This window comes from Bifidobacterium sp. LH_419, from assembly GCF_056356955.1.
On sequence record NZ_JBKEVG010000001.1, the window covers coordinates 452,868 to 510,538 of the forward strand.

41 protein-coding genes and 1 pseudogene (2 of these 42 cut by a window edge) are annotated in these 57,671 nt (G+C 67.4%); 12 read left to right on the forward strand and 30 right to left on the reverse strand.

Going from position 1 to position 57,671, the window contains the following annotated elements; genetic code table 11:
* On the forward strand, nt 1–1,173 hold the 3' portion of the coding sequence (serA, locus tag AC1AYX_RS02175) for a phosphoglycerate dehydrogenase (RefSeq protein ID WP_476501947.1). 27 nt of this gene lie to the left of the window's left edge; 1,173 of the gene's 1,200 nt are visible here — the last part of the coding sequence; its start codon lies beyond the left edge, outside the window; it ends in the stop codon at nt 1,171–1,173.
* Between the two features lie 149 nt (nt 1,174–1,322).
* Here serA and nrdR read toward each other — a convergent pair whose 3' ends face one another.
* Both nrdR and AC1AYX_RS02185 read right to left on the reverse strand, forming a co-directional pair.
* Complete coding sequence (gene nrdR, locus AC1AYX_RS02180) at nt 1,323–1,763, reverse strand: transcriptional regulator NrdR (protein ID WP_476502037.1); 441 nt, start codon at nt 1,761–1,763, stop codon at nt 1,323–1,325.
* 68 nt (nt 1,764–1,831) lie between these two features.
* Nucleotides 1,832–2,125, reverse strand: a complete 294-nt coding sequence (locus AC1AYX_RS02185) for a LysM peptidoglycan-binding domain-containing protein (protein ID WP_476501948.1) — start codon at nt 2,123–2,125, stop codon at nt 1,832–1,834.
* A 154-nt stretch (nt 2,126–2,279) separates the two neighbouring features.
* Between AC1AYX_RS02185 and lexA the strand changes: the two genes are divergently transcribed.
* Nucleotides 2,280–3,050 (forward strand): transcriptional repressor LexA, encoded by a 771-nt coding sequence (gene lexA / locus AC1AYX_RS02190; RefSeq protein WP_476501949.1) that lies wholly within the window; start codon nt 2,280–2,282, stop codon nt 3,048–3,050.
* A gap of 135 nt (nt 3,051–3,185) precedes the next feature.
* The gene (locus AC1AYX_RS02195) at nt 3,186–4,139 is read left to right on the forward strand and encodes a cation diffusion facilitator family transporter (RefSeq protein WP_476501950.1); all 954 of its coding nucleotides are present in this window, start codon (nt 3,186–3,188) and stop codon (nt 4,137–4,139) included.
* Between the two features lie 246 nt (nt 4,140–4,385).
* Here AC1AYX_RS02195 and AC1AYX_RS02200 read toward each other — a convergent pair whose 3' ends face one another.
* Both AC1AYX_RS02200 and hflX read right to left on the reverse strand, forming a co-directional pair.
* A complete protein-coding gene (locus AC1AYX_RS02200) occupies nt 4,386–5,348 on the reverse strand; it encodes an L-lactate dehydrogenase (protein WP_163196046.1) in 963 nt (320 codons plus the stop codon).
* Nucleotides 5,349–5,582: 234 nt separating this feature from the next.
* Nucleotides 5,583–7,022, reverse strand: coding sequence for a GTPase HflX (gene hflX / locus AC1AYX_RS02205; protein WP_476502038.1), 1,440 nt, complete (start codon nt 7,020–7,022; stop codon nt 5,583–5,585).
* A gap of 233 nt (nt 7,023–7,255) precedes the next feature.
* Between hflX and AC1AYX_RS02210 the strand changes: the two genes are divergently transcribed.
* From AC1AYX_RS02210 to AC1AYX_RS02225, 4 genes are all read left to right on the forward strand, one after another.
* Nucleotides 7,256–7,909 (forward strand): class I SAM-dependent methyltransferase, encoded by a 654-nt coding sequence (locus AC1AYX_RS02210; protein ID WP_476501951.1) that lies wholly within the window; start codon nt 7,256–7,258, stop codon nt 7,907–7,909.
* Between the two features lie 27 nt (nt 7,910–7,936).
* Nucleotides 7,937–12,151 (forward strand): ATP-dependent RNA helicase HrpA, encoded by a 4,215-nt coding sequence (gene hrpA / locus AC1AYX_RS02215; RefSeq protein WP_476501952.1) that lies wholly within the window; start codon nt 7,937–7,939, stop codon nt 12,149–12,151.
* A 114-nt stretch (nt 12,152–12,265) separates the two neighbouring features.
* A complete protein-coding gene (locus AC1AYX_RS02220; protein WP_476501953.1) occupies nt 12,266–12,571 on the forward strand; it encodes a YhbY family RNA-binding protein in 306 nt (101 codons plus the stop codon).
* Between the two features lie 216 nt (nt 12,572–12,787).
* Nucleotides 12,788–14,272 carry an MDR family MFS transporter gene (locus AC1AYX_RS02225; RefSeq protein WP_476501954.1) on the forward strand — a complete coding sequence of 495 codons (1,485 nt, stop codon included), beginning with the start codon at nt 12,788–12,790 and terminating at the stop codon, nt 14,270–14,272.
* 1,035 nt (nt 14,273–15,307) lie between these two features.
* Here the strand turns inward: AC1AYX_RS02225 and fruG are convergent.
* From fruG to fruE, 4 genes are all read right to left on the reverse strand, one after another.
* Complete coding sequence (fruG, locus tag AC1AYX_RS02230; RefSeq protein WP_476501955.1) at nt 15,308–16,330, reverse strand: fructose ABC transporter permease FruG; 1,023 nt, start codon at nt 16,328–16,330, stop codon at nt 15,308–15,310.
* Nucleotides 16,327–17,400, reverse strand: a complete 1,074-nt coding sequence (gene fruF, locus AC1AYX_RS02235; protein ID WP_476501956.1) for a fructose ABC transporter permease FruF — start codon at nt 17,398–17,400, stop codon at nt 16,327–16,329. Before fruF ends, fruG begins: the two co-directional genes overlap by 4 nt.
* 11 nt (nt 17,401–17,411) lie before the next feature.
* The gene (gene fruK / locus AC1AYX_RS02240) at nt 17,412–18,941 is read right to left on the reverse strand and encodes a fructose ABC transporter ATP-binding protein FruK (RefSeq protein ID WP_476501957.1); all 1,530 of its coding nucleotides are present in this window, start codon (nt 18,939–18,941) and stop codon (nt 17,412–17,414) included.
* Nucleotides 18,942–19,091: 150 nt separating this feature from the next.
* Entirely contained in the window at nt 19,092–20,072 is a 981-nt protein-coding gene (gene fruE / locus AC1AYX_RS02245; RefSeq protein ID WP_476501958.1) for a fructose ABC transporter ATP-binding protein FruE, read from the reverse strand.
* 302 nt (nt 20,073–20,374) lie between these two features.
* On the opposite strand from fruE, the gene AC1AYX_RS02250 reads away from it, so the two are divergent.
* Nucleotides 20,375–20,644: a hypothetical protein gene (locus AC1AYX_RS02250; RefSeq protein ID WP_476501959.1), complete on the forward strand. Its 270-nt coding sequence runs from the start codon at nt 20,375–20,377 to the stop codon at nt 20,642–20,644.
* A gap of 117 nt (nt 20,645–20,761) precedes the next feature.
* Here AC1AYX_RS02250 and AC1AYX_RS02255 read toward each other — a convergent pair whose 3' ends face one another.
* From AC1AYX_RS02255 to AC1AYX_RS02315, 13 genes and pseudogenes are all read right to left on the reverse strand, one after another.
* Nucleotides 20,762–22,675 carry an LpqB family beta-propeller domain-containing protein gene (locus AC1AYX_RS02255; protein ID WP_476501960.1) on the reverse strand — a complete coding sequence of 638 codons (1,914 nt, stop codon included), beginning with the start codon at nt 22,673–22,675 and terminating at the stop codon, nt 20,762–20,764.
* On the reverse strand, nt 22,672–24,465 hold the full coding sequence (mtrB, locus tag AC1AYX_RS02260) for an MtrAB system histidine kinase MtrB (protein ID WP_476501961.1): 1,794 nt from the start codon (nt 24,463–24,465) through the stop codon (nt 22,672–22,674). Before mtrB ends, AC1AYX_RS02255 begins: the two co-directional genes overlap by 4 nt.
* On the reverse strand, nt 24,462–25,226 hold the full coding sequence (gene mtrA, locus AC1AYX_RS02265) for an MtrAB system response regulator MtrA (protein WP_476501962.1): 765 nt from the start codon (nt 25,224–25,226) through the stop codon (nt 24,462–24,464). The genes mtrB and mtrA overlap by 4 nt, the downstream gene beginning before the upstream one ends.
* A gap of 81 nt (nt 25,227–25,307) precedes the next feature.
* Nucleotides 25,308–26,753 carry a replication-associated recombination protein A gene (locus AC1AYX_RS02270; RefSeq protein ID WP_476501963.1) on the reverse strand — a complete coding sequence of 482 codons (1,446 nt, stop codon included), beginning with the start codon at nt 26,751–26,753 and terminating at the stop codon, nt 25,308–25,310.
* Nucleotides 26,750–29,344: a DEAD/DEAH box helicase gene (locus tag AC1AYX_RS02275; RefSeq protein ID WP_476501964.1), complete on the reverse strand. Its 2,595-nt coding sequence runs from the start codon at nt 29,342–29,344 to the stop codon at nt 26,750–26,752. The genes AC1AYX_RS02270 and AC1AYX_RS02275 overlap by 4 nt, the downstream gene beginning before the upstream one ends.
* A gap of 6 nt (nt 29,345–29,350) precedes the next feature.
* On the reverse strand, nt 29,351–30,364 hold the full coding sequence (locus tag AC1AYX_RS02280) for a PPK2 family polyphosphate kinase (protein ID WP_476501965.1): 1,014 nt from the start codon (nt 30,362–30,364) through the stop codon (nt 29,351–29,353).
* 60 nt (nt 30,365–30,424) lie between these two features.
* Nucleotides 30,425–32,017: an acid phosphatase gene (locus tag AC1AYX_RS02285; RefSeq protein ID WP_476501966.1), complete on the reverse strand. Its 1,593-nt coding sequence runs from the start codon at nt 32,015–32,017 to the stop codon at nt 30,425–30,427.
* A 251-nt stretch (nt 32,018–32,268) separates the two neighbouring features.
* Nucleotides 32,269–33,366 (reverse strand): annotated as a pseudogene (locus AC1AYX_RS02290) (amino acid ABC transporter permease); the annotation flags it as partial.
* 7 nt (nt 33,367–33,373) lie between these two features.
* Nucleotides 33,374–34,051, reverse strand: coding sequence for an amino acid ABC transporter permease (locus AC1AYX_RS02295; RefSeq protein ID WP_476502039.1), 678 nt, complete (start codon nt 34,049–34,051; stop codon nt 33,374–33,376).
* Nucleotides 34,051–34,893: a glutamate ABC transporter substrate-binding protein gene (locus tag AC1AYX_RS02300; RefSeq protein WP_476501967.1), complete on the reverse strand. Its 843-nt coding sequence runs from the start codon at nt 34,891–34,893 to the stop codon at nt 34,051–34,053. The genes AC1AYX_RS02295 and AC1AYX_RS02300 overlap by 1 nt, the downstream gene beginning before the upstream one ends.
* A gap of 31 nt (nt 34,894–34,924) precedes the next feature.
* A complete protein-coding gene (locus AC1AYX_RS02305; protein WP_476501968.1) occupies nt 34,925–35,725 on the reverse strand; it encodes an amino acid ABC transporter ATP-binding protein in 801 nt (266 codons plus the stop codon).
* 227 nt (nt 35,726–35,952) lie between these two features.
* Nucleotides 35,953–36,510: a YbaK/EbsC family protein gene (locus AC1AYX_RS02310; protein ID WP_476501969.1), complete on the reverse strand. Its 558-nt coding sequence runs from the start codon at nt 36,508–36,510 to the stop codon at nt 35,953–35,955.
* Nucleotides 36,511–36,711: 201 nt separating this feature from the next.
* On the reverse strand, nt 36,712–38,343 hold the full coding sequence (locus AC1AYX_RS02315) for an ATP-binding cassette domain-containing protein (RefSeq protein WP_476501970.1): 1,632 nt from the start codon (nt 38,341–38,343) through the stop codon (nt 36,712–36,714).
* A 446-nt stretch (nt 38,344–38,789) separates the two neighbouring features.
* Between AC1AYX_RS02315 and AC1AYX_RS02320 the strand changes: the two genes are divergently transcribed.
* A complete protein-coding gene (locus AC1AYX_RS02320; RefSeq protein ID WP_476501971.1) occupies nt 38,790–39,728 on the forward strand; it encodes an endonuclease domain-containing protein in 939 nt (312 codons plus the stop codon).
* A gap of 153 nt (nt 39,729–39,881) precedes the next feature.
* Here the strand turns inward: AC1AYX_RS02320 and aspS are convergent, their stop codons facing one another.
* Together aspS and hisS are read right to left on the reverse strand one after the other, a co-directional pair.
* Nucleotides 39,882–41,681, reverse strand: coding sequence for an aspartate--tRNA ligase (gene aspS / locus AC1AYX_RS02325; protein ID WP_476501972.1), 1,800 nt, complete (start codon nt 41,679–41,681; stop codon nt 39,882–39,884).
* 65 nt (nt 41,682–41,746) lie between these two features.
* Entirely contained in the window at nt 41,747–43,126 is a 1,380-nt protein-coding gene (hisS, locus tag AC1AYX_RS02330; RefSeq protein WP_476501973.1) for a histidine--tRNA ligase, read from the reverse strand.
* 128 nt (nt 43,127–43,254) lie between these two features.
* Here hisS and AC1AYX_RS02335 point away from each other — a divergent pair, with 128 nt between their 5' ends.
* Entirely contained in the window at nt 43,255–44,700 is a 1,446-nt protein-coding gene (locus tag AC1AYX_RS02335) for a DUF349 domain-containing protein (RefSeq protein WP_476501974.1), read from the forward strand.
* A 114-nt stretch (nt 44,701–44,814) separates the two neighbouring features.
* Here the strand turns inward: AC1AYX_RS02335 and AC1AYX_RS02340 are convergent, their stop codons facing one another.
* Nucleotides 44,815–46,599 carry a bifunctional metallophosphatase/5'-nucleotidase gene (locus tag AC1AYX_RS02340; RefSeq protein WP_476502040.1) on the reverse strand — a complete coding sequence of 595 codons (1,785 nt, stop codon included), beginning with the start codon at nt 46,597–46,599 and terminating at the stop codon, nt 44,815–44,817.
* 238 nt (nt 46,600–46,837) lie between these two features.
* Here AC1AYX_RS02340 and AC1AYX_RS02345 point away from each other — a divergent pair, with 238 nt between their 5' ends.
* Nucleotides 46,838–48,496, forward strand: a complete 1,659-nt coding sequence (locus tag AC1AYX_RS02345) for an acetolactate synthase large subunit (protein ID WP_476502041.1) — start codon at nt 46,838–46,840, stop codon at nt 48,494–48,496.
* 100 nt (nt 48,497–48,596) lie between these two features.
* Here the strand turns inward: AC1AYX_RS02345 and AC1AYX_RS02350 are convergent, their stop codons facing one another.
* Nucleotides 48,597–51,176 carry an ATP-dependent Clp protease ATP-binding subunit gene (locus AC1AYX_RS02350; RefSeq protein WP_476501975.1) on the reverse strand — a complete coding sequence of 860 codons (2,580 nt, stop codon included), beginning with the start codon at nt 51,174–51,176 and terminating at the stop codon, nt 48,597–48,599.
* 150 nt (nt 51,177–51,326) lie between these two features.
* On the opposite strand from AC1AYX_RS02350, the gene AC1AYX_RS02355 reads away from it, so the two are divergent.
* Nucleotides 51,327–52,307 (forward strand): universal stress protein, encoded by a 981-nt coding sequence (locus tag AC1AYX_RS02355; RefSeq protein WP_476501976.1) that lies wholly within the window; start codon nt 51,327–51,329, stop codon nt 52,305–52,307.
* Between the two features lie 117 nt (nt 52,308–52,424).
* On the opposite strand, the gene AC1AYX_RS02360 is transcribed toward AC1AYX_RS02355, so the two are convergent.
* The 5 genes from AC1AYX_RS02360 to AC1AYX_RS02380 all read right to left on the reverse strand — a co-directional run.
* Complete coding sequence (locus tag AC1AYX_RS02360) at nt 52,425–53,840, reverse strand: DUF3027 domain-containing protein (protein ID WP_476501977.1); 1,416 nt, start codon at nt 53,838–53,840, stop codon at nt 52,425–52,427.
* A 9-nt stretch (nt 53,841–53,849) separates the two neighbouring features.
* The gene (locus AC1AYX_RS02365) at nt 53,850–54,239 is read right to left on the reverse strand and encodes a cold-shock protein (RefSeq protein WP_476501978.1); all 390 of its coding nucleotides are present in this window, start codon (nt 54,237–54,239) and stop codon (nt 53,850–53,852) included.
* 107 nt (nt 54,240–54,346) lie between these two features.
* Nucleotides 54,347–56,149, reverse strand: coding sequence for a sensor histidine kinase (locus AC1AYX_RS02370; RefSeq protein WP_476502042.1), 1,803 nt, complete (start codon nt 56,147–56,149; stop codon nt 54,347–54,349).
* A gap of 275 nt (nt 56,150–56,424) precedes the next feature.
* On the reverse strand, nt 56,425–57,156 hold the full coding sequence (locus AC1AYX_RS02375; protein ID WP_476501979.1) for a response regulator transcription factor: 732 nt from the start codon (nt 57,154–57,156) through the stop codon (nt 56,425–56,427).
* Nucleotides 57,157–57,250: 94 nt separating this feature from the next.
* A protein-coding gene (locus AC1AYX_RS02380; protein ID WP_476501980.1) for a TPM domain-containing protein crosses the window boundary here: on the reverse strand, nt 57,251–57,671 show its 3' end. Its footprint extends 446 nt past the window's final position; the window shows 421 of its 867 coding nt (coding positions 447–867); its start codon lies off the right edge, out of view; it ends in the stop codon at nt 57,251–57,253.

Consider the following 57,671-nt stretch of genomic DNA (forward strand, 5'->3'; position numbering starts at 1 on the left):
ATTCACCCGGATGCGGCCAAGTCGCTGCGCGACCACGGGTTCGAAGTGGAGACGATGAAGGGGGCGCTGAACGAGGACGAGCTCATCGACGCGCTGGACGGCGTCGACGTGGTCGGCGTGCGTTCCAAGACGAGCGTGACGCGCCGCGTGCTCGAGGCGCGCCCGACGCTGTCCGCCGTCGGCTGCTTCTGCATCGGCACCAACCAGGTGGATCTCGATTTCGCCGGGGAGCAGGGCATCGCCGTGTTCAACGCCCCGTATTCGAACACGCGATCCGTGGTGGAGCTGGTGCTGTGCGACATCATCTGCCTGATGCGCCGCATCCCCGCCCACACGCACCATCTCAAGCACGGTGTATGGGACAAGACGGCCACCGGCTCGCATGAGGTGCGTGGCAAGACCCTGGGCATCATCGGCTACGGCAACATCGGCTCCCAGCTGAGCGTGCTCGCCGAGGCCCTGGGCATGCGCGTCGTCTTCTACGATCTGGAGGAGAAGCTGGCGCTCGGCAACGCCCACCGTTGCGCGACGCTCAACGAGCTGCTCGAACAGTCGGACGCGGTGACGATCCACGTGGACGGCCGCAAGTCGAACACCGGCTTCTTCGGCGAGGACCAGTTCGCCCACATGAAGCAGGACGCGATCTTCATCAACGCCTCGCGCGGCTTCGTCGCCGACCTCGGCGCATTGAAGCAGCATCTGGACTCCGGCCACCTGTCCGGCGCGGCCGTGGACGTGTTCCCCGTGGAGCCGAAGAAGACCGGCGACCCGTTCGAGACGGCCCTGGCCGACGAGGACAACATGATCCTCACGCCGCACATCGGCGGCTCGACGCTGGAGGCTCAGGAGGCCATCGGCCACTTCGTCTCGCAGCGACTCGAGGACTACTGGGAGAAGGGCTCGACCTCGCTGTCGGTGAACCTGCCGCAGATCAATCTGGGCGCGAACCGCGGAGTGGCCCGCATCGCCCACCTGCACGCCAACCTGCCGGGCGTGCTCGCCCACGTGAACCGCGTGCTCGGCGAGGAGAACATCAACATCGCCGCGCAGTCGCTCGGCACCGAGGGCGAACTGGGCTACGTGGTGACCGACGTGTCCCAGCGTCCCTCCAAGACCGCCCTGGAGGCCCTGCGCTCCATCGAGGGGACCATCCGCATGCGCGTGATCTCCTGACGCGTCGCGCCCGTCGCGCCGCGTGTCCGTCCCTCGTCGCCATCCGCCGGCGGCCCGGGACGGACACGGCAAGGCCCCGGTGTCCCGTTCCGAAACAGGAACGGGACACCGGGGCCTTGCCGAAGATGCCGAGAATCGGTATGGTCCGTTCAGTCCTTGAGCGCGTCGATGGCGCGCTGGAAGTCGGACAGGTCCTCGAAGTTCTGGTAGACGCTGGCGAACCGCAGGTAGGCGACCTGGTCGAGCTCCCGCAACGGCTTGAGGATGGCCTTGCCGACCTCGTCGGAGGTGACCTGGGCCTGTCCGGTGGATCGCAGATCCTCCTCGACGCGCTGGCCGAGCTTCCTCAGGTCGTCCTCCTTGACCGGACGCCCCTGGCAGGCCTTGCGCACGCCGGAGATGACCTTGTCCCTGTTGAACGGCTCCAGGCTTCCGGACCGCTTCTCGACCAGCAAGGTGGTGGTCTCCAGTGTGGTGAAACGCTTGTTGCAATGCAGGCACATGCGCCTACGACGAATCGAATAGCCGTCTTCGCTGACGCGGGTCTCGATGACCTTCGTCTCGGCATGGTGACAATACGGGCAATGCATGCCATCCACCATACCGTGACCCACCCCGCGCCCCGCCGCGGCGGGGTTTCGACACGCCCCGGAGCCCGTCACCTCGCCGCGTCCCTGGGCACCACGATGCGCTGGCCCGCGCGCACCTCGGTGCCGCTCATGTCGTTCAGACGCATCAGCTCGTCCACCGATTCGGACACGTCGCCGCCCTCCGGGGTGATCATCTCGGCATAGGTCCACAACGTCTGCCCCGGCTGGACCGTATAGCTCGTCACCTCCATCGCGCCCGTGGCGCTTCTCGCCTGCGCCGGGGAGAACAGCACGCCCACGCCGATCCATATCGCGACGGCCGCCAACACCACCACGACCGCCCGTTCCATCGTCTTCGCCATGACGACCACATCCTTTCGAACAGACGTTCCATCGAACAGTTGTTTTGATTGTGGCACATATGTTCGAACATCGCAACCCGCCGTGTCGAACATATGTTTTGCCGATTGCCCGTTTCGGCGCTATGCTTGCATCATTCACAGGAAAGGAGCGCGCATGGGCACCGTACCGTTCAGGCCGGGAAACGCCGGCGAACCGGACGAGAGGGAGCTGACGGAACGTCAGCGGATGATCCTCGACGCGATCAGGACGTACCAGAGCGAGCGCGGCTTCTCCCCCTCCTTCCGCGACATCGGCCGGGCGGCCGGTCTGAAGAGCCCCTCGTCGGTGAAGCACCAGCTGCAGACGCTCGAAGCGAAGGGGTTCATCCGCCTCAACGCCAACAAGGGGCGCGCCATCGAGATCCTCCGGCCCACGGCGGGGGCGTCGGCCTTCGGCACCCCTCCGGAACACATCGACGACGCCCCCTCCTCCCCCGCCTCCTCGCCGATGGCGGAGGGCTCCACCGTGGTGGTGCCGTTCCCGGCGTCGTCGTCCGCGTCGGTACGGGAGTCGCGCGACGTGCCGCTGGTGGGCCGCATCGCCGCGGGCGTGCCGATCACCGCCGAACAGCATGTCGAGGACGTGATGCGTCTGCCCGAACGGTTGACGGGCCCCGGCGGCAATCTCTTCATGCTCGAGGTCCATGGCGATTCGATGATCGACGCGGCGATCTGCGACGGCGACTTCGTGGTGGTGCGCGAGCAGCAGGACGCGGTGAACGGCGACATCGTGGCCGCGCTGCTGGACGGCGAGGCCACGGTGAAGACGTACCGCAGCGAGAACGGGCACCTGTGGCTGATGCCGCACAATCCCGCCTATCCGCCGATCGACGGCACGCACGCGACGATCATGGGACGCGTGGTCACGGTGCTGCGCCGCCTGTAGCGGCGCGCGTGCTATAGTCGTCATCGTCATGGACCCCGGCCGCAACGCCGGGGTCCTCGTGTTTTCGGACGCTACCGGGAATGGTAGTGAGAAACGGTCTCACCTGCGTGGGGCCGATGGAAGCGAGGTGTCGTCATGGTTCACGATCATGCGCATGGTTCGGCCGCAACGCCGTCGCCATCCGGCCGGGAGGCGGCGGCCCATCGCCGCAGGCTTACGGCCACGCTGGCGGTGACGGCTTCGGTGTTCGTCGTGGAGGTGGTGGCCGCGGTGCTGACCGGCTCCCTCGCGCTGCTGGTGGACGCCGGCCATATGCTGACGGACATGTCGGTGTTGATCGCCTCGACGGTGACGGCGGTGCTGATGGGCCGCAGGCCGAGCAGCACGCGCACGTGGGGCTGGGCGAGGCTCGAGGTGCTGACGGCGGCGGCTGGCGCGGTGGTGCTGCTCATCGTGGGCGTATACGCGCTGGTGGAGGCGGGCATGCGCCTGTTCGGCGGTGCCGGTCATGGCATCGACGACGTGAATCTGCTGTTGTTCGTGGGCATCCTAGGCTTGTCGGCCAATGTGGCGTCGATCTTCATCCTGGCTTCGCAGCGCGGCGACAACATGAACATGAAGGCGGCGTTCCTCGAGGTGATGAACGACGCGTTGGGTTCGGTGGCGGTGGTGCTGTCCGCCTTGGTGATGATGTCGACGGGCTGGATGGGCTTCGACGCGGTGGCGGGCGGCGTGATCGCGCTGATGATGATCCCGCGCGCGGTGTCGCTGCTGCACAAGGCGGTGCATGTGCTGCTGGAGGAGACGCCGGAGGGGCTGGATCTGGACGAGGTGCGCGAGCATCTGGAGCAGGTGCCGCATGTGGTGGCGGTGCATGACCTGCATGCGAGCACGGTGTCGACGGGCATGCCGTTCCTGATGGCGCATGTGGTGGTGGATCGGGGGCTCACGATGGAGCAGGCGGCGGTGATCCTCGAGCAGCTGCAGGATTGCCTGCGCGAGCATTTCCCGGTCTCAATCCCCCACACCACGTTCCAGCTCGAACCGGAAGGCTACGACTCCCCCTCCGACGAATCCCTCCACGAGTAGGTCGAACCACCCTCAGTCGGACTCCGTCCGACAGCTCCCGCCAGCGGGAGCCGGAAAAGAACAACCCCTGTACGGGCCCACACAAGGCACCCGTACAGGGGTTGTTTCACGAAAAAAGCCGTTGGGCATCAACCCTATGAAAATGGTGATGCGCGCGTGCGGCTTCAAGGCGCGGGAGGCGAAGGCGTACGAAGGTACGTCGAGCCTACCGCAACGCCGAAGACGCTCCGCGCATCGCCGTTTTCATCAGAAGCCGAACTGGGCGGCGGTTTCCTTCAGCGTCTCGGCGGAGCGCTTGAGGGCCGCGAGCTCCTTGTCGGAGACCGGGGTGTTGATGGCGGTGTTGACGCCGGCGCGGTTGATGAGGGTCGGGACGGACATGCACACGTCGGAGATGCCGTGGAAGTCCTTGAGCATGGAGGACACCGGCAGGATGCGGTTGGAGTCCTTGAGGACGGCCTCGATGATGTCGACGCCGGACATGCCGATGGCGTAGTTGGTCGCGCCCTTGCCGTTGATGATCTTGTAGGCGGCGTTCTTGACGTCCTGGTGGATCTGCTCGCGGGTGTCGGCGTCGAGCGGCTCGTGGCCCGGCAGCGGGGTCCAGTCGAGCATCGGGACGCCGCCGATGGTGGCGGAGGTCCACAGCGGGACTTCGGAGTCGCCGTGCTCGCCGGCGATGTAGGCGTGGACGTTCTTGACGTTGACGCCGGTCTGCTGGGCGATGAGGAAGCGCAGGCGGGCGGAGTCGAGGTTGGTGCCGGAGCCGAAGACCTGGTTCTCGGGCAGGCCGGAGATCTTCTGGGCGACGTGGGTGGCGATGTCGACCGGGTTGGTGATGAGCATGTAGATGGCGTTCGGGGCGACCTTGACCAGGTTCGGGATGATGGCCTGGAGGATCTTGACGGTGGCGCCGACGAGCTCGAGGCGGGACTGGCCCGGCTTCTGGCGGGGGCCGGCGGTGATGACGACCATGTCGGCGTCGCGGCAGATCTCCGGATCGTCGGAGCCGTCGATGGAGACGGTCGGGTAGAAGCTGGAGCCGTGCTGCATGTCGAGCACCTCGGCCTCGACGCGCTCCTTGGCGATGTCCTCGAGGACGATCTCGCGGGCGATGCCGCGCTGGGCGGCGGCGAACGCGAGGGTGGAGCCGACGGCGCCGGCGCCGATGACAGCGAGCTTCGTGGGCTTGTTGACCAATTCAGCCATGTTAATGAACCTCTCTTAGAGTCAATGCCCGTTGCCGGGCATCATTCAACCAACGGCTACCAATGTACTCGCATAACGTGACGACGCGTCGAACGTTGGTTGACGGAATCCTTGCAACGGCAACGTTGTTATCGCTCACACGCGCATCGCGCGACACATGTGGGCAAAGTCACATCGCGAGCCACGAAGATATTGGACGGCGGCCGCGCGACACCGCACGCCGCCGCGCCGACGTCAGTCGACGGCGACGGCGACGATGCGCGCGGCGAGATGCGCGTCGACGTCGGCGACGACCTTCACGCCGTCGTCGCGCCATTCGACGCTTTCGACATGGCCGTATTCGCGCACTTGGGACAGCAGGGCGCCGGCCGTGTACGGCAGGAGCGCGTCCACGTGCACGTTGGGCACGGGCAGCAGCGATTCGACGGCGTCGCGCAACGCGTCGACGCCGCGGCCGTCGAACGCGGAGACGATGTGCGCGTCCGGTTCGAGCGCGGCGAGCCGTTCCAGCGTGGTCTCGTCGCACATGTCGGCCTTGTTGAACGCGATGATGCGCGGGATGGATTCGGCGCCGTCGATGCCGGACAGCACCTCGTTGACCGCGTCGATCTGCGAGAACGGGTCCGGGTGCGAGCCGTCGACGACGTGCAGGATCACGTCGGCCTCGGCGACCTCCTCCAGCGTGGATTTGAACGCCTCGACGAGCTGCGTGGGCAGACGACGCACGAATCCGACGGTGTCGACGTAGGCATAGAGACGGCCGTCGCGCGCCTTCGCGCGGCGCACGGCCGTGTCGAGCGTGGCGAACAGCGCGTTCTCGACGAGCTCCGTCGATCCGGTGAGCCGGTTCGTCAGCGACGACTTGCCCGCGTTCGTGTAGCCGACGACGGCGATGGTGGGCAGCCCGTAGCGCCGGCGCGAGCCGCGCTTGACCTCGCGGGCGGGCGCCATCTCGCGGATCTGACGCTTGAGGCGGGCGATGCGCGTGCGGATGACGCGTCGGTCCATCTCGATCTTCGTCTCGCCCGGGCCTCGCGATCCGATGCCGCCGTCCGCGCCGGCCGCGCGGCCGCCCGCCTGACGCGACAGGGACCCGCCCCAACCGCGCAGGCGCGGCAGCATGTATTCGAGCTGGGCGAGCTCCACCTGCGCCTTGCCTTCGCGGCTGGTGGCATGCTGGGCGAAGATGTCGAGGATCACGGCGGTGCGGTCGACGACCTTCACCTTGGCGGCGTCCTCAAGTCCGCGGCGCTGGCTCGGCGGCAGGTCGTCATCGACGACGATCGTGTCCGCCTCCTCGCGCGCGACGATGTCGGCGATCTCGCGCGCCTTGCCGGAACCCACGTAGGTGGCGGCGTCCGGCTTGAGACGATGCTGGAGCAGGCCGTCGCACACCTCGGCGCCCGCGGTCTCGGCGAGCGCGGCGAGCTCGCGCAGCGACTCCTCGGCCTTCGCCTGCGTGGTCTTCGCGCTCGACCATACGCCGACGAGCACGACGCGTTCGAGGCGCACCTTGCGGTATTCGACCTCGGTGACGTCCTTAAGCTCGCCGAGGCCGGCGACGTGCTTCAGCTGGTTGCGCGACTCGCGTTCCGCCCACTCCTCGTCGTGGCGTTCCGCCCAGCCGGCGCCGTTCCCTTCGTCGAGCAGCACCTCGGACGCTTCGGCGAGCACTCCCCCGCCGTCCGTCGCGACGGCCTCCTCGCCGGTGCTGCTGGCGTGCGATGGTTCACGGGTTGCGGTGCTGCTGCTCAATGTCACCTCTGGTCTGTCGGAAGGTTCCTCGATTGCGTTATGGTCCTTATTATCATCATTGAGGTGACATGCGCCGGCATGCGCACCATGGGACGGACGGTCCGGGCGACGCGCGACGCGGGCGTCGGGGCGGTAAGGAGTTTGAGGACATCATGGCGGAACAGTATTTCGCGGCGGAACCGACGTCGAAGGACGTGCGTCGCACGATGCACGTCACCCTGCGCGGCCACGAGGCGGACGTGGAGACGTCGAACGGCGTGTTCTCCGGTTCGCGCGTCGATCTCGGCACGTCGGTGCTGCTCAGGCAGGCGCCCGAACCTCCCGAGACGGGCGATCTGCTCGATCTCGGCTGCGGTTGGGGCCCGGTCTCGCTGGCGTTGGCCGCCGAATCGCCCGAGGCGCGCGTGTGGGCGGTGGACGTCAACGAGCGCGCGCTGGAGCTGACCGCGTCGAACGCACGTCGCAACGGCGCCGCGAACGTGCATGTGACGGCGACGGACGCGCAGGGCGCGCCGCTCGCCGACCAGCCGCTCGACGTGTGCGAGGCAATGCCGGACGATCTCCTGTTCGACGCGATCTGGTCGAATCCGCCGATCCGCATCGGCAAGGAGGCGCTGCATACGCTGCTGATGGCGTGGCTGCCGCGTCTGAAGCCGGGGACGGGCGCTGCGTATCTGGTCGTGCAGAGGAATCTCGGCTCGGATTCGCTGATCCCGTGGCTGGCGGACGCGCTCGGCGAGGGTTATGCGGTGGGCAAATACGCGAGCTCCAAGGGATTCCGTATCATTGAGGTTTTGCGAAAGTAACGACCAGTAGGAAGTCAGCCCAGCAGCATGCGTTTCGAATATCCAGCGGAATTGCCGGTCTCGGCGGCGCGCGACGAGATCGCCGACGCCGTCCGTCACAGCCAGGTGGTGATCGTCTCCGGACAGACCGGTTCGGGCAAGACCACGCAGCTGCCGAAGATCCTGCTGGAACTGGGGCGCGGCACGCACGGCAGGCAGATCGTGCACACGCAGCCGCGCCGCATCGCCGCGCGCACGGTCGCCGAGCGCATCGCCTCCGAGATGGGCGTGCGGCTCGGCGACGAGATCGGCTATCAGGTGCGCTTCACCGACGAAAGCTCGCCGAAGACGCGCCTGAGGGTCGTGACCGACGGCATCCTGCTCGCGCAGATCCAACGCGACCCGCAGCTGAGCCGCTACGACACGATCGTCATCGACGAGGCGCACGAGCGCAGCCTCAACATCGACTTCCTGCTCGGGTACCTGACGGCCCTGCTGCCCAAGCGCCGCGACCTGAAGCTCGTCATCACGTCGGCGACCATCGATTCGGAGAAGTTCCAGGAGCATTTCGAACACGCCCTGCACGAGAAGGTGCCGGTCATCGAGGTGTCGGGACGCACCTACCCGGTGCAGGTCGTCTACGAACCGCTCGGCACGGCGCCCGCGCTGATGCGCGAGGTGCCGGGCTTCGCGACCGGCGCGCGCCCCGGCGACGCCGACTACGAGGAGCTGGCGAACGCGATCGCCGGCGAGGACGACGGGCCGGCGCGCGGTGGCCGCGGGCCGGCGCGCAACGCGAACTCGTCGTATGAGGACGACGGCATCACCGACATGCCGACGGCCGTGGCGCGCGCCTGCGCCGAGCTCGTCATCCACTCCTCGCACGAGCGGGGCCCGCGCGACATCCTCGTGTTCGCGTCCGGCGAGCGCGACATCCACGAGTTCGAGGCGGCGCTGCGGCACCATTACGGTCCGCGCGCCGAGGACATGCGCCGCGCGGACGCCATCGAGATCATGCCGCTGTTCGCGCGCCTCTCCGCCGCGGACCAGCACAAGGTGTTCGAGGCGCACACGCACCAGCGCATCGTCATCGCGACGAACGTGGCGGAGACGTCGCTGACCGTGCCGGGCATCCGCTACGTGGTCGACCCGGGCACGGCGCGCATCTCCCGCTATTCGAAGACGGCGAAGGTGCAGCGCCTGCCGATCGAGCCGATCAGCCAGGCGAGCGCCAACCAGAGGAGCGGCCGGTGCGGCCGTGTGGCGGACGGCATCGCGATCCGTCTCTATTCGCGCGAGGATTTCGAGACGCGCCCGCGCTTCACCGAGCCGGAGATCCTGAGGACCTCGCTCGGCGCGGTGGTGCTGCACATGCTGTCGGTGGGCGTGGCCCGCACCGCCGAGGACGTGACCGGCTTCGGCTTCATCGACCCGCCGGACGTGAAGGCCGTCTCCGACGGCTTCAACGAGCTCACCGAGCTGAAGGCGGTGGCGAGGAGGCGCGGCGAGGTGACCCTCACGCACATCGGCCGCCAATTGGCGCGCATCCCGATCGACGTGAGACTCGGACGCATGGTGATCGAGGCGGCGCGCACCACGTCGCCGAACACGCTGGCCGCGGTGCTCGTCGTCGTCGCGTTCCTGAGCCTGCAGGACCCGCGCGAACGCCCGGACGAGAAGCGCGAGGAGGCCGACCGCATCCACAACCGGTACGCGGACCCGACCTCCGACTTCCTGACGGCCCTCAACATCTGGGACCGCGTGTTCCAGGCGGACGGCAATCCGAGCAACAACGCGCTGCGCCGCATCTGCAAGACCGAGTATTTCAGCTGGCTGAGGATGCGCCAGTGGAAGGACCTGGTCGCCCAGTTGACGCAGATGTGCCGCGAGATGAAGTTCAAGGTGGGCGAGCCGCAGCCCGCCTCGCGCGCCGGCCTCGAGATCCGGCAGCTGCCGATCAACCAGCAGGCCGCGCATTCGCTGTGCTGCTCGTGGGACGCGGAGGGCATCCACAAGTCGATGCTCGCCGGACTCCTGTCGATGATGGGCATGCAGGTGGTACGCGAGCCGAAGGCCTCCGACTACGCGCACCTGAAGGGCGCGGCGAGGGCAAGGGCCCTGAAGCGCGCGCAGAAGATGTCGAAGAACGACTATCTGGGCGCGCGCGGCACGCATTTCGCCCTGTTCCCCGCCTCCGCCGTCGCCAAGTCGACGCCCAGCTGGGTGATGTCCACCGAACTGGTGGAGACGTCGCGCCTATGGGCCCGGTATTCGGCGGTCATCGACCCGGCGTGGGCGGAGCCGCTGGCCGGCACGCTCACGCGCACCACGTACGCGGAGCCGCACTGGTCCGGTTCGCGCGGCTCGGCCGTGGCGACCGCGCGCGTGCTCCTCTACGGTCTGCCAATCGTGCAGGACCGCACCGTGCAGTGGGGACGCATCAACCCGTTGGAGGCGCGCGACTTCCTGCTGCGTCAAGGCCTCGTGGAGGGCGACGTCCAGCAGCGGTTCAGCTACGACGACTTCGTAGCGAAGAACCTCAAACAGCTGGAGGAGGCGGCGGACGACGCGAACCGCACGCGTCAGATCGCCGAGACCGTGTCCGACGAGGACCTGTTCGACTTCTACAACGCGGTCATCCCGCACGACGTGACGAGCGTCGCCGCCCTCGCCAAATGGTGGAAGGGCGAGCATGACGCGCATCCGACGCTGCTCGACTTCGACCCGAGCAAGGTGGAGCGCCTCCAGTCCGCCGAATCGGTGAGCCTCGACGACTATCCGGACCACTGGCATACGCTCGGCACCGACGGCCAGCCGATCGACCTGCGATTGAGCTACGTGTACGACCCGTCCGACACGGCGGACGGCGTCACCGTGCATGTGCCGTTGAAGGCGCTCTCGCGCGTCACACCGGAACAGTTCACGTGGAACGTGCCCGGCCTGCTCGACGAGCTCATCCTCGCGATGATCAAGGCGCTGCCGAAGAAGCTGCGCGTCCAGTTCGTACCCGCGCCCGACGCGACGCGCAGGATCCGCGCGTGGATCGACGACCACTACCCGGACCTGCCCGGCTCCGGCTCGCAGCGCAAGCCGAACCTGCCGCCGGAGGACGCCGGTGGCGACGCCGCGGACGGCGCGGCCGGCGGCGGTGCGGGGGCGGCGGGCGGCGCCGCATGGCCGGATCTCGCGCACGTGTTCACGCGCGCCGCGATCGAGACGGTCGGCGCGCAGATCCACCCCGAAGTGCTGGGACCGGAGCTCGTCGAACGGCTCTCCCCGTACCTGAAGATGACGTTCGCGGTCGAGCAGCCGCTGGACGACGGACGCGGCGGGCACGGCGGCGACGGCCGACGTGCCCGCAGGCGCGGCAGGAACGCGGTCAAGACGCTCGGCACCAGCAAGGACCTCAAGGCCCTGCAGGTCAGGTTCGCGCAGGAGGCGCAGGTCTCCGCGCGCAAGGCCGTGCGCCGCAAGGCCGACCAGGCCGCCGGCCAAGGCAGACTCGTCGAACAGGCGAACCTGCTGCACAAGGCGGGCGCGACCACCGAATCGCGCGCGTCGATGCTGTGGCGGGGCGCGCTCGACGCGCTGCGACTGCCCGACGAACGCGTCTCGTCGCGTTGGCTCGGCACGGAGGCGCTCATGCTCGCCGCCGCCCCCTACAAGTCGACGAAAGCGCTCGTCGAGGACCTGCAGCTCGCCGCCGTCAAACGACTGCTGCCCGACGTGGACCGTCTGCCCGACGACGAGGCGCTCGCCAACGCGGTGCTCGACGTGCGCGAAGTGTACGAGGACACCGTCTACCAGGTGGCGCGCGACGTGATCGCGATCCTCAAACGCTACGCGGAGGTGGACAAGGCGGTGTCCGGCAAGGCGGACCTGCCGATGCTCTCCGTGCTCCAGTCGATCCGCGAGCACATCGCCACGCTCGTCCACCCCGGGTTCATCGGCGCCGCTCCCCCGGCCTCGCTGCGGCACATCGAACGGTACCTGCACGCCGACCTCATGCGCCTGACGAAGGCCAAGTCGGACAAGAACCGCGACGTCCGCTGGGCGTGGGAGGCCGACGAGGCGAAACAACTCGTCGACAAGGCCATGGCCAAGGCGAAGGCCGAACCCGCCGGCCCGAGGCATGAGGAGCTCATGCGCAAGGCCACGGACGCGCGCTGGCTCTTGGAGGAGTTCTACGTGAGCCTGTGGGCGCAGGAGCTCGGCACGCCCAAGCCGGCCAGCATGAACCGCATCCGCAAGGCGCTCGCCTGACCCTGCCGGTACAATACCCCGGTACGGCGCACGACCCCGGCGACGGCGAAGCCGCGTCGAAGAGACGCGAATCAGGACAACCATCAAGCAATCAAGGAAACGAAGGAAACGACTATGGCACTGACCAAGAAGCAGACCAAGCAGCTGCGCGGCATGGCGAACACGATCAAGCCGCTCATCAACATCGGCAAGAACGACGTGACCGACGCGCTCGTCAAGCAGGCGAGCGAGACCCTGGAGAACCGCGAGCTCGTCAAGTTCAGCGTACAGGACGGCTCCGGTCTGACCGCCAAGGAGGCCGCCGAGAACCTGGCCGGCCAGCTCGGCGCCGAGGTCGTGCAGACCATCGGCAACCGCTTCACCCTGTTCCGCCGCTCCAAGCGCAAGAACGTCGAGCACATCCGCCTCGTGCGCGAGTAATCGCGCGAACAATCGGGGGGCTTCCTCCCTCTTCCCATCCCCTTCCCTCCCCACCGTTCCCGGCGTTGTCCAGCGTGACGCGATACACTGCACACGCCGGGAGCTCTCCGCAGATCCGTGCGGCCAGGGCCGGCTTCAGCATCCTGGACAGTCAGGCCATCCGCGATTCCGCCCATGTATCGGGCATCGCGACGATGATACGGGATTTTGCAACCAATGACAGAACAGAAGAAGGAAACAAGCGGACAGGCGCGCGGCGTCATGCCGGACGAGAGGATTCCCGGCAAGCTGATCGGCGCGATCATCGCGACCGGCGCGCTCGCGTTCATCGGCATCCTCACCGAAACGGTGATGACGGTGCTGTTCCCCGCGCTGATGCGCGAATTCCACGTGGACACGGCCACCGTGCAGTGGATCACCACGATCTATCTGCTGACCGTGGCGGCGACGATGCCGATGTCGTCGTTCCTCAAACGCCGGTTCCGATTGAAGGCGATCTTCGTGGCCGCCGTGCTGCTGGCGCTCGTCGGCTCGGTCATCATGATCGTCGCGCACGCGTTCCCGCTGCTCATCGTCGCCCGCATCATCCAGGGCGTCGGCTCGGGTGTGGCCACGCCGCTGATGATGAACATCATCCTCGAACAGTCGCCGCGTTCCAAGATCGGGCGTCTCATGGGCGTCGGTTCCCTCGTCATCACGGTCGCGCCGGCCATCGGCCCGACCGTCGGCGGCGCGGTGACGACCGTCCTGCCGTGGCGCGCGATTTTCGTGATCGCCGTGCCGTTCATCCTGCTCGCGCTGCTGCTCGGCATGCTGTGCATCGAACAGAAGGCCCCCACCGAGGCCGCCTACCTCGACCCGTTCCAGGTGGTGACGATCGTCGTGGCGCTCGTCGGCATGGTCCTCGGATTGAACCAGGCGGGCGTCGCGGTGAGCGCCGCCGTGGCCGGACGTTCGGCCACCCGCGCGGCCGTGGTCGCCGCCGTGAGCGTGGTCGTCGGCCTCGCCGCGCTGGCCGCGTTCTGCTGGCTGACGAAGCGCGCGTTCTCGCCACTGCTCAGGCTCGGCATCCTGCGCGATCCGGTCGTGCTGCTGCATCTGGTCGCCTATCTGGTGATGCCGATCGTGTCGATCGGATTCGGCTACGTGATCACCAACGTGGCGCAGCTGGGTCTCGGCACGAACGCGTTCCTCGCCGGTTCGCTGGTGCTGCCAGGCGCGCTAATCGGCGCCGTGTGCGCGCCGCTGGGCGGCTGGCTGTACGACCGCTTCGGCGCGGTGAAGCCGATTCTCGTGCCGTTCGGCATCGCGACGCTCGGTCCGGTGCTGCTGTTCGCGTTCGCGCTGCGGCTCACCCCCGTGATGCTCGCCGGCTTCTACTTCATCTTCGGATTCTGCTTCGCGCTCGGCAACTCGAACGTGATGACGAGCGCCCTGAGTTCGATTCCCCGCGAGTTCGCGCCGGACGGCAATGCGATCTTCAACACGGCGCTCCAGTTCGGCGGCGCGGCCGGCACCGCCCTGTTCTCGACGATTCTGGCGGTCGCGCAGGCCGGTCATGGCGCGGAGGGATCGGCGGAGTTCATGCACGCGACCGCGGTGGGCGGCCAGTGGGTGTTCGCCACGATGATCGTGATCTGCGTGGCCGGATGGGTGAGTCTCGCCGCCGCGTTCCGCGCCCGCGCCCGTCGCGGGCTATGAACCGTCTGTCCGGCGACCGAAACGGGACACGAACCACGTGACCGGCACCCGACTGACGGCCGACTGACCGTTAACTACGTTCCAAGGGGTACTTCGTGACGGTGACTGACAGCCATCTTGTCTCCGAGGGGTACCCGCTCGGGTAGAGAGGGCGCCGAAATGGCTTGGCCCCGGTGCAGAACGCCGTCGGCACCTGCCCCTGTGCGGTGACGGATACCCCTCGTTAGCGAGATGGCGATCCGCATCGGAGCGGAAGCACCCCTGACAACGCAAATACCTCTACGCCGGTGGTCAAACGGCATCGGATCGTCCCGGATACGCGTTCCGCGACCGCAATGCCCTTTGGCGCAGCAGCCAGTCTCGATCGCGTCGCAGCCCGGCGCAAGAAATCCCGGAGATCTTCAGCGGTTTCCGGGATTTTTCGTATCGGGTCACCGACGACAATAATCGTCGGCACAGCCATCGGCGCGAGAAATCCCGGTTCCGTCCCAATCGTCCGGGATGTATTGCGCAGAGAACGAGTCGGTGCGAGGATTCCCGGACGGCTCCCCCTCTTTTCCGGGATTCCTTACGCAGCCTCGGGGCGGATCGCATGGAGATACGAAGTTGCTGAGAGATACGAATTCCGTTCCGCACCGCGAGCCGCGAGCCATGAGCCACAAGTAAGTTCATGGGGAACTTCCGAAACAACGCGTGTGGCCCGTCCCGAGGGATCTCGGGACGGGCCACACGCGGATGAAAGGAAGGAAATGAAGGAAGAGAGAGGGTGGATGCCGGCGGACGTGTCACCGTACGGTCCCCGCGCGAAGCTCTCGTTGCTTCAAGGCGAGGAGGATTGCCTTTGCGGGCACCGATGGCGTATCGCCCGCCGGTCTCCATGTTCAGTTATCGCTTATTCAGTTATCGGTATTCAGTTATCACGATGTTCGGTTATCACCGCGGTCGTCATCACGGTAGACGGCGACCGCTGCGGGGCTCCGATCGGTCCGGGGGAACCGCCGCGCCGGGCGGCGCCTCCCCCGGACCGATCATCGCCTATTTCTTCTCGCCGACCGCGGTCACCACACGCTGGAGGACCACGAAGGCGAGAATCATCAGGCCGACCACGATGGTCGTCCACTCGGCCGGGACTCCGAAGTCGGAGGTCAGCGGGTCGATGATGGAGCGGACCAGGGCGCCGAGGGCGGAGCCGAGGACGTAGCCGAAGCCGCCGGTGATGATCGTACCGCCGATGACCACGGAGGCGACGGCGTCGAGCTCCCAGCCGACACCGACCGTGTTCTTCGCGGAACCGAGGTTGGCGATGTACACGATGGAGGCCAGCGCGGCGAGGGTCGCGGAGGTGATGTAGATCGTGAACTGGGCGCGCTTCACGGGCAGACCCATGAGCTCCGCGGAGGAGCGGGAGCCGCCGATCGCGTAGATGGTGCGGCCGGTGCGGGTGTGGTGCAGCAGGATGTAGCCGAACACCAGCACCACGAGCGAGATCACGACGCCGATGTTGAAGTAGAGGTCGTTGCTCAGCTTCGGGTTGTCGATGATCGTGATGCTCTGCGCGATCCAGTCGAAGTTGTTGTTGTCCGGGAAGGTCAGCGAATCGGTGGAGATGATGGAGGCGATACCACGGGCGAGGAACATCGTGGACAGCGTCGCGATGAACGGCTGCATGTTGAATTCCTCGATCAGGATCGCGGCCAGCAGGCCGAACGCCGCGCCGATGAGCAGCATGACGACCATCACGACGAGGGCGGGAACGCCCGCGTTGGCCATCTTGATGCCGATGACGGCGGTGATGGCGACGATGGCGCCGACCGACAGATCGATGCCGCCGGTGAGGATCGGGAGCGTCATGGCCACGGCCAGGATGATGAGGTAGGCGTGGTCGATGAACAGGGTGGAGATGAAGCCGAGTCGCAGGTAGGTGCCGAAGAGCGCCTGGCCCATGATCATCATCAGGATGAAGATGACGACGGCCGCGATGGTCGGAATCATCTGTGCGTCGATGCGACGCGTCTTCTTCACGGCCTTCTTGGCCGGGGTTGCCGTAGCGTTTGTCATGCTGCCACCGCCTTTTCAGAGGACTTGAGCGCGCGCTTACGCTTGAGTTCCGCGCTCAGGTTACGAACCTTGGGTGCCTGCATCACGCAGATCACGATCACGACGACGGCGAAGAAGGCCGGGGTTGCGGCGGAATCGATGCCGAGGGTGATGATGGTCTTGCGGATCATGGCGATGATGACGGCGCCGACGGCGCTGCCAGCGAGGGAGAACTTACCACCGAGCAGCGAGGTGCCGCCGATGACGACCGCGAGGATGGCGTACATCTCGAGATCCTGACCGGTCTTGACCACGTCGACGCGCATCACGGATGCGGTGGCGAACAGGCCGGCGATGGCGGCGAGGAAGCCGGAGATCGCGTAGACGAGGAAGAGGATCTGCTTGGGCTTGATGCCAGTCATGCGGGAGGCTTCGGGGTTGATGCCGACGGCCTCGATGAACATGCCCATGGCGGTCTTGCGGCACAGCAGGCCGACGAGGATCACGATGACGACGGCGATCACGAAGTTGGCCGGGATGCCCAGGATGAAGCCGTTGGCCATCCACTTGAGCGGTTCGCTGCCGGCGACCGCGGAGGCGTCGGTGTTCTCGCCGGAGGTGATGACCTTCGCGAGGCCACGGCCGGCGAGCATCATGATCAGCGTGGTGATGAACGGCTGGAGGCCGAGGAACGCGACGAGCGCGCCGTTGATGCAGCCGACGGCCAGACCGATGACGAGGGCCAGCAGGATGGAGAGCCACACGTTGGTGCCTCCGGACAGCGCCTGCATCGCGGCCGCGCCGGCGACCGCCATGACGGAACCGACGGAGAGGTCGATACCTGCGGTGGAGATGACGAGCGTCATGCCGGTGGCGATCATCAGGTATCGGGCGGATTCCTGAAGCATCGTGATGATCGGGCCGGCGAGACCGCCCGTGTTGTCGTTCCACTGCAGGGAGAGGAACGCGTGATCAAACGCGGTGCACAGCAAAACCAGCAGGATGAGTGCGACCACCTCGACGGTGATGTTAGAGGAGAGCAGCTTCTTGACGATGTTGTTCTTCTCGTCCGCTTGCTTCTTATCAGCCATCATCCCTCCTTTCAGTTCTTCACGTTCGTGTTGGCGATGGTCTCGACGATGGTCGACTGCGAGACGGTGTCGCCGTTTTCGATTTCAGCGATCTTGTGGCGATCCTTGAGGACCTCGATGTCGTCGGACAGGCGCACGACCTCTTCAAGCTCGGAGGAGATGAAGACGACGCCCATGCCCTTCGAGGCGAGGTCGAGGACGACCTGCTGGATCTCGGCCTTCGCGCCGATGTCGATGCCTCGGGTCGGCTCGTCGAGGATGAGGAGCTCCGGGTGGGTTGCCAGCCAGCGGCCGATGAGGACCTTCTGCTGGTTGCCGCCGGAGAGGTTCTTGATCGGGCGATCCGGATCGGCCGGTCGCACGTTCATCTCCTTCATGTACTTGTCGACGATCGCGTCCGCTTCCTTCTTCGGAATCGGCTTGAACATGCCGCGCGTCGCCTGGAGGGCGATGAGGATGTTCTGGCGGACGGTCAGGTCGCCGACGATGCCCTCGTCACGACGGTTCTCGGTGGAGTACGCGATCTTGTTCTTCAGGGCGGTGGCCGGGTCGCCGATGGACACCTGCTTGCCGTTGAGCGTGTACGTGCCCGAATCCGGCTTGTCGGCGCCGTAGAGGAGGCGGCCGAGTTCGGTGCGGCCGGAGCCGAGCAGGCCGGCGAAGCCGACGACCTCGCCCGCGTAGATGTCGAGATCCACCGGGTTGATCGTGCCCTTCTTGCCGAGGCCCTTGACGTCGACGATCGGCTTCTCGCCGGGCTCGATGGCGCGGCGCGCCTTCTTGGCGCCGATCTGGGACAGTTCCTCGGCGGACTTGCCGATCATCATGCCGATGAGCTCGTCGCGCGGGGTGTCCTTGGTCATGACCTCCTTGATGAACTTGCCGTTGCGCAGGATGGTCAGGCGGTCGGTGATCTCGTAGATCTGGTCGAGGAAGTGGGAGACGAACAGGATGGCCACGCCGGAGTCGCGCACCTTGCGCATGATCGCGAACAGGTCCTCGACCTCGTTGGCGTCGAGGGAGGAGGTCGGCTCGTCGAGGATCAGCACCTTGGCGTTGATGACCATGGCTCGCGCGATGGCGACCAGCTGCTGCATGGCGATGGAGATCGAGCTCAGCGGGGTGTGCGGATCGATGTGCTCCAGACCCATCTGCTTGAGGTAGGTCTTGGCGGCCTCGTGGGTCTTCTTCCAGTCGATGCCGAACGGGCCGCGCTTCTCGTGGCCGAGCATGACGTTCTCGCCGACGGAGAGGTTGGTGCACAGGTTGACTTCCTGGTACACGGTGGCGATGCCGGCGTTCTGCGCGTCCAGCGTGCCGTTGAACTGCTGCGGCTTGCCTTCGACGGTGATGGAGCCCGCGTCGATCTTGTAGACGCCGGTGAGGGCCTTGATCATCGTGGACTTGCCGGCGCCGTTCTCACCCATGAGAGCGTGGACCTCGCCCGGGTACAGCGTCAGATTGACACCGTCCAGGGCCTTGACGCCCGGGAACTCGATCGTGATGCCCTTCATCACGACGATAGGGGTTTTGTCTGTCATATCGTTGCCTTTGAACAGGGAAGATTGTTACCGTTTTGTGATATTTCGACCCCACATGAATGATGGTGCACAAGGGACTACCTCATGCACCATCGGTTATATGTTCATGTGCGGTTCTCGATCATCACTGATGGAGGCGCTTGGCCCGAATCAGTAGGCGCGGGAGTTGGAATCCAGGGCTTCCTTGGCGCTGGCGGCGTCGAAGGTCTTGGACTCGATCTGGATGTCGGACTTGACCTTCTTGCCACCCAGGTAGTCCTTGACGGCCTGCGCGGTCTCCTTGCCGAAGATCGGGTTGTACTCGATCACGTAGGAGAGGTCGCCGTCGACGAGGGCCTGCAGGGCGTTCTTCGTACCGTCGATGGTGATGATCTTGACCTTGCCCTTGAGGCCGGCGGCGTCAACGGCCTGCGCGGCGCCGAGGCCCATCTCGTCGTTCTGGGCGAAAATGAACTGCGGGTTGTCGGACTTGTACTTGTCCAGCAGGCCGGCGGTCACGGTCTTGGCCTCATCGGTGGACCAGTTGGCGGACTGGGACTCGAGGACCTTCACGTTCTTGGCGATCTTGGCATCCCAGCCGGCGCCACGATCCTTGACGACGGACAGGCCGGCGGGGCCTTCGAGGATGAAGCCGTTGGCGCCGTCCGGGAAGTTCTTGTTCACGAACTCGGCGGCCTGCTCACCGGCCCACTCGTTGGACGGTCCGATGTGGGAGACGATGGCCTTCTTGGCGTCGGAGTCCTTGACCTGGACGTTGCGGTCGACGGTGAAGACCGGAATCTCGGCCTCGGCGGCCTTCTTCAGGGACTCGTCCCAACCGGTATCCTCGGTGGAGGACAGGATGATGGCGTCCACCTCGTCGTTGACGAACTTGTTGAAGGCCTGAATCTGCTTCTGCTGATCGTTGTTCTGGGTCGGCGAGTAGATCAGGTCGAATCCGGCGGACTTGAACGCGGACTTGATGTCGTTCTCGTTCGCGGTACGGAAACCACCCTCGGGGCCGACGGCGACGAAGCCGACGGTCTTCTTGCCGTTGTCCGAACCACCGTTGGAGCCGGAACCGCATGCTGCCACGCTCACCAAAGCGGCGGCGGAAGCAACAAGGGCGATGGCCTTCTTCCAATTCTTCATGTTTATACTCCTCCTCGAGTTATCGAGCACCAAGGTCCTTTCCTTGGCTGACGACTGTTTGTCATCGACAAGCTCAAGTATGAACCAAACAATGTGAGCGTTCAACCTCACGGGATAACATTTCGATAACGTCTTGATAACGATTTGATAACATAGCGCCCGCACGTCGGCTTATCGGCGCGGTACCGCCGTTTTCGGGTATTATGGAGAGCGCCGTAACGAGGCGCCGCCGCCTCGCATGCACCTATACATGCACCTATATGAGGCGGTCGGCACCGTACAACGAACACGAAAGGAGACCCATGGATACCGTGTTCCTCATCATCAAGCAGGTGGAAGGCATCAAGCACCTCGCCGGCGTGGCCGCCACCATCGGCGACGCCGCCAAGCTGCTCGCCAAGTGGGAGCCGGAATGCCCGGACAACTTCAACTTCCTCGGCACCGAGGAGGTCTACGGCGTCAAGCGTCACCTGTTCAACATCCCGTTCAACATGCAGTACCTCATCTACGAGGTCCCGATCAACTCCGAGGTCCCGCAGGAGCTCTTCAAGAGCGAGTACGGCGGCATCTGATCGAACGACCCGCGCATCTCGTCGAGAGAGGGCTCCTTCCCGTCAGGAAGGAGCCCTCTTTTGTCGTTTCCACGCATGCGCGACGCATGGTGCACCGCATCGTCGCCGCACCGTCCGTCACTGCGCGCCGAGCGCCGTCACCTGCGAATCGGCGATGGACCACGATCCGTCGAGCGAACCGGACACCGACCGGACCACGCCGAGGTCGTCGAGCACGGCCAGCCTGCGGTACAGCGCGATCTGCCCGGAGGCGAGTCCCGTCACCGTGGTGTCCGGCAGACGCTGCTCGCGCACGGGGCCGGGCGCGATCTGCCGGTATCCCCGCTGCTTCTGCACCACCGACGATCCGGACGAACCGGACGAACCCGACGACGAACCGGAGGCCGAACCGGACGAATCCGACGCGCCATCCCCGCCGGAACCCTGGCCGTCCGCGTCGTCCGTCGAGGGGACCGACACGTAGATGAGGTTCAGATCGTTGTAGAAGGTCATCATCGTCACGTTGCGCTGCCGCGAGATCTCGGTGGGCTGGGAGGACAGTCCCGACGGCACGAGGCTGCCGTCGCGGCTCACGCCGACCATCACCACGCCGTCGTCGAGCGCCAACGCGAGACGCGCTCCCTCCGGCGAGACGGTGACGGCGCGGATCGACTCCGAACCGAGCCAACCGACCGAGAGATGCCGTTCCACGCCGTCGCGCGAGACATAGAGGCTGTGGCCGCCGTCCGAGACCGCCCAGATCTCGCCGTCGAGACCGCCCGAGATGAACGAGACGCGGGCGCCGGAGAACATGACGCCGCACGAGGAGGCGTCGGCCTTGAGGCATTCGACCACGCCGTCGGCTCGCAGCACCGCTCCCCCGTCGGCGGAGAACGCGAATCCGCGCGCCCCCGGGTAGCCGTCGGTCTCGCCGACGCGCAGGGGGCTCGACGAGCCGAGGGAGACGACGCGTCCGTCGGTGAGCGTGTAGAGGCCGACGCTCGGCTGCCCGTTGTCGAGGTCGAAGCCGGAGTCGATCCCCGAATAGTCCGCACTGTCCACGGTCACCTGCAGCTGGGCGCTAGGCACGCCGTCGCCGAGCGTAAGCCGGATGAGATGGACGAGCGCGACGCGCGACTCCTCGTCGAGCTTGAGGAACTCGGTGCTCAGCCGCACCTGCGGCTTGCCGTCCGTCAGGGGCACGGTGTCCACGGCGAGCGTCGTCCTCGCCGTGTTCACGTCGCGCACCGCGTCGCCCAGCCAGGCCGCGCCGCCGGCGAGCACCTCACGCACGGCCTGGGTGCGCCAATTGCGCCAGCTGAGCCAACGCACGTCGGGCACGAGATGCTTGCCGGCGGCGTCCAACTGGTAGACGGACACCTGGCGGAAGACCTGTTCGAAGTCGGCCGAGGAGACGACCACGCCATCCGCCAGATGGGAGATGCGCCACTGGCCGTCGGACTGCGCCATCGAGAACGTCATCACGGTGGTGCTTTCATCCGCGGGGGCGGGCGTGTACAGTCCGTGGGCGTCGAGGCTGCCCACCACGTTGAGCTCCGCCTCGACCACGATGCCGCCGGAGGCCTCGGGCGATCCGGTCTGCCCGCTCGCCTTGCGCGTGAACCTGGGCGTGCCGTCGTAGATGACGGCGCCGGCGTCGCCCTTCCACTGCTCCGCGGCCTGCGTGGTGAGGAAGCGGCGCGCCACCCGGTAGCCGTCGGACTGCACGCCGGCGGGCATCGCGTTGAAGAACCCCTCGACGATGTCCTCCGGCTGGTCGTTGTCCGACGGTCCTTCCGGACTCGTGTAGACGCGCTGCGTCTGCTGTTCGACCGGCGAGAACGCCTGCACGCCGCCGCCCGACGGCAGTCCGATCGGGCTGGAGCAGGCGCCCGCCGCGCATACGGCGGCGACGACGGCGCATGCGGCGGCGACGCGCGCACAGCGCCGCGCGAGCCGACGCGCCGACGCGCCCGCCGTGGGCGCGGACGCAGGCACAGGTACGGGCGTGGGCATGCCGCCATCGGCCGATCCGTTCCGTCCGTCCATCATTCGTCTCCCGTCCCGTCGTGGCCGTCGCTTCCCGTATCGCCGGCGCTCCCGTCGCCGGTCCCGCCGTCCGCGGCGTCCATGGTGTTCACGCCGCCCGCGTCGCCGCCGTCGCGCGAGCCGTGCTTGACGTAGTCGGCGCTGCGGTTGTCGGCGATGCCGAAGCCGCCGGTGATGACGGGACGGCTGGTGCCGCGTTCGAAGTCGACCGGCAGCTCGTTGTCCGGCACGACGCCGAGCGCGGGATCGCGCGGCAGCGTGACGAGGAACCAGGTGCCCTCGCCGAGTTCGGAGCGCACGCGGATCGAGCCCTGGTGGAGCTTCGCGTCGGTCATCGCGATGGACAGGCCGAGACCGGTGCCGCCGGTGGTGCGCGCACGCGAGGGGTCGCCGCGCCAGAAGCGGTCGAACACGTGCGGTACCTGGTCGCGAGGCATGCCCACGCCGTAATCCCGCACGGAGATGACGACGGCGCGACGGTTGGCGGCGAGCCTCACCTCGATCGGCTTGTCCTCCGCGAAGTCGACGGCGTTGGAGAGCAGGTTGCGCACGATGCGCACGATGCGGCGCGCATCGAAGTAGGCGAGCACCTCGATGTTCGGCAGGAACGTGTGGATCGGCACGTGCTTCGCCTGGGCGAGGCCGGACACCTGGTCGACGGCCTCGCGGATCGGTTCGCGCATGTCGGCCTCGACCAGGTCGAGCGCCGCATAGCCCGCGTCGTAGCGGGAGATCTCCAGCAGATCGGCGAGCATGTCCTGGAAGCGGTTGATCTGGCCGGAGAGCAGTTCGACGGTGCGTCGCGTGATCGGGTCGTACCCGTCCTTGCGGCTTTCGAGCAGATCGGAGGCCATGCGCATCGTGGTGACGGGGGTGCGCAGCTCGTGGCTCACGTCGGAGACGAAGCGGCGCTGCATCGCGCCCGCCTCCTCCAGTTCGTCGATCTTCTGGTCCAGCGCGGCGGCCATCGTGTTGAACGAGTCCTGCAGGGAGCCGATCTCGTCCTTGCGCGTCACGGGGACGCGCGCGCCGAGATCGCCGGCGGCGAAGGTCTCCGCCGCGGCGGCCACGACGCCGACCGGGACGATGATGCCGTGCAGCGCCATCCACACGACGATGCCGACGAGCACGCTCAGCGCGAGGCATACGGAGATGAGATTCATCTGGATCTGGGTGAGCGAGTTCTCCTGCGACTCGTAGGAGAACAGCGCGAAGAACTCGAGTCCGCCGGCGGCGCCGAATTCGAGCGTGGTGCCGAGCACCGCGCCGGGCATGTCCGTACGGTTCTCGACGTCGATCGCGATGGGCTGGTAGAAGACGCGGCTGTGCGTGTCGGAGGCGACGGCGCTGCGCATGTCGTCGGTGACGGCGTCCTCGTATGTGGGGTCGGTGGACACGGGCACGATGAGTCGGCTCTCGTCGTCCTTGCCGCGCAGATAGACGCTCACGAGGTTCGACGCGCCCTCGTTCTGCAGCGAGGAGGCCAGGTTGTTGACGAGCTGCTGGTACTGCACCGAATCGGAGACGTCGGCCGAGTCGAGCCCGGTCTGCGCCTGCTGCACCATGTTCGAGAAGTCGTTGCGCGCCTGCGTGGAGACCTGGTCGAGGAGCGTGGAGCGCACGGAGATCATCGACACGACGGAGAAGACGACGGCCACGATGAGCGTGACCGCGACCACCATGGCGACGGTGCGCGCCTGCAGCGACCGTCGTACCTCGGCGCGTCCGCTTTTCAGCAGACGACGCCAGCTGAACCGGTCGCCGATGCGCGCGCGCAGATCGGCGCCGGTCATGCCGCCGCCCGCGCGGGATCATGCTCCGGCGGGACGAACTTGTAGCCGATGCCGCGCACGGTGACGATGATCCGCGGCTTCTCCGGATCGTCATCGACCTTGGCGCGCAGACGTTGGATGTGCACGTTCACGAGACGCGTGTCGCCGTCGCCGTCGTAGCCCCACACCTTCTTGAGGAGCGTGGAGCGGCTGATGGCCTCGCCGCTGCCGGCGGCCAGCACGGCGAGCAATTCGAACTCCATCGGCGTCAGCCCGAGGTCGACGCCGTCCTTGGTGGCGGTGTGGCCGGTGCGGTCGATGACGATCGCTCCGCGTTCGATGTGCTGCGGATCGGAATCGCCCGTCTCGCCGCCGTTGCCGGCCGCCGCGGCGAGCTTGGCGCGGATGCGGAAGCGCGCGCGGATGCGGGCGAGGAGCTCGGCCACCTTGAACGGCTTGGGCACGTAGTCGTCGGCCCCCGCCTCGAGTCCGGCGACCACGTCCACGGTGTCGGACTTCGCGGTGAGCATGATGATCGGCACGTTCGACGAGGTCTCGCGGATGCGCCGCGCCACCTCGGTGCCGTCGATGCCGGGCAGCATGACGTCGAGCAGGATGAGGTCCGGGTTGACGGTGGGGAACATCTCCACGGCGCGCAGGCCGTCGAGACAGGTGGTGGTCCGGAACCCCTCGTTCTCCAGCACGATGGAGAGCATCTCGCCCAGTGCCTGGTCGTCGTCGACGATGAGGATCATCTTACCGGCGCTTTCGTCCTGCGTCATCGCGTGCTCCTTTCCCGCCATGGTCATGATGGCGTGGCGCGTCCGTCGTTTCGTATCGGGCTCATTGTACCCCGTAACCGCTTACCTGTCCGCCTGTTTCGTCCGTTCTTCCCGATCGGCTCCCGTCCCGGCGTCCCGTCCGTCCCGTCCGTCCCGCGGACCGTCGCCGGAGTGCAGGATCGGCTCGATGCGGGCGAGCCGATCCCCCACCTCGCGTTCGTAGCCGCGGTTGTTCGGCCGGTAGTAGCGCCGTCCGCGCAGGTCCTCGGGCAGGTACTCCTGCGGCGCGACGGCCCCCGGCCAGTCGTGCGCGTACCGGTAGCCCTCGTGGTTGCCCCACTCCTTCATCAGTTTGGTGGGCGCGTTCCTCAGATACAGCGGCACGGCGCCGATGTGCCCGGCGTCCACGTCCGCCAGCGCCTCGTTGATGGCCATGTAGCTCGCGTTCGACTTGGGCGCGGTGGCCACGGCGATCGCCGCCTCGGAGAGGATGATCCGGGCCTCCGGCATGCCGACGAGCGCGACCGCCTGCGCGGCGGCGACCGTCACCTGGAGGATCTGCGGAGCGGCCATGCCGACCTCCTCGGCGGCGGCGATCATGATGCGTCTGGCGATGAACCGCGGGTCCTCGCCGGCGCGGATCATGCGTGCGAGGTAGTGCACGGCCGCATCCGGGTCGGATCCGCGCATCGATTTGATGAACGCGGAAATCACGTCGTAATGGTCGTCGCCGTCCTTGTCGTAGCGCACGGTGGCCACGTCCATCACGGTGGAGACGACGTCGGGCGTGATGGTCGGGCGGCGTCGGCCCTTCTCACGCGCCTTGTCGCCGGTGACCGCGCCGGCGGCCGCCTCGAGGATGGTGAGCGACTTGCGTGCGTCGCCGCCCGCCATCCGCACGATCTCGGCGATGGCCTCGTCGGTGGCCTTCACCTCGCCTTTGAGCCCGCGATCCGATTCGAGGGCGCGGCGGACGAGGTCGTCGAGCTGCTCCGGTTCCAACGATTCGAGTTTGACGACGACGGAACGGGAGAGCAGTGGCTTGATGACCGAGAAGCTCGGGTTCTCGGTGGTCGCGCCGATGAACGTGACGTCGCGGTTCTCGACGGCGGGCAGGAGCGCGTCCTGCTGGGATTTGGAGAAGCGGTGCACCTCGTCGATGAACAGGACGGTCTCCTCGCCGCGCGCGACGAGCCGCTCGTGCGCGCGGTCGAGCACGGCGCGCACGTCCTTGACGCCGCTGGTCACGGCGGACAGCTCCTCGAACACGCGGCCGGACTGGCGGGCCACGATCGTGGCGAGCGTCGTCTTGCCGACGCCGGGAGGCCCGAACATGATGATCGAGCTGGGCGCGGTGAGCGAGCCCTTCGACGCCGGATTGGCGAGACGCCGCAGCGGCGAACCCTCCCCCAGCACGTGGGACTGCCCGATCACCTCGTCGAGCGTGCGCGGGCGCATGCGCACGGCGAGCGGACGCGTCACCTCGTCCGGCGCGTCCGACGCCGCGAACAGGTCGTTGTCGGTCATTCGTTGCCGACCTTGTAGTCGAAGAAGACGACCTCGCCGCTCTCCTGCGTGGCGTCGAGGTCGACGACGCCTTCGATGGCCCAGTCGTGGTCGCCGTCGGAGTCGTCGATGATCTGACGCACCTTCCACGAGTGCTCGTCCTTCTCGTGCTTCGTGTCGAGCATGAAGAGCTCCGCGGAACGGGCCTTCGCGTCGGTGTTCACGTATTCATGCTCGTCATAGAAGTCGTCGAGCGCGTCCTCCCATTCGTGCACGCCGTAGCCCCAGTCCTTGTCGAGCGCGCCGAGCGTGTCCGGATCGTCGAGATCCATGAGCGTGACGCGGCGGAACAGGGCGTTGCGCACGAGCACCGTGAGGCCGCGGCGGTCCTCGACGACGGCGTCGCGCGCGCCGGGGGCGGCGAGCGACGCGGCCGCCTCCGAGGCGTCGGTGGAGCCGTCCGCACCCGCGTTCTCCCATTCGTCGACCAGCGAGGAGTCGATGGAACGCACGAGCACGCGCAGCCAGGCGATGATGTCGTCCAGCTGCTCGTCGCGCTTCTCCGGCGGCACGGTGCGGGCGAGCGCGCGGTACGCGTCGGACAGGTAGCGCAGGAGTGTGCCTTCGGAGCGGGCGATGTTGTAGCGGGCGATGTAGCCGGTGAAGTCGGAGGCGGTCTCGACCATGTCGCGCACCACCGACTTGGGGCTCAGCCAGTAGTCGTTGGCCCACGGCACGTCGTGGCGGTACTGGTCGAACGCCGCGTCGAGCATGTCCTCCAACGGCTTCGGGTAGGTGATCTCCTGGAGACGGTCCATGCGCTCGTCGTAGTCGAGTCCGTCAGCCTTCATGTCGGCCATGGCCTTGTCGCGGGCGGCGCGCTCCTGGGCGCGCAGCACCTGCTTGGGGTCGTCGAGCGTGGCCTCGACCATGGAAATCACGTCGAGCGCGTACGTGTCCGACTCGGGGTCGAGCAGTTCGAGCGCGGCGAGCAGGAACGGCGAGAGCGGCTGGTCGAGCGCGAAGTCGTCGGGCACGTCGAGCGTCATCACGTAGTCCTTGCCGCCGTCGCGGCCTTCGAGCACCTCGATCACGTCGGTGTCGAACAGGGTCTGGAAGATCTCGTCGGCGCGCTGGTGGAGCTTCTCCTTCTGATCGGGGGTCTGCGCGGAATCGTCGATGAGGTCGTCGATGCGCGCACGGGCGTCGCCGCCCTGCTCGACCTCGTTGAGCACCATCGAATGGGTGATCTTGAGGTGCGGCACGAGCGTTTCGGGGGCGGCGTCGATGAGCTTGTCGAACGTGTTCTGGTTCCACGTGACGAAGCCTTCGGGCGCCTTCTTGCGCTTGACCTTCTTGAGCTTCTTCGGGTCGCCGCCCGCCTTGGCGATGGCCTTCTGGTTCTCGATCTCGTATTCGGGCGCCTCGGCGACGACGAGGCCTTCCGTGTCGAAGCCCATGCGGCCGGCGCGGCCGGCGATCTGGTGGAATTCGCGGGCCTTGAGGCGGCGCATCTTGGTGCCGTCAAATTTCGTCAAGGCGGTGAGCACGACCGAATGGATCGGCACGTTGATGCCGACGCCGAGCGTGTCGGTGCCGCAGATGACGGGCAGGAGGCCCTGCTGGGCGAGCTGTTCGACGAGGCGGCGGTAACGCGGCAGCATACCCGCATGGTGGATGCCGACGCCGGTACGCAGCAGACGCTGCAGGATCTTGCCGAACGCGGTCGTGAACTTGACGCCCTTGATGGCCTCGGCGATGGCGGTGCGCTGCTCCTTGCTGGAGACGCCGGTGGAGGCGAGCGCCTGCGCGGTCTCCAGGGCGGCGTCCTGCGAGAAGTGGACGACGTAGATGGGGGTCTCGCCGTTCCTGAACGCGAGTTCGACGGTCTTCTCCAACGGGTCGAGCGTGTACTCGTAGCTCAGGGGCACGGGCCTGGGCGCGTCGGCGATCACGTCCACGTCGGGCACGTCGTTCAAATCGGAAAGCTTGTCGGCGATCGCGTCGACGTTGCCGAGCGTGGCGCTCATGAGCAGGAAGCGCGTCTGCGGGAGGGTGAGCAGCGGCACCTGCCACGCCCATCCGCGCTCCAGGTCGCCGTAGTAGTGGAACTCGTCCATCGCGACCATGCCGATGTCCGCATGCTCGCCCTCGCGCAGCGCCTGGTTGGCGAGGATCTCGGCGGTGCAGCAGATGATCGGCGCGTCCGCGTTGATGTGGCTGTCGCCGGTGATCATGCCCACGTTGTCGCGGCCGAACACCTCGACGAGGTCGAAGAACTTCTCGGAGACGAGCGCCTTGATGGGTGCCGTGTAGTAGGAGCGGCGGCCGGTGCACAGGGCGGCGAAGTGCATGCCGAGCGCGACGAGCGACTTGCCGGAGCCGGTGGGCGTGTTGAGGATCACGTGGTCGCCGGCGAGCAGGTCCATGATGGCCTCCTCCTGATGGGGCCATGGCTCGATGCCCTTGACGTCCTCCACCCAGCCGAAGAACCGTTCGTAGATGTCGTCGTCCGTGAGGTTGCGCTCGCGTTCGCTTCCGTCCCATTCCGGGGCGAGCCGCCCCAGCGACCCGTAGCGCTTGTCGTCCTCGTATTCCTTCTCGTCGGTCATGGTTCCCTAGCTTAGCCGACGTCGCGCCTCGTCGGCGTCCACTTCCGCTTCGAGCGGCGGCCAGGACATGTTCATGTTCCGCAACGTGGTGCGCAGCAGTTCGGAGACGACGGCCCTGGAGTACCAGCGGTTGTCGGCGGGCACGAGATACCAGGGCGCGGCGGGCGTGCTCGTCCGCTCGAACACCTCCTGCCAGGCGTCCATGTAGTCGTCCCACCGGTCGCGCGCGTCCAGGTCGGAGACGTCGAACTTCCAGTATTTGGTGGGGTCGTCGAGGCGCGCGAGGAAGTGCCGGCGCTGCTCCTCGCGGCTGGAGACGAGGAAGATCTTGATGATGGCGCATCCGGAGGCGACGAGATTGCGCTCGAACCCGTTGACGATGTCGTAGCGGGCCCGCCACACGTCCTCGGGGAACGTGCCGTACACGTGCGGCATGACGATGTCCTCGTAGTGGGAGCGGTCGAAGATCGCGATCCACCCCGGATCGGGCAGTTCGCGTTCCACGCGCCACAGGAACCCGTGGCCCGCCTCCTCCTCGGTGGGTTTGCCGAATCCGTGGTAGTGGATGCCCATCGGGTCGCCCTGGCGGAACACGTGGCGCACGATGCCGCCCTTGCCGGAGGCGTCCATGCCCTGCAGCACGATGAGCAGCCTTCTGGGCGACCCCTTCACGCCGTTCGCGTACATGAGCCGCTGGTAGCGGGCGATGCCCGACGAGCTCAGGTCGATGAACCGTTCGCCGTCGTACTTGTCGCCGTCGAAGCCGGGGGTGCTCCCCGCGCCCGTCGCGGCCAGCTCCCCCACGTCGACGCCGTGGTGGAACATGAGCCGCTGCGCGGGCGGCAGCGACCAGACGGCGCTCAGCAGCTCGCTGGATTTCGCGGCGCGCGCGAGACGCTCCGCCACGTTGTCGCTGTCCTCGACCGAGCCGATCAGCTCCTCGGCGCGGTCGAGCGCCTTGTCGACGTACTTGCGCGTCCTGCCGCCGCCTTTGGCGTTCTTCCTGTCATCCTTGGCCATAGTGCCGATTGTACGCCGCCGCGGACGTGTGGCGACGATTTCGCCGCCGGCACCGGACGGTCACGCGGCGCGGCGCGAGCGGCGGCGGTCGCGCACGCGCAACGCCGTGCCGACCGCGGCGACGGCGACGGTGCCGAGGGCGACCGCGGTGAGCGCCCGACGATCGAGGCGCTTCGCCGCGGGCCCGGGTCCGGCGGCCTCGTCGCCGTTCTCGCCGGCCGCCGCATCGGAGTCGGGATGGTTTCCGCGGTCCGCGTATTGCGCGTTGACGACGGTCGGACCGTCGAACGCGTCTTCGACGTCGTCGGCGGTCTCGACCTTGGCGACGTCGCCGTTCGCATCCAACGTGACGCGGGCGCACAGGGCCTTCGCCCAGTCGATGCGCTGCCAGCCGTCGGACGACTTCCATAACGGGTATCCGGAGTCGAGCGCGGTCTTCGCGAGGATCGCGTTCCGCTGGTCGGCGTGCAGCTGCGGGTAGGCGAGACGCAGCACGTCGGCGGCGCCGCGCGGCGCGGTGAACGGTTCGCCCTTCTCGGTCTTGTTCTGCGCGAATCCGTAGGTCATGCGCTTGACGTAGACGCGGACGGCGGACGCCCGGTCCCTGACCGGCTCGTCGGCCACCGGGTCGAGGAACCCGTTCGTATAGCCGCCTTCGCCGGTGGCTTTGAGGTCCGCGATGCACGCCTTGAGCGTCGCGCCGTGGCCGTCCGCCCTGCAGCGTTCGGTGAGGTAGGCGCGCAGCTGCCGCGCGGCGGGGGCGACCGACGTGCCGAACTCGTTGTGCCAGTATTGCCCGTTCTGCGCGGAGCCGCCGATGCGCCCGCCGATGACGTCGAGCGGATAGTGGACGCCGAGCACGATGCGGTTGTTGCCCGCCTCCGAGGTGCGCGCCATGATCTGCGGCGCGAGTTCGGGGATCATGCCGGCGAGCGCCACGCCCCACGAATAGGCCGTGGTCGTGTGTCCGGACGGGTAGGAGCTGTTCTTCTGCAGGTTCGAGTAGCCGGGGACGTGGTCGCCCCATGCGGGCGCCTGCCTGATGTCGAGCGTGGCGGGCAGTCCCGCGAGGTCGTTCGTGCCGTTGTAGGCGCTCACCGAGCGGTCGAGGTAGGGCCGCGGGTGCATGGCCGCCCGCTTCGACTCGTAGGTGGAGGCGACGTCGAAGCGGAACAGGTCGACGACGCGGCCGAGCCGGTGTCCGTCGATGCCTTCGCGCATGTAGCGGCCGAGCACGGGGCCGAGCGCGTCGGGCATGGTCTCGCGCGCCCTGAGGTCGGAGTCGACGAGCGCGCGTCTGCGCTGCGGGGTGAGCCCGTCGGCGTCGGCGCCTTCGGCCCCCTTGTGGTTGATGGCGACGGCGAGGTCCCCGTCGCGCTTCATCACGGTTTTGTCGAGCACCTTGCCGCCGTCCTGCGCGCTGGTGGGCGCCTTCCAGTAGTCCTTCTCGTAGTCGGCGAGGAGGGCAGCCCAGTCGGGGTTGGGCAACTGGTCGGCGCGCGCGGCGGGAACGGCGCCGGGGATCGGCGCGACGGCGGCCACGGCGACGGCCGCGACGGCCGCGGTCGCGGCGACGAGCGCGGCGGCCGCGGCGCGGAGGGACCGGATGCGCGCGGATACGATGACGGCGGACAGGTTCGGGAACGGTGTCATGCTCCCTAACCTATCCGCCGTTTCGCTACGCGACGAGGGGCGCGGCCGAACGATGGGTGAACTCTTCGTGTCGCTCAGATCTTCGGACGGTGCCCCATGTCGTCGTGGTTGTGGTCCTTCTTGCCGATGTCGCCGTGCGGCTTGAAGACGGCGCGGTCGTGCTTCTCGCCGTGGCCGTACTGGTCGTGGCGTTCGGGCGGTTCGCCGCCGTTCTCCTTGGCGGCCTTGGCGGCGAGGCGCGCCGCCTTCGCGGCCTTCGCCTTGCGTTCCGCCTCCTCGTCGCGGATCAGACGGCCGGTCTCCGGATCGATCTGCGATTCGGGCTGCGTGGCGTCATAACCCTGCTCGTAGCGGGTGCGGCGCCAGTTGCGGATCGACGCGTTCGTGCCGCGGTGGTGCACGTGGTACTGGCGGGGCGCACCGCCGAGCGGCAGCTCCTCCACCTCCTTGGCGACGGCGATCTGGTTGATGTTCGACGGGTCGCCGGCGGCGATCGGCGCGACCGGCTCGGGTTCGGCGGGCGCGGCCGTGCGCTGCTGCATGCGTTCCGGCAGCCATTCGGCGAGTCGGGACAGCAGCCAGCAGGCGATGAAGTAGATGACCGCGGCCATGACGAGCGTCTGCAGGATGTTGAAGTACATCGAGCCGAGTCGACGCGACTCCTGCAGCAGATCCGTGTACATGATGATCGAGCCGAGCGCCGTGTCCTTCAGGACGACGACGAGCTGGGTGACGGCGGCGGGCAGCATCGCGTAGACGGCCTGCGGCACCTCGATCTGGATGAGCGACTGCGTTTCGGTGAGTCCCAGGGCGAGGGACGCCTCACGCTGGCCGTTCGGCAGATTGCCGACGCCGGAGCGCACGAGCTCGGCGACGACCGAGCCGTTGTAGAGCACGAGCGCGATGACGACCGCCCAGTACGAGGGGCTCGGGAATCCGGCGAACGCGAACCAGCGCCAGAAGAAGATCATGAGCAACAGCACCGGCACGGCGCGGCAGAACTCGACGATCACGGCGGACACGCCGCGCACGAGCGGGTTCGGCAGGAGTCGACCCACGCCGAACACGAGGCCGAACAGGACGGCGCCGACCACGGCGAGCACGGTCGCCTTGACGGTCATCCACAGGCCGGGCAGGTAGAAGTCGGTCCACGCCTCCTTCTCGAGGGCGGGCTTCCACAGCTCCCAGCTCAGCTGGTTCTCGCCGTCCGGCGGGTTGTGCAGACGCATGAGCATAAGTACGACGAGCACGGCGAAGACCAGGCCGGCGACCCAGTTGATGATGCGGATGGTGCGGCGGCCCTTAGGACCGGGCGCGTCGAACAGGACGGAATTGGAAGTATCGGCCATGACTCGGTCACCTCCTCACGGCGAGCTTGTTGGACAGGTACGTGGTGAGCATGCCGATCGGGATGATCAGAATCACGTAGCCGAACGCGAAGATCAGGAAGATCTGGATGATGACGTCCGGGCGGAACTCGATCATCTGGCTCATCAGCGACGACGTCTCGGTGGAGACGGACGCGGCGGCGGCGACGGTCGAGTTCTTGAGCAGCGCGATCAGCGTGTTGCCGAGCGGGGCGACCGAACCGCGGAACGCCTGCGGCAGGATGATCTCGGTGGCGGACTGCATGAAGCCGAGGCCCAGCGCGCGGGCCGCCTCGGCCTGGCCGAGCGGCACCGTGTTGATGCCGGAGCGCAGCGACTCGCACACGAACGCGGCCGTGTACAGGCTCAGGCCCATGACCGCCAGCCAGAAGAAGTTCGTGGCGAACGTGTCGGAGAAGGTGAGCTTCAGCTGCGCGTACGCGCCGAGCACCATGAACACCATGATGATGGTGAGCGGCAGGTTCTTGAACAGCTCCACGTAGGCGCCGGCCACGGCCCTGAGGGACGAGATCGGCGAGATGCGCATGACCACGAGGATCACGCCGAGGATCATCGAGAACAGGGCGCTCCACAGGGTCAGTTCGATGTTGACGAGGAACGCGCCGGGCACGTCGTACTGGCTGAACAGTTCGAGGAATCCGTTCATCACTTGTCCCCCTCGCCCTCGTCGGGCGTCGGCGGGTTGTACTCCGCGTTCGGCGTGTACGCCGTGCCCTTCGTGTTGTCACTGATCGCGCGCTTCCAGGAGCCGTCCTGGATCATGTCGACGATCGCGTTGTTGATCTGCGCGGCGAACTTGGTGTCGCCCTTCTTGATGCCCACGCCGTAGTACTCCTGCGTGAACGGCTTGCCGACGACGCGCAGCTTGCCGCGGGAGGCGGAGGCGAGGCCGGCGAGGATGATGTCGTCGGTGGTGACCGCGTCGACGATGCCGGAGAACAGGGCGGTCGCGCATTCCGCGTAGCCCGGCTGCTCCATGAGCTGCACCTCGGAGGCGAACTTCTCCTTGACGGTGGCAGCGGAGGTCGAACCGGTCACGGAGCACAGGCGCTTGCCGTTGAGGTCCTCGGGGCCGTTGATGGACGTGTCGTCCTTGCGCACGAGCAGGTCCTGGCCGGCCACGAAGTACGGGCCGGCGAAGGAGACGGCCTTCTTGCGCTCGTCGGTGATCGAATAGGTGGCGAGGATCATGTCCACGTCGCCGTTCTGGAGCATGGCCTCACGCTGCTTGGACGGGGCCTCCTTCCAGATGATCTCGTCCTCGGAGTAGCCGAGCTTCTTGGCGATGTACTTGGCCACGTCCACGTCGAAGCCGACGTAGGTGCCGGACTTCTTGAAGCCGAGGCCCGGCTGGTCGAACTTGATGCCGATGCGGATCTTGCCCGCCTCGTCGGAGCCGCAGGCGGCCAGCGACATCGTGCAGGCGAGCGCGGCCACGACGGCGATCGCGCGGCGCGCCATCCGCTTCACTGATGGTTTGAACGTCATATGCTTGCCTTCTTGTCTTTCCCTCGGTCCGTCAGTGGGTGAGGATCTTCGACAGGAAGTCCTTGGCGCGCTCGGTCTTCGGATGCTCGAAGAACTCGTCGGGCGTGTTCTGTTCGAGGATCTGGCCGTCGGCCATGAACACGATGCGGTCCGCGGCCTTGCGCGCGAAGCCCATCTCGTGGGTGACGCACAGCATGGTCATGCCCTCGTGGGCGAGCTCGACCATGACGTCGAGCACCTCGTTGACCATCTCCGGGTCGAGCGCGGAGGTCGGCTCGTCGAACAGCATGACCTTCGGGCGCATGGCGAGCGCGCGGGCGATGGCGACGCGCTGCTGCTGGCCGCCGGAGAGCTGGGAGGGCATCTTGCCCGCCTGCGAGTCGACGCCGACGCGGGCGAGCAGGTCCATGGCGAGGCGTTCGGCCTCCTTCTTGTCCATATGGCGGACCTTGATCGGCGCGAGCGTCACGTTCTCCAGGATGGTCTTGTTGGCGAACAGGTTGAACGACTGGAACACCATGCCGACCTCGGCGCGCAGGTTGGCGAGCTCCCTGCCCTCCTGCGGCAGGGCTTTGCCGTCGATGCGGATGTCGCCGGAGTCGATGGTCTCCAGACGGTTGATGGTGCGGCACATCGTGGACTTGCCGGAGCCGGACGGGCCGACGATGACGAGCACCTCGCCCTTGTTGACGGTGAGGTTGATGTCTTTCAGGACGTGCAGATCGCCGAAGTGCTTCTCGACGTGGGTCAGCTCGACGAGCGGGTGGCCGGAGGTCTCATTGCCCGGCACGAGGGGCGCGACGGGGCGCGTTTCTTCTAGTTTCTCTGACATGGGAGGTCAGTATAACGGCACTGTGTTACCGGCAGACTACCAGCCGGACATCAACTGTTCACCATGTGAGACACTTATCCATCATCCCGCCCCATTCCCCAGCGCCCTCTTCCCCATGGTGCGGCAACACACTTCCTCCACAACCCCGGAATCAAGCCGTTTCGCGCCACCGCACCATGGGTGATTCATCGCACCATGGGGGTTTCACCGCACCATGGGCACGCGCGTCACTGCACCGGACGCGGCTTGCCGAGGCCCGCGACGAACCGCACGCCCGGGATGTCGGCGAAGATCGAACCGTCCACCACGAGCTTGGAGGGGCGCACGCCGGAACCCAGATACAGCTTCGGGATCGACAGGATGTGCTGGTCGACGAGCAGCGGCCAGGACTCCGGCAGGCCGATCGGCGACATGCCGCCCGACTCCATGCCGGTCGCCTCGACGGCCGCCGCGATCGGCGCGAAGCTCACCTTGGACACCTCCAGCGTGTGCTTGACGACGCCGTTGAGGTCGGCGCGCGTGTCCGCCGTGACGAACGCGGCGGCGAACTGCGGCGGCGCCTTGCGCGTCTTGTGCGTGTGCACGACGACCACGTTGCCGGTGATCGAGAACGGCACCCCGTACTTCGGGCACCACAGGTCGGTATCCGACTCCTCGTCCGTGTTGATGGTCACGCCCAGGATCTTCGATTCCGGCACCCCGGCCGCGACCATCGCGTTCAGCTTGTCGAACACCGGCTTCGCCAGCAGGTCCCCGTCATGCCAGTCCAGTATCTCCAACGTCATAAGTCCCCCTTCGTCATGCGTTCGTCCGCCCAGCATAGCGGCGCCCACCACGCCGCCGCCCGGCGCGCCTATACCCGTTCCCTATAACCGGTTCCATCCGCACCCCATCCCCATGGTGCGGCGATGTCCCCATGGTGCGACAACACACTTCCTCCATAACCCCGGAATCAAGCCGTTTCACGCCACCGCACCATGGGGGTTTTACCGCACCATGGGAATGCAGGTTCCAAGGAAGCGCTCGTCGTGGGAGACGACGACCAGCGCGCCCGGGTAATCAGCCAGCAAGCGGGCCAGCGACGCCTTCGACGACAGGTCGAGATGATTCGTCGGCTCGTCCATGACGATCAATTGCGGACCGTCCGGCAACGCCAGACACACCAGAAGCTTGCGCAGTTCGCCCGGCGACGGGGATTCCCCGGCCAACAGCCGGTCCGGGTCGGCGTTGAGCCGCGCGTACGCGCCCAGCACACGGGCCCGGTCGCCGGCGGACAGCCCCTGCAAACGGCCCATCGCCGTATCGCGGTCATCGTCGGTGAGTTCCTGGGCGACAATCAGTTTCGGTACGTCGGCGGCGTGCGCGAGCATCGTGCGCAACAACGTCGACTTGCCGGTGCCGTTCGGCCCCGTCACCGCGACATGGTCGCGCGGACCGACCGAGATCGTCGGGATCGCAAGTCCTATGGCCGAAGTCTCGTCGACGGCCGGCGACAGTCGGATGCGTCCGCCGGAGACGACGGCCCGCGACAACCCGGACGAGTCGGACGAGTCGAGTCCTAGGCCGTCCTTGCTCACGCTTTCCGGCCCGGTATCGGCGGCGTCCCGTCCGTCGAACCGGACCACGCCCGAATCCAGTCGTATCAATTCGCGTCGCCGGCTCGGCGCAATGTCCATCCAGATGTCACCGTCGTAGCGTTTCGCCGCGACCGTGAGATCCGCCTCCCGCCGCCGCGCCGCAATCGCCCGGGCGTCGAGCCGCGCGTAGGCGCGGGTGACTCCGCGGTCGAGACCGGTCATCTTCGCCAATTGGCGTCTGTCCCTCGCGTCATGGTCGTGTCGGTCGATATGGCGGCCGCCGCGTTTCGCCGCCTCGACCTGCCGCACCTTGCCGAACTCCCGCGCGCGGGACGCCGCCAATCGGGCGGTCTCGCGCCGCGCCTCGGACAACGCGGCGGCGTCGGCGTCGTCGCGCGCCGCGATCGTCGCCGAGACCTGCGTCCATCCGCCCGGAACCGCGTCGACGACGGTCACGTTGCGGGAGCCGACGTGACGTCGCGAGAAGACGACGCACCGGCCGCAGGTCGCGTCGATGAGCGCCGCGTCGTGCGAGACGACGACGCCGATGCCGCGGTAGGCGCGCATCGCGTCGACGATGCGCGCCCGCGCGACGGCGTCGACATGGTTCGTCGGCTCGTCGAGTATCAGCACGTCGGGGCGTGCGGCGAGCGCGCAGGCGAGCTGCACGCGCTTCCTCTCGCCGCCGGACAGCGTGTCGTAACGGTACGGCCAGTCGTCGCCCACGCCGAGCATGTCGCGTACGGCGATCGTCTCGGGCGACCAGTCGGCGGCGAACATGTCGAGACGTTCCGGCGAGACGTCGACGCCTTGCGGGCAATGGCCGATGACGAGACGTTTCGGATTGGGCGTGACGGTTCCCCCATCGGGGATGACGGTGCCGCGCACGATGGCCATGAGTGTGGATTTGCCGATGCCGTTGTCGCCGACGACGGCGGTCCAGCCGCGCGGGAACGATACGTCGACGTCGGCGAACAACGGCTCCGGAGCGTCCGGATAGGTGAAGGTGATATTGGTGAGAGTGAGGATGGAGGGTTGCATGGGTCGCGCCTTTCACGTCGGGCGTGCCGCTTGGGATGCGATGTCGATGACGGCGTGGGACCGGATACGGCCAACGGGCCCGGCACATATCGTCGCCTGCGATCGGCCACGCCCGGACGGGCGGAAGCCTGAGCCCATTGACGGATGACGCGCGGCGGCACGCTTCGACGCGTGGTCCCGCTGGAGTACCGTCATCCTTCACAGGCGCAACTTGGCTGGTTTCCTTTCGTTCGGTTCCTCTGGCATATCGAAGAACCCGTATTCACGATGCCGTTCGTACATTAGGACGAAACGACGACTTCGCCGATTGTGGACAATCCGACGGGACACGCCGTAGCGGCATCCGGAATCGACCGGGTTATCCACATCGCCCGGAATCATGTCCCTCCCGATCCGGCTTCGGTTATCATGCCCGGATGAACACATACGGCTATGACGAAGCGCCCATGGACGGCGAGGTCCACGATTACGTGAGACGCCGCCTGAACGAACAGGCGGCGGCAAAGGCGCAGGCGTGCCTGGGGCTGCTGCCGCGGGTGAGGACGGAGCGCACGACCTGCTTCGCCTTGGACACGGCGTTGACGCTGTACGCCGTCGAAACGCCACGATGCGGCGGACTGCCACGATGTGATTTCCGCGTCGTCGTGCGCGACCGTGTGGCACGATCGTCCCTCGACGGCGTCGATTTCCGCACCTGGAACCAGCCGTTCGCCACGTATACGTTCCCCAACGGATTGGTATGCGTGCATCCCATCGATACGTGGATCCAATACGCCCGATATCTGGATCTCACCGAGATGGTGGTGCTCGGCGAAGCGATCGTCCGACGATTCGGGTACGCGTTCGATGATCTCGCCAATCGGCTTACGGCGTTTCGCCGCATCGCCGGCCGGGCGCGATGCGACGCGGCCCGACCGCTCATGCGACCGTCCGACTCCGTGCAGGAGACCCGTTCGCGGCTCGCGCTGCTGCGGTATGGCCTGCCGATGCCGGTCATGCATCATGCCGTCGCGGCTCCCGGTGGAACGACCCGGTACGTCGTTGACATGGCGTACCCGGAGCGCCGTGTCGCCATCGAATACGACGGCGACCATCATCGCCGGTTCCGCAGCCAATACGTCCGGGACCAGCGCAAACGCCGGGAGCTGCGCGCGATGGGGTGGACGGTCATCGAGACGTTCGCCGACGACATACGTGACGCCGACGGACGATGTGACTTCGCGCGACGTGTGGCGGACGCGGCCGGCATGCCGTTCACGGCGATGCCGAGCCGCGCGCATCGCGCGCTCGCAGACCCGTCCCTCCGTCCCAACGCGCGCCGCGGCGAATACCATCGACGCGCCTTGGCGCGCGAGGCGTCCATGCACCGCCCCATGGTGCGGTGACCTTCCCATGGTGCGGCAACACACTTTCTCCACAACCGCGAAATCAAGCCGTTTTGCGACACCGCACCATGGGGGTTTTACCGCACCATGGGAACGGGTGGGTTTGAAAAAGGGTGAGCCCCCTGATGGGGGCTCACCCTTGGATGGGGACGATCAGTCCTCGTCCTCTTCCGGGTCGTAGTCGACGCCGGTCTCGGCACGCTGCTCGGCCGAGATCGGGGCCGGGGCACCGGTCAGCGGGTCGCGGCCGCCGCCCGCCTTCGGGAAGGCGATGACGTCGCGGATGGTGTCGGCGCCGGCGAGGATCGACACGGTGCGGTCCCAGCCGAGGGCGATGCCCGCATGCGGCGGGGCGCCGTACTTGAACGCCTCGAGCAGGAAGCCGAACTTCTCGGCCGCCTCCTCGGAGGAGATGCCGAGGACGTTGAGCACGCGGTCCTGGATGTCGTCGCGGTGGATACGCACCGAACCGCCGCCCATCTCCTCGCCGTTGCAGACGATGTCGTAGGAGTCGGACATGGCGTGCTCCGGATCCTGGTCGAACTTGTCGATCCAGTCCTTGGACGGCATCGTGAACGGGTGGTGCATGGAGGTCCACTTGGAGTGGCCGACCGCCACGTCGTCGTCGTCCGGATCGTCGGTCGGCTTGAACAGCGGGAAGTCGACGACCCACGTGAACGCGAACTTCTTCGGGTCCAGGAGTCCCGCGCGGGAGGCGAGCTCGACGCGCACGGCGCCCAGCAGCAGCTGGGAGGACTCGCGGGAGCCGGCGGCGAAGAACACGGCGTCGCCCGGCTCGGCGCCCACGGCCTGCATCAGGCCATTGCGCTCCGCTTCGGACAGGTTCTTGGCGACGGGTCCCTTGAGCTCGCCGTCCTCGGTGAAGGACACGTAGGCGAGGCCCTTGGCGCCGCGCTGCTTGGCCCACTCCTGCCACGCGTCGAACTGGCGACGCGGCGTGGAGGCGCCGCCCTTGAACAGGACCGCGCCCACATAGGGGGCCTGGAACACGCGGAACGGCGTGTCCTTGAAGTATTCGGTGAGCTCGATGAGCGGGTTGCCGAAGCGCAGGTCCGGCTTGTCGGAGCCGTACTTGTCCATGGCGTCCTGCCAGGTGATGCGCGGCAGCGGCAGCTGCACCTCGTAGCCGGCGGTCTTCCAGATGGCGGCGATGACCTTCTCGGCCATGGCCATGACGTCCTCCTGGTCGACGTACGCCATCTCCATGTCGAGCTGCGTGAACTCGGGCTGGCGGTCGGCGCGGAAGTCCTCGTCGCGGTAGCAGCGGGCCAGCTGGTAGTAGCGCTCGACGCCGGAGACCATGAGCAGCTGCTTGAGCAGCTGCGGGGACTGCGGCAGCGCGTACCAGGAGCCGGGCACGAGGCGGGCCGGCACGACGAAGTCGCGGGCGCCCTCCGGGGTGGACTTGATGAACGTCGGGGTCTCGACCTCGGTGAAGTCCATGTCCTCCAGGGCGTGGCGGGCGGCCTTGGCCATGTCGGAGCGCAGCTTGAGGTTGTGCTGCATGGACGGGCGGCGCAGGTCGAGGTAGCGGTACTTCAGGCGCACATCCTCGCCGGGCAGCTTGTTCTCGGACTCGTTCTCGAGCGCGGTGGACACCTGGAACGGCAGGGCGTCGGACTTGGCGAGCACCTCGATGGTCTCGGCGACGACCTCGATCTTGCCGGTGGCGAGATGCTCGTTCTCGTTGCCCTCCGGGCGCAGGCGGACCTCGCCGACGACCTGGATGACGAATTCGCTGCGCAGCGGGCGGGCCATGTCCTCGTCGTAGATGACGACCTGCACGAGGCCGGTCGCATCGCGCAGATCGATGAAGGCGACGCCGCCGTGGTCGCGGCGACGGTCGACCCAACCGGCGAGGGTGACCTTCTGACCGACCAGCGCCTCGGTGACTTCGGTGGCATGGTGTGTTCTGTAAGCCGTCTGGCTCATGCTTCCTCTTTCAGTTCTTGACGTGTCCCGACACGCCGTCCGACACGACGCGGGGACGGCGGTTCTCAGTCGATGACTACGGTTTGCCGGGCACTAACAGTATCCGGCTCCCATGACGTGGCGTCGGCCGGGTTCTGGTCGCCGGAGACGATGTTCTTCACCTCGTCGCCCGCGCCCTCCTGGCCGGGGAACCACACGTACGGGATGCCGAGCTTGTCGGCGTACTTGATCTGCTTGCCGAGCTTGGCCGCGGTGGGCGCCACGTCGGCGGCGATGCCGCGCGAGCGCAGCGTGTTCGCGATCGCGTTCGACGCGGCGCGGTCCTCCTCGTTCCATACGGCGACAAGCACGCTGGCCGGCGAGACGCGGCTCGCGTGCGCGCCGGCGGTGTGCAGCATGTAGCTGACGAGACGGCTCAGGCCGATGGACAGGCCCACGCCCGGGTACTTGCGGCTGCCCTGCGAGGCGAGGTTGTCGTAGCGGCCGCCCGAGCAGATCGAGCCGAGCGACGCGGCGCCGTCGAGGAACGTCTCGTAGACGGAGCCGGTGTAGTAGTCGAGTCCGCGCGCGATCTTGAGGTCGGCGATCACGGAGCCGGGGCGGATGGCCGCGGCCTGGTCGACGATCATCGCGAGCGTGTCGAGGCCCTGCTTGGCGAGCGCGTACGCCTCGGAATCGGCCGCGATGCCATGGGCCGCGCACAGCGCGTCGAACTTCGACGCGAGCTCGGCGCCGTCGGCGGCGGTCAGCTCGGCGAGTTCGAGGCAGGCGCGCGCCTGCGCCTCGGACGCGCCGCACTCCTCGACGAGGAGCTTCGCGACCTCGTCGGCGCCGATCTTGTCGAGCTTGTCGATCTCGCGCAGCACGCCTTCGATGTCGGTCAGGCCGAGCCCGCGGTAGAAGCCCTCGGACAGCTTGCGGTTGTTCGCGTGCACGGTCGCCTTCGGCAGGCCGAACGCGCGCAGGCGTTCGAGCGCCGAGACCATGACGAGCGGCAGCTCCACCTCGTAGTGGTCGGGCAGGTCGCCCTGTCCGATCACGTCGATGTCGGCCTGGACGAATTCGCGGTAGCGGCCCTCCTGGGGACGTTCGCCGCGCCAGACCTTCTGGATCTGCCACCGCTTGAACGGGAAGGCGAGCTGGCCGGAATGCTCGACCACGTACCGGCTCAGCGGCACGGTGAGGTCGAAGTGCAGGCCGAGCCGTTCCTCGATCGGGGTGTCGGACTCGCGACCGACCTCCTGCAGACGGGACAGCAGGTAGATCTCCTTGCTGGTCTCGCCTTTCTTCAGCAGGGACGCTCCGGTCTCCACGGCACGGGTCTCGATGCCGAGGAAGCCGTTGAGCTCGAAAACCTCACGGAGCGTGTCGATGACACGCTGCTCCACAACGCGTTCAGAGGGGAGCCACTCTGGAAATCCTGAAATTGATGCGCCTTTAGCCACGGAATCAATATAATAGGTGAGGGTTGCGTCAAACATCGCCATATTCCCATGGGGGTCCGAGCGGATTCCCCGGGTATCGCGATGCGGGATGCACGCCGCACATACTTCCAAGCTGTAAGGAGCTGGCCATGGCCGACGAGAACGTCACCGAAACCGAGAACACCACCGAGCCCACCGAGCAGGCGACGCAGCCCGCGGTGGAACAGACCGCGCCCGCGGCAGCTCCGAAACCCTCGGCGATGCCGAAGCCGCACGCGCCGTCCCCGGCCGCGTTCGCCCACAAGCCCGCCGCCGCGCGCCCCGCCGCGTCGGCCGCCAAGAGCGGCCACGCCGAGGCCGCGATCCACGAGGCCGAGGCGTTCGGCCGCGTCGCCGACGACGGCACCGTGTACGTCAGGGAGGGCGAGACCGAGCGCGAGGTCGGCCAGTTCCCGGACGTGTCCAAGGAGGAGGCGCTGGCCCTGTACGCCCGCCGCTTCCTGGACCTCAAGGCGAAGCTCGACGCGCTGGCGGGCCGCCTCAAGTCCCGCAACGTCAAGCCGCGCGAGATCGACGAGTCCCTGAAGATGCTCGCCGAGGAGACCGCCTCGCCGGCCGTCGTCGGCGACATCGCCGCCCTGAAGGCCCAGTACGAGGAGCTGAAGGCCGCCGGCGAGGCGAAGAAGGCGCAGATCGCCGAGGCGCGCAAGGCCGCGATGGCGAAGGCCATCGAAGGCCGTACCGCCATCGTCGTGAAGGCCGAGGAGCTGGCCGCGTCGCTCGGCGACAACACGAACTGGCGTTCCACGGCGGACAAGTTCCGCGCCCTGTTCGACGAGTGGCAGGAGCACCAGCGCAACAACGTGCGCATCGACAAGAAGGACGCCGACGAGCTGTGGAAGCGCTTCTCCGCCGCCCGCACCACGTTCAACCAGGCGCGCCGCAAGTGGGCGCAGGCCCGCGACGTGGAGCGCAAGGAGGCCCGCGACGCCAAGGAGGCGATCATCGCCGAGGCGAACGAGCTCAAGGACTCCACCGCGTGGGGCGAGACCTCCCGCAAGTTCAACGAGCTGATGGACCGCTGGAAGAAGGCGGGCCGCGCCGGCCGCAACGAGGACGACGCCCTGTGGGCGCAGTTCCGCGAGGCCGCCGACACCTTCTTCAACGCGCGTCAGGCCGACCGCGACCAGATCTCCTCCTCGGAGAAGGAGAACCTGGCCGCCAAGGAGGCGCTGCTCGTCAAGGCGGAGGCGCTCGTGCCGGTCGCCGACGAGAAGGCCGCCAAGCACGCCCGCCAGGAGCTCGCGAAGATTCAGGAGGAGTGGGACCAGATCGGCTACGTGCCGCGTGACGACATGCGCCGCATCGAGGGCCGCCTGGACGCGGTCGACAAGCAGATCAAGGCCGTCGAGGACGCCGCCTGGAAGCAGTCCGATCCGGAGGCCGACGCCCGCAAGTCCAGCTTCGAGGAGCAGCTCAACGCCCAGCTCGCCGAGCTCGACGAGAAGATCGCCGCCGAGTCCGACCCGAAGAAGAAGGCGAAGCTCGAGGCCGAGAAGGCCACGAAGGAGCAGTGGCTCAACGCGGTGAAGTGATGCCGCGCGCCGCGTAGCGCGGTCCACGCCACGTGTAAAAAAAGGCCCGTCGTGAAGGAATTCACGACGGGCCTTTTCGTATGAGTCTCTCCCCAGTCGGCTTCGCCGCCGTCCCTACACGAGCACGGTGCCGGTGACGGGCAGCGGGATGCGCACATCCGGGTGACGGCCGAGATAGTCGGCGAGCGCCTCGCCGTACCCCATGTCGAGCTCGTGGTAGCTGCTGCCGGCGCGGAACGCGGTGTACCGGTCGCCGCCCTGGAGGAGGAACGAGTTGGATGCGGCGATGACGAGGTCGTCGTCGCCGATCTCGCGCCCGTCGACCGTGAGTCCCACGATCGACGCGCCGCCCGCGTCGTCCGCGCTCTCCCCCGGCACGTCGGGCGCCTGCCCGCCGGTCACGTACCGGTACCGCACGTTGCCGGACACGCCGAGACGCGAGATGACGGTGCGGCCGCCGTGTTCGCGCCATTGCTGGGCGAGCACGGCCTTGAGCTCGCGTCCGGTGAGCGTGGTCTTCGCGACCTTGAACTGGAGCGCCATCATGCTGTCGACCTCGCGCAGGGTGATCTTCCCGTCGCCGTTCTGGTCGAGGTTCGCGGTCCTCAGACTTCCCTCGTTGGAGAATCCGACGACGGGTATCCGGTCGCCGGCGTACAAATCGCGGCGCACGGCCTCGCGTTCGGCGTCGGCGACGAGCACGCCGAGCGCGCTTTCCGTGCCGGGCGACGGCACCTTGCCGAAGTAGGCGTCGCGCGCGATGGTGCCGACGACACGCCCGCCGACACGCCGCGCGCCCGCCGCGGCCTTCCGCCAGATGGCGGCGGCGCGGCGCACGCGCGCGTCGGTCTCGCCGGCCGACCGCCACGCGGCCTGTTTCGCATGGGCGACGCCGTCGGTGCCGTCCGCGCCGTCGAGCGCGTAGACGCCGGCGACGTCGGTCGGCGTCATGCCGTTGCCGGGGTCGACGTCACGCACGGCGACGTGCGACGTGCGTCCGGAGCCGGTGATGACGAGATCCTGCACGGCCATGTCGCGCCCGAAGCTGCCCGCTTCGATGATGGGGGCGCCGGCGGCGGTCGTCATGCGTTTGACGGCGTGGCTGTGACCGGCGTAGACGAGGTCGACGTTATGGTCGAGCGCCGCCGCGCCGGTTCCGGCGGCGGCGGACGCGTCGGCGTGGATGAGCGCGACGACGGCGTCGGCTTCGCCGTTCGCCTCGTCGCCGTCGCTGAGCTGGTCGGCGACGCGGTTGACGGCGTGGACTGCGGTCTCGTCGAGGTCGGCGTCGCGGGTGATCTGCGGCGTGGCGACGGCGCCGAGTGCGTCGGTGAGCGCGCCGACGAACGCGACGCGTTTGCCGTTGACCGTGCGGATCGTGTAGTCCTTGACGTGGCTCAGCAGGCCGTCGGGCGTCTTGTTCGCGGCGGACACGTTGGCACTCAGCCAGTCGATGCCGTTGGCGGGCGCGGCGACGCGGTCGTTGAAGTCGGCGACGCCGCGGTCGAACTCGTGGTTGCCGACGGCGGAGATGGTCAGTCCCCACGCCTTGGCCATGTCGAGCGTGGGCTGGTCCTTCTCGTACGCGGATTCGTAGGGGCTGCCGCCGACGAGGTCGCCGGCGGAGACGGGCACCGTGTTCCCCGGGTTGTGCGCGTCGGCGAGCGCGAATCCGGCGGCGTTCGCCTCGCCGCGTTCGATGTGCCCGTGGAAGTCGGTGATGTCGGCGATGGTGACGGTGCGTTCGCCCGTGGCCGCGTCCGCGCCGGAGAAGGGAACGGTTCCCGGGTTCGACGCGGACGCGTGCGGGGCCGCGAGCGCCGCGACGAGAAGGAACGTGATACCTGCGATGGCGACCCACGGTCGCCTGCCGGCCTTCGTGCGCCGGCCTGACTGCATCCTGCTCACGATTGCAAGGTATGCCGCGTGGTTGAACGGCGTTCCCGCGCATGCCGTCGCGCAGGTGAATTCTCAGTGGCTTCTGAGTGGGGGCCGGAGGTCCCGTCCGACACGCGTCCACTATGCGGCGGGAGGCCCAAACGCACATCGGTGCTGTTACACTATCCCTACCGTGAACGCTACAGACGCAACGGCATCCACGGCGACCGAGCCGCAGGAGCAATCGAAGAAGACCCACATCCGCACCGTCGCCGACCTGTTCGTCGAATGTCTCGTCAACGAGGGCGTGGAGACCATGTACGGCATCCCCGGCGAGGAGAACATCCCGCTCATGGAGGCCATCGAGCGTGACGGGCGCATCCGCTTCGTCCTGACCCGTCACGAGCAGGGCGCCGGTTTCATGGCCGCCACACAGGGCCACCTGACCGGCAAGCCGGGCGTGTGCCTGGCGACGCTCGGCCCGGGCGCGCTGAACCTCACGCTGCCGGTCGCGCAGGCGAACGCGAGCACGACGCCGCTGGTTGCGATCTGCGCGCAGGGCAACGTGACCCGTCTGTATAAGGAGTCGCATCAGATCGTCGACCTGGTGAGCGTGTTCCGTCCGCTCACCCAGTGGACGTCGATGGTGATGGAGCCCGCCTCGGTGCCGGAGATGGTGCGCAAGGCGTTCTCGATCGCCCAGCGCAACCGTCCGGGCGCCACCTGCCTGATTCTGCCGGAGGACGTGGCCGAGATGCCGGCGCCCGAAGGCGCGCATCCGCTGCCGCTGCCGAACCCGATGAGCTTCGCGCCCACGCCGGACACGATCGAACGCGCGGTGAGCATCATCCGCGGCGCGAAGCATCCGATCATCCTCGCCGGCAACGGCGTGGCGCGCGGCAACGCGGAGAACCGTCTGCTCGCCCTGGCCGAGCAGCTCAACGTGCCGGTGGCGACCACGTTCGAAGGCAAGGGCGTGATCTCCGACCGCATCCCGCTGGCGCTCGGCGTGGTCGGCTTCATGCGCCACGACTACGAGAACTTCGCGTTCGACGAGGCGGACCTCATCATCGCGGTCGGCTTCTCGATCCAGCAGTTCGATCCGAAGAAGATCAACCCGAACGACGACAAGACGATCATCCACATCAACACGTTCATCGAGGACACGGACGCGCATTACTCGACGGCCCTGAACATCATGGGCAACATCGACGCGACCCTGTCCGCGCTGGTCGACGCGCTGGCACGCCAGCATGTGACGTTCGGCGTGTCCCATCCGAAGATCCACGAGCTGCTGACGGACGAGTACGAGTCGTACGCGCAGGATGACTCGTTCCCGCTCAAGCCGCAGCGCATCGTCGCCGACACGCGCCGCGCGATGGAAACCGACACGGACATCGCGCTCGTCGACACGGGCGCGTTGAAGATGTGGATGGCGCGCCTCTACCCCACGTACTATTCGAACACGTGCGTGATCGACAATTCGCTGTCGACGATGGCGTGGACGTTGCCCGGCGCGGTCGCCGCCTCGCTGGAGAACCCGGGCCGTCCGGTGCTCGCGGTGATGGGCGACGGCTCGTTCATGATGAACGTGCAGGAGATCGAGACGGCGGTGCGCGTGGGCGCGCGCATCGTGATCCTCGTGTGGGTGGACGAGGCGTACGGCCTCATCAAATGGAAGATGGACCTGCATGACGGCAGCCACGAGTACGTGGACTTCAACAATCCGGACGTGGTGGCGCTCGGCATGAGCTTCGGCGCGAAGGGCCATCTCATCGAATCGGCGGACGAGCTGTACCCGACGCTGCGCGCCGCGCTGCGCTCCGGCTCGGGCATCGACATCATCGCCTGCCCGGTCGACTATTCGGAGAACATGAAGCTCATCGACAAGCTCGGCGAGGTCGACTTCAGCGCCTGACCGCCTTCCGGCCGCCGATGCATGACCATGCATGACATACGACGAAGGGCTTCGGTTCCAGCTGGAACCGAAGCCCTTTCACGTTGCTACGGACGGAGCGTCACTCCGCGTCGCCGGAGGCGTCGCCCGCGACCGGGGCCGCGTCGGCGCCGACCAACTCGGGCTCACCGCCTTCGCCGGACCCGCCTTCCGCGTCGGTCTTCGGCTCCTCGAAGTCCTCGCCCTTGAACGTGAACTCGCCGAGGATGCCTTCGCCCTCCGCGTCGACGACCACGCGCTGGCCGTCCTTGAGCTCGCCCATGAGGATCTTCTCGGAGATCGCGTCCTCGATGTCGCGCTGGATCACGCGGCGCAGCGGACGGGCGCCGAGCAGCGGGTCGAAGCCCTTCTGCGCGAGCAGGTCCTTCGCGGCGTCGGTGAGTTCGAGCGACATGTGGCGGTCGAACAGGCGGTCGTTGAGCTGCTTGACGTCGAGGTCGACGATCTGGCGCACCTGCGGCTCGGTGAGCTGCTTGAACACGATGATGTCGTCCAGGCGGTTGAGGAACTCGGGGCGGAACTGCTGCTTGAGTTCGGCGCTCACCTGCTCCTTCATGCGCTGGTAGCTGGACTCGGTGTTCGAGCCCAGGTTGAAGCCCGTGTTGGCGGCCTTCGCGATGTCGCGCGTGCCCAGGTTGGTGGTCAGGATGATGATCGTGTTCTTGAAGTCCACCTTGCGGCCCTGGCCGTCGGTCAGATGGCCGTCGTCGAGCACCTGCAGCAGCGTGTTGAAGATGTCCGGGTGGGCCTTCTCGATCTCGTCGAACAGCACGACGGAGAACGGCTTGCGGCGCACCTTCTCGGTGAGCTCGCCGCCCTCCTCGTAGCCGACGTACCCCGGGGGCGCGCCGAACAGGCGCGAGGCGGCGTACTTCTCGGAGAACTCGGACATGTCGACGCGGATGAGCGCGTCCTCGTCGTCGAACAGGAACTCGGCAAGCGTCTTGGCCAGCTCGGTCTTGCCGACGCCGGTGGGGCCGGCGAAGATGAACGAGCCGGACGGGCGCTTCGGGTCCTTGAGACCGACGCGCGTGCGGCGGATGGAACGGGACAGCGCGGAGACCGCCTCGTCCTGGCCGATGATGCGCTTGTGCAGCTCCTTCTCCATGTTGAGGAGCTTCTTGGACTCGGCCTGCGTGAGCTTGAACACGGGGATGCCGGTGGTGGAGGAGATGACCTCGGCGATCACGTCCTCGTCCACGACCATCTTCACGTCGGACTCGCCCTCGTGCCAGGCCTTCTGCTTCTCCTTGAGCTCGGCCTGCATCTTCTCGAGGTCGTCCCTCAGGGAGGCGGCCTTCTCGAAGTCCTGGTCCTTGACGGCCTGCTCCTTCTCGGCGGAGAGCTTCGCGACCTTCTGGTCGAGCTCCTTCAGCTCCGGCGGCGTGGTCAGGCGCTTGATGCGCAGGCGCGCGCCGGCCTCGTCGATCAGGTCGATGGCCTTGTCGGGCAGGTTGCGGTCCTGGATGTAGCGGGCCGACAGCTCGGCGGCGGACTGGAGCGCGCCGTCGGTGATGGTCACCTTGTGGTGGTTCTCGTAGCGCGAGCGCAGGCCCTTCAGGATCTCGATGGTCTCGGCGATCGTCGGCTCGTGCACCTGGATCGGCTGGAAGCGGCGTTCGAGGGCCGCGTCCTTCTCGATGTACTTGCGGTACTCGTCGGTCGTGGTCGCGCCGATGGTCTGCAGTTCGCCGCGCGCGAGCATCGGCTTGAGCATGTCGGACGCGCCGAGCGCGCCGTCGGCCGAACCGGCGCCGACGATCGTGTGGATCTCGTCGATGAACAGCACGATGTCGCCGCGGGTCTTGATCTCCTTGAGCACCTTCTTGAGACGCTCCTCGAAGTCGCCGCGGTAGCGCGAGCCGGCCACCATCGAGCCGAGGTCCAGCGAGTAGACCTGCTTGCCCTTGAGGGTCTCCGGCACGTCGCCTTCCTGGATCTTCTGCGCCAGGCCCTCGACGACGGCGGTCTTGCCGACGCCGGGCTCGCCGATCAGCACCGGGTTGTTCTTGGTGCGGCGGGAGAGCACGACCATGACGCGCTCGATTTCCTTGGAGCGGCCGATGACCGGGTCGAGCTTGCCCTCGGCGGCCTCGGCCGTGAGGTTGCGGCCGAACTGGTCGAGGATCGCCGAACCGGACTTGTTGGCCTTGTCGGCCACGCCGCCGGCGTTCGCCAGATCGCCCTTGCCCTTGCCGTCGCCGGAGTTGCCGCGGATCATGTCGATGGTGGTGGAGCGCAGCTCCCCCAGGTCGACGTCCATCTTGATGAGCACCTGCGTGCCCACGCCTTCGCCCTCGCGGATGAGACCCAGCAGGATGTGCTCGGTGCCGATGTAGCTGTGGCCGAGCTGCAGCGCCTCGCGCAGGCTCAGTTCGAGCACCTGCTTGGCGTGCGTGGTGAAGGGTATGTGGCCGTTGGACGTCGCGTTGCCCTTGCCGATCATCTCCTCGACCTGCTTGCGGGTGGCGTCGAGCTCCACGCCCTTCGCGGCGAGCGCCTTGGCGGCCACGCCCTCACCTTCGCGGATCAGTCCGAGCAGGAGGTGTTCGGTGCCGATGTAGTTGTGCTGGAGGGAGCGTGCCTCCTCCTGCGCCAACACGATCACGCGCCGCGCACGGTCTGTGAACCGTTCGAACATTATTGTCCTTCCTCAATTGACACTGCCCCTCACTTTAGCGATTCGCGGTGACGTTTGCCCCGTTCCGTCCCGTATTTCCGCTCAGGACGTATGGAAGGCGATATGCTGGGACTTGGTGGATGTCCTTTACGTGATGACCAAGGGAGGTTCATGATGACCACATTCGATTTCCCGTATGATTCGACGGCCGACATCGTCGTCGGCGTGGATGGTTCCGACGAGTCGTTCGCGGCGCTCAAATGGGCGCTGCGCGAGGCGTCCCTGACCGGGCAGCGCGTGAACGCGGTGTTCGGCTGGACGCATTCGTGGGACATGGGCGCCGAGCCGGACAGCGAGGAGGCGTGGGCGAAGGTGCGCCGCGACATCGCCGCCCAGCTGCACGAATGGGTGGACGAGGCGTGCGCCGGCATCGACTTCGATCCCGAGCGTCTCAAGCTCACGTCGGTGAAGGCGTCCGGCACGACGGCGCTGCTCCAGATCGGCCGCGACGCGCAGCAGATCGTCGTGGGGCGCCGTTCGCTGGGCCGTGTGGCCCGCTGGTTCATGGGGTCGCTGTCCGCGTCGCTCGCGGAGGCGGCCGAGGTGCCGGTCACGGTGGTGCGCGTCGCCGGCGGCGAGGACGAGTCGGTGACCGACGACATCGCGAACGCCCTCTCCCCCGTCAAGGAGACCGTGCACTACGTGCCGAGCGAGGGCGTGGTCGAGGAGTCCCGCCGCCCGGTGGTCGTCGGCGTGGACGGTTCGGACACGTCGCGCCGCGCGCTCGCGTTCGCGATTCGCGAGGCGCAGGTGCATGACGCGCCGCTGCACGTGCTGTTCTGCTGGCAGTTGAAGGATCTGGGCGTGGTACCCGGCTACGAGCGCGCGGTCGCGCCGATCGAGGTGGGCCAGCGTCGCGCCGAGGAGCTGCTCGCCGGCCTGCTGGCCGACACCCCCGTCCCCGAGGGGGTGGAGGTCGAGTCGCACGCCTTCCACATCACCGCGTCGAAGGGTCTGGTGGCCGCGTCCCGGTACGCGAGCCATCTGGTGGTCGGTTCGCGCGGCCTGAGCGGCCTGGACGCGCACTTCCTCGGCTCGGTGTCGCGTCAGATCGTGAACTTCGCCGAGTGCACGGTCACCGTGGTCCACTGACGACCGGTCGTGGGCGTACCCCGCGGTGCGGCCGTGCCGCGGGATACGACGAGGGGCGGGAAGCGATGCGTTCGCTTCCCGCCCCTCGTGCGTGATGCGCGTGTGGCGCGTGGCGCGTCACCGCGCGTCGTCGGCGTCGCCGTGTTCGGCTTCGTCCTCCGCGGTGTCCGCGTCCTGCCCGGACGCGTCGTCCGGTTCGGCGGATTCCTCCGTCGCGGATTCCGTGGTCCCGTCCGTGGCGTCGGCTTCGGTCTCGTCCAAGCCATCACCGTCGTCTCCGGCCTCGTCGGCGTCGTTCTCGTCGATGCCGTCACCGTCGGTGCCGAGTTCGACGACCGCCTCGAGCTCCGGCGCGTCGGCCTCGACCGTGTTCTCCTCGATCTCGGGGGCGTCCGCGTCGATCTCGGTGTTCTCCTCGATGTCCTGTTCGGTGGCCTCGGCGGTCTCGTCGTCCGCCGCGATCGAGTCGACGGCGGACCCGTCCGCGGCGGCATCCGGCTCCGCGGCCCCGGCCGAATCCGGATGACCGGCGTCCGCGTCGCCCTCCTCCTGTTCGAGGATTTCGACCTGGGCGCGCTCCTCGCGCGGCTTCTGCGCGATGATGTCGATGTGCAGGTCGTCGAAGGCGGGCTTCGACTGCACCCACAGACGGCTCGGCTCCGGCGGGTCGATCTCCGAATGTTCGCCGCAGCCGTGGTCGAGGGAGACGACGCGGCCGTCGTCCGGGCTCCACTTGTTCGCGCATACGCCGAACAGCAGGTTCAGTTCGCCCTTCAGCGGGACGAAGAAGCCGCATGTCGAGCACAGGTGGCCGGACGCGGTCTTCGTGGACATGGCCTTCGGGCCGCGCGGGCCCTCGTACCAGCGTTTCGCGGTCTGCGCCCGGCCGAGCGGGGAGAGCACGTGGCGACGCGACAGGTCGAACTCCTCGACCGCCTCGTCCACGTCCTCGCGCGAGTCGTCCGCGCCGGTCTCACCGGTCCCGGAGCCGTCGGCGGCATCGGTCCGCGCGGATCCGGACGCGGCATCCGCATCATCGCCGGCCGTATCGTCGCCGGCCGCGCCGGTCTCGGCGGCATCCGCCGCGGTCGCTTCGGCGTCGTCCTTCACGGGTTCGGTCCTGCGGAAGCCGTCCTCGAGACGAGGATCGTCCGGATCGGTGCCGATCGAATCGGTGGGGGCCAGATCGGTCGGTTCCAGACGGTCCTTCCACGGGATCCACGGCGGCGGCATCAGCGCGTCGTCGGTGGGGATCAGCGAGGATTCGTTGACCGTCCACCGGTCCAGCTCCTCGTCGTGGTACAGCGTGACCGACCACTGCCATCCCTCATAGCCTTTGACGTGCGCGGCGACGCGGAAATCGGTCACGCCGTCGCCCAGATCGTGCGTCTCAACGACGTCGCCGACCTGCTCGGGCTCCTCGGCGACGGCGATCGCGACGGACCGCGCCAGCTCGCGCGGGTCGATGCGCGGCGCGGCGGGCGTGTCCTGCGGCGTCGCGTCCTGTTCGGGGGTCTGCGTGGTATCGGTCATGGAACGGTCTCAGTCCTCCACATCGAAATTATCGGCCACGGCGCGCAGCAGCGTGGCGAGTTTGCGGCTTTCCGCCGCGGAGGGATAACGGTGCCGGCGCAGCGTGTTGCCGGCGGCGTCGAGCATCTTGATGAGGTCCTCGCAGATGGCGGCCATGTCGTCCGGCTTCGGACGGGTGGCCTTCACGAGCGACGGCGTCGAGGCGATCGGGGTCACGCCCATCGCCTGGGGACCCTTGCGTCCTTCGACGACGGAATACTCGACCTTCGCGCCCTTGCGCAGCGTGGTGGCTCCGGTGGGCAGCGCGGCCGCGGGCAGGAACACGTCCCCGCCTTCATCACTGGTGATGAAGCCATACCCCTTGGCGGCATCGAACCAACGAACTCGACCGGTGGGCATCGTACACTCTCGCTTTCCTTGTCTCCAATCGTTAAGCCGATTCATTCTACCGCACTCCCCCGCCACACGCTCTCGGCGTAGGGCGGGGAGGGAGCGCGGCGGAACGGTCAACGGGAGAACCAGGAGCCGCGCTTCGCCTTGGCCGGCCTGTCCTTGGACTTCGATCCTCGCGGGGCCTTCCCCGCGGCCGCGCCGTCCGGATCCGCGGCCACGGGACCCGCGCCGGCGGCCGTGACCGGACCCACCGGCAGGACGATGGTGAACGTGAGGCCGCCGCCTTCGGTGGGCGTGGCGCAGATGAGCCCACGATGCGCCTTGACGACGGACTGCGCGATGGCGAGGCCGAGGCCGGTGCCGCCCTTCTCGCGGGCGCGGGACGGATCGGCGGTGTAGAACCGTTCGAAGATCTGCGCGCGCGACTCCTCGGGCACGCCGGGGCCGTGGTCCTCGAACCGCAGCACCGCGTAGTTCGTGCCGGTGTGCATCGAACGTCCCACTTCGACCGCGTCGAGGAAGCGGCGCATCGACTCGTCCGTCGAGGGCAGCATGGCGAGTGCGTCCGGCGTGATCGAGGCGGGCATGACGCCGAGTCCGACGCGCGCCGGCGAGTCGGCCGGCGTGTAGCGGTGGATGTTGCCGACGATGTTCGTCACCACCTGGCGCAGACGCGAGGCGTCGCCGGTGAGCGTGACCGGCGTCATGTCGCCGGCCTCAATGGCGAGCGCGGACGGATGGTCCAGATCGGCGGCGGGCGTGTACGCGACGGAGCCGCGCGTCACCTCGCGTTCGGGGTCGAGCGCGTGCAGGTCGTCGAGCGCGTCGGCGACCACGCCGGTGAGCGAGACGGTCTGCGTCATGTCGATGCCGCGCCCCTCGTCGAGGCGGGCGAGGGAGAGCAGGTCCTCGACGAGCACGGTCATGCGCTGGCTGGATTTCTCGATGTGGGCGATGGATTCGTCGGCGCGTTCCAGCGCGCCCGGCATGCCGCGCTGCATCGTGTACAGCTCGGCGTAGCCGTGGATGGCGGCGAGCGGGGTCCTGAGCTCATGGCTGGCGTCGGAGACGAAGCGTTTCATCTTCGCCGTCGTCTGCTCCTGTTCGTGGAAGCTTTTCTCGATGCGCGCGAGCATCGTGTTGAGCGAGACGGCGAGCGAGCCGAGCTCCGTGTTCTCGGGCGCCCATGGCACGCGCTGGGTGAGGTCTCCGGCGGCGATCTTCGCGGCGGTCTTCTCGATGCGCTTGAGCGGATCGAGCGTGCGCTGGATGATGAGCGCGGCGAGCGAGCCGCCGAGCAGCACGATGGCGATGCCGACGATCGCGCAGTATTTGGTGAGCGTGTCGATGATGTCGATCTGATCGGACAGCGACAGTCCGATGAACACGATGCCCCGGTAGCTGCCGTCGAGGCCGTACCACTGGTATGCGGCGACGCGCCACGGCGCGGCGGCCTGGTCGAGGGTCTTGCTGCTGGGCGTGGACGTCACGACGGCGGGGCCGCCGGGGGCGCCGCCCGTTTCGGACGGACTGTCGCCGGCATTGCCGTTGGAGCCGTTGGATCCATCGGCCCCGTCGGCGCCGGACGACGTCCCGTCGGATGCCGCGCCGGAGGAGTCGGACGACGACGTGCCGCCGGATGAACCCGATGAGCCCGACGAGGAGGCGGCGTTCATGCGCGCGACGGTGGTGACGATGGCGCCGGTGGTGTACGGCTGACCGAGCATGTCGTCGGTGATTTCGTCGTTGGACGGCAGGTCGGGGATGGTCACGACGCTGTCCTCGAGTATCGGGTACAGGCGCGTGTCGATCTGCCCGGTGAGTTTGCCGTCCTTGGCGTGGCGGATCTGGAGGAAGTAGGTGTTGAGGCCGTAGTTCTTCAGGTCGGAGTCCGTGAGCAGCGAGCTGCCGCGCATCACGAGTTCGCGCTGGGAGGTGATCTGCGAGTCGGTCTTCTCGAGCAGGTAGCTGCTGACCAGCTGACGGATGGACGCGGAGATGCCGACCGTGCCGACGATGAGCACGACGAGCGTGCAGGCGACGAGCTTGGCGCTCAGCGAGACGCGGTCGAGATGGTCGAGGAAGAAGCGCGGCACGCGCCGCCATCCCGTGGCCTTCGGCGGCTTCAGGAGGGCGGCGCGCGGCATGGCGGGGCCGGATCCGTTCTTCGGCGGGAACTGCGGCTGCACGATCATGACTTCGGTTCGCGGATCATGTAGCCGATGCCGCGCTTGGTCTCGATGAGCGGCGTGACCTTGTGCTTCTCGCCGTCCTCGCCTTCGACCATGACGCCGTCGACCTTCTTGCGCAGGTAGGAGATGTAGCTTTCGACGATGGCCGCGTCGCCGCCCCAGTCGTACTGCCACACGTGGTCGAGGATCTGCGCCTTGGACAGCACGCGTCCGGCGTTGTCCATGAGGTAGCGCAGCAGCTTGTATTCGGTGGGGCTCAGGTCCACGGTCTGGCCGGCGCGGGTCACGTCGTGGGAGTCCTCGTTGATCTCGAGGTCGCCGACGCGGATGATCGGATCGTCCTCCACCTGCTCGCGCGTGCGGCGCAGGATGGCGCGGATGCGGGCGACGACCTCCTCGAGGCTGAACGGCTTGGTCACGTAGTCGTCACCGCCGACGGTCAGGCCCATGACCTTGTCCTGCGTGTCGTCGCGCGCGGTGAGGAACAGCACGGGCGCGTCGATGCCCTCCTGCCGGATGCGGCGGGTCACGGTGAACCCGTCGATGTCCGGCAGCATGACGTCGAGCACGATGAGGTCGGGCTCGACCTTCTCGATGACCTCGATGGCCTCGGAACCGGAGGCGGCGGTGTTCACCTCGAACCCGGCGAAATGCAGGGAGGCGACCAGCAGTTCACGGATGGACGGCTCGTCGTCCACGACGACGATCGATGCTTCAATGGGCTTGCTCATGGCTCCCAGCATGACCCGCTTCTCTGTAGGTTTCCTGAAAGGCCTCTGTGGATTGCTGACGCGTCCGCGGTATGCCGGGCGCGGCCGGGCGGGTTCAGCGGCCGAACAGGCCGCGCTTGCGCTTGCGCGCCTCACGCAGTTCGCGCCGCGTCATCGGGCGTTCCGCCTCCGCAGGCGCCTCGGGCGCCGCGGATGCCGTGGATGCCGCGGTCTCCCCGGCCGCCGGTCCGGGAGCCGGTTCCGTCGTCGGTGTCGGTTCCGTCGTCGGTGTCGGTTCCGGCATCGGAGCGGAGGACTCCGCTTCCTCGGCACTCCCCTCGGTCTTCCCGGATTCCCCGGTCTTCCCGGATTCCCCGGCCGCGGCGTCCTTGCCGATCTCGCGGCGGCGGCGCACGATCACGGTGACGACGATGACGCCGACCAGCACGACGAGCACGAGTCCCATGACGATGACGCCGATCTTCATCGTGCCGGTGTTCGTGGAGGTCTGCTTCTGCTGCCTGATCTCGTCCATC

Excerpts from the sequence above, each read along its gene's own strand:
- nrdR (WP_476502037.1), bottom strand. The coding sequence starts at position 1,763 with ATGCATTGCCCGTATTGTCACCATGCCGAGACGAAGGTCATCGAGACC.
- AC1AYX_RS02185 (WP_476501948.1), bottom strand. The coding sequence starts at position 2,125 with ATGGCGAAGACGATGGAACGGGCGGTCGTGGTGGTGTTGGCGGCCGTC.
- lexA (WP_476501949.1), top strand. The coding sequence starts at position 2,280 with ATGGGCACCGTACCGTTCAGGCCGGGAAACGCCGGCGAACCGGACGAG.
- AC1AYX_RS02195 (WP_476501950.1), top strand. The coding sequence starts at position 3,186 with ATGGTTCACGATCATGCGCATGGTTCGGCCGCAACGCCGTCGCCATCC.
- AC1AYX_RS02200 (WP_163196046.1), bottom strand. The coding sequence starts at position 5,348 with ATGGCTGAATTGGTCAACAAGCCCACGAAGCTCGCTGTCATCGGCGCC.
- AC1AYX_RS02210 (WP_476501951.1), top strand. The coding sequence starts at position 7,256 with ATGGCGGAACAGTATTTCGCGGCGGAACCGACGTCGAAGGACGTGCGT.
- hrpA (WP_476501952.1), top strand. The coding sequence starts at position 7,937 with ATGCGTTTCGAATATCCAGCGGAATTGCCGGTCTCGGCGGCGCGCGAC.
- AC1AYX_RS02220 (WP_476501953.1), top strand. The coding sequence starts at position 12,266 with ATGGCACTGACCAAGAAGCAGACCAAGCAGCTGCGCGGCATGGCGAAC.
- AC1AYX_RS02225 (WP_476501954.1), top strand. The coding sequence starts at position 12,788 with ATGACAGAACAGAAGAAGGAAACAAGCGGACAGGCGCGCGGCGTCATG.
- fruG (WP_476501955.1), bottom strand. The coding sequence starts at position 16,330 with ATGACAAACGCTACGGCAACCCCGGCCAAGAAGGCCGTGAAGAAGACG.
- fruF (WP_476501956.1), bottom strand. The coding sequence starts at position 17,400 with ATGGCTGATAAGAAGCAAGCGGACGAGAAGAACAACATCGTCAAGAAG.
- fruK (WP_476501957.1), bottom strand. The coding sequence starts at position 18,941 with ATGACAGACAAAACCCCTATCGTCGTGATGAAGGGCATCACGATCGAG.
- fruE (WP_476501958.1), bottom strand. The coding sequence starts at position 20,072 with ATGAAGAATTGGAAGAAGGCCATCGCCCTTGTTGCTTCCGCCGCCGCT.
- AC1AYX_RS02250 (WP_476501959.1), top strand. The coding sequence starts at position 20,375 with ATGGATACCGTGTTCCTCATCATCAAGCAGGTGGAAGGCATCAAGCAC.
- AC1AYX_RS02255 (WP_476501960.1), bottom strand. The coding sequence starts at position 22,675 with ATGATGGACGGACGGAACGGATCGGCCGATGGCGGCATGCCCACGCCC.
- mtrB (WP_476501961.1), bottom strand. The coding sequence starts at position 24,465 with ATGACCGGCGCCGATCTGCGCGCGCGCATCGGCGACCGGTTCAGCTGG.
- mtrA (WP_476501962.1), bottom strand. The coding sequence starts at position 25,226 with ATGACGCAGGACGAAAGCGCCGGTAAGATGATCCTCATCGTCGACGAC.
- AC1AYX_RS02270 (WP_476501963.1), bottom strand. The coding sequence starts at position 26,753 with ATGACCGACAACGACCTGTTCGCGGCGTCGGACGCGCCGGACGAGGTG.
- AC1AYX_RS02275 (WP_476501964.1), bottom strand. The coding sequence starts at position 29,344 with ATGACCGACGAGAAGGAATACGAGGACGACAAGCGCTACGGGTCGCTG.
- AC1AYX_RS02280 (WP_476501965.1), bottom strand. The coding sequence starts at position 30,364 with ATGGCCAAGGATGACAGGAAGAACGCCAAAGGCGGCGGCAGGACGCGC.
- AC1AYX_RS02285 (WP_476501966.1), bottom strand. The coding sequence starts at position 32,017 with ATGACACCGTTCCCGAACCTGTCCGCCGTCATCGTATCCGCGCGCATC.
- AC1AYX_RS02295 (WP_476502039.1), bottom strand. The coding sequence starts at position 34,051 with ATGAACGGATTCCTCGAACTGTTCAGCCAGTACGACGTGCCCGGCGCG.
- AC1AYX_RS02300 (WP_476501967.1), bottom strand. The coding sequence starts at position 34,893 with ATGACGTTCAAACCATCAGTGAAGCGGATGGCGCGCCGCGCGATCGCC.
- AC1AYX_RS02305 (WP_476501968.1), bottom strand. The coding sequence starts at position 35,725 with ATGTCAGAGAAACTAGAAGAAACGCGCCCCGTCGCGCCCCTCGTGCCG.
- AC1AYX_RS02310 (WP_476501969.1), bottom strand. The coding sequence starts at position 36,510 with ATGACGTTGGAGATACTGGACTGGCATGACGGGGACCTGCTGGCGAAG.
- AC1AYX_RS02315 (WP_476501970.1), bottom strand. The coding sequence starts at position 38,343 with ATGCAACCCTCCATCCTCACTCTCACCAATATCACCTTCACCTATCCG.
- AC1AYX_RS02320 (WP_476501971.1), top strand. The coding sequence starts at position 38,790 with ATGGACGGCGAGGTCCACGATTACGTGAGACGCCGCCTGAACGAACAG.
- aspS (WP_476501972.1), bottom strand. The coding sequence starts at position 41,681 with ATGAGCCAGACGGCTTACAGAACACACCATGCCACCGAAGTCACCGAG.
- AC1AYX_RS02335 (WP_476501974.1), top strand. The coding sequence starts at position 43,255 with ATGGCCGACGAGAACGTCACCGAAACCGAGAACACCACCGAGCCCACC.
- AC1AYX_RS02340 (WP_476502040.1), bottom strand. The coding sequence starts at position 46,599 with ATGCAGTCAGGCCGGCGCACGAAGGCCGGCAGGCGACCGTGGGTCGCC.
- AC1AYX_RS02350 (WP_476501975.1), bottom strand. The coding sequence starts at position 51,176 with ATGTTCGAACGGTTCACAGACCGTGCGCGGCGCGTGATCGTGTTGGCG.
- AC1AYX_RS02355 (WP_476501976.1), top strand. The coding sequence starts at position 51,327 with ATGATGACCACATTCGATTTCCCGTATGATTCGACGGCCGACATCGTC.
- AC1AYX_RS02360 (WP_476501977.1), bottom strand. The coding sequence starts at position 53,840 with ATGACCGATACCACGCAGACCCCCGAACAGGACGCGACGCCGCAGGAC.
- AC1AYX_RS02365 (WP_476501978.1), bottom strand. The coding sequence starts at position 54,239 with ATGCCCACCGGTCGAGTTCGTTGGTTCGATGCCGCCAAGGGGTATGGC.
- AC1AYX_RS02370 (WP_476502042.1), bottom strand. The coding sequence starts at position 56,149 with ATGCGCGGCAGCTCGCTGCTCACGGACTCCGACCTGAAGAACTACGGC.
- AC1AYX_RS02375 (WP_476501979.1), bottom strand. The coding sequence starts at position 57,156 with ATGAGCAAGCCCATTGAAGCATCGATCGTCGTCGTGGACGACGAGCCG.